Raw genomic sequence first — 47,493 nt, 5'->3', positions numbered from 1 at the left:
TATTTCAGGACAAGACATTATTTTTAGATTGCGACCACTTTTACAATAATGGTTTGGCTTTCTTCTTGCTCTTCGGCTAGATATAAACGCTTTAATTCTTTGCTTTTAACTTTAAACTTTAAATTCTGGTAGTGAATGATGCTTGGGATCTGATCAAAATATTGACCATCTGCCTCAATTTCTTCCTGAAATAAAGGAGTACCCAGTTGATAATCTAGACTTTTTAATACGGAATACTTTACTGTGGTTTTCATTCTTACAACCTACTTTCCTTACGCACTTTATTTTTATTTTTACCACTGATCAGAGCAAGTTAAAACCATTAATTTCAAATATTGTCCAAGCATTAAGCAATCAGTTCAACAACTGCCAAACTTACGTTTGGAATACTAAAATTACAAAAATATTTTACCTTTCATCATAATAAAGAAATAATCTCACAGTTGATACAAAAGCAAAATGGAACTACATTGGAATAAAGATTACCTTCTAAGACAAAATAGACATTATGATTAAAACATGTTGTGGCCTGCTGGAACAAAGAAACATCAAGATTGCTTTTATTGAAAGTGCAAGTTCTGGCTATTTAACCAGTCAGTTTTCAATTTGCAAAAATGAAGGTGCTGAAATCTTGTTGGGTGGTCTGGTATGCTACGATCCGTCCGTGAAGATTAATGTTTTGGGAATTTCTCCGAATCTGATTAGTACCCATTCAGCTGAATCCATGCCTGTAACGGTTGCTCTGGCTGAGGCAGGTAAAAAAATGTTTCAGGAGGCTGACTGGATTATTGCCTGTACTGGCCTGCTTAAACCAGGCGGTAGTGCGACACCTGATAAACCGGAAGGTACTTTCTTCGCTGCTGTTTATGATGGTCTTCAGACTCACCAGTTCCAGTATTATATTAAAGGCACTCCACAGGAACGTCTCAATAAACTGGCAGCCGTCATCGCACATGACATGATTAATCTACTCAACACCTAAAGCCAAAACTGTTCATATGAGTGCTGATCAAACTTCATTATTTCTACTGTATTTATAGTTAAATTATTTCTATAAAAGTACGTTTCTTTAATGAGGCCTGATCAGTGATGAAAATAAGAATTGCAGCCATTTTGCTCGCCCTTGGCATTCCCGTATCCGCTTTCGCCACTGTCGGTGGCCCACAGAATATTGAAGTTTTGGGTTATGAAGTCAAAGACCAGAAACTTTATCTGTTGCGGCATTATCTCGATGGTCGCGGACGCCTACCTCAACTGTATTATTATAATTTTAAATCCAAAACTCCGAATCAGCTAATTCAGGTAAATTCCCTGTATATCAATCCGCAAACCAAGCAGATTGACTATGATCAGAACAGTCGCAAATTTGATCAGGAAATTGCCAAAATTAAAAAGCGACTAATTCCGCTGGTACCACTGAAAAAGCAAGCCATCCAGCTTAAGCTATTAAAGACCAGCAAAGGTACCGCCCCTGCATGGCATGACCCTAAACAGAAAGTTCCAAAATGGACTTATCAATATCGAGTGCAATCTGGCCAGTATAAAAGTCCTGTTCAACAAGCAGTCAGCTATAAAGCAGATTTAAGATTAAACCAGACTTATAAAGTACCGAAACAGAATAAAATACTGGTGACGGTAAAATACTTAGGCCTCCCATTCGAAAACGGTTATCATATTGAAGATCCAGCATTATTAAGTCGCTAAACCAATTTCAATAAAGAATCAGCAAAAAATAAGGTCTCATGGAGACCTTATTTTTTTATGTTTAGAATATCTCTGGCTTATGCAGCAGAAGTGCGCTCAGCAATTGGAACCACTTTACGCAATTCTGGACCGGTATAATCCGCGCTTGGACGGATAATCCGGTTATCTGCACGTTGTTCCATCACATGTGCTGCCCAACCTGTGACGCGTGACATCACAAAGATTGGTGTAAACAGTTTGGTTGGAATACCCATAAAGTGATAAGCAGAAGCATGGAAAAAGTCTGCATTACAGAACAGTTTTTTCTCACGCCACATCACTTCTTCACAACGCACTGAAACTGGATACAGTACAGTATCACCTACATCTTTTGCCAGTTTCTCTGACCATTGCTTGATAATGCCATTACGCGGATCATTGTCCTTATAGATCGCATGACCAAAGCCCATGATCTTTTCTTTACGCTCCAGCATGCCCAGCATTTCGCGCTCTGCTTCTTCTGGAGATTTCCAGTTTTCAATCATGTCCATTGCCGCTTCGTTGGCACCACCGTGTAATGGGCCACGTAGTGAACCAATTGCACCGGTAATACATGAATGCAGGTCAGACAAAGTTGATGCACAAACGCGCGCTGTGAAGGTTGAAGCATTAAATTCATGCTCTGCGTACAGAATCAGGGAGACATTCATCACCTGCTCATGCAGCTGATTTGGCTTCTTGCCATGCAGCAGATGTAGGAATTGTGCACCGATTGAATCATCATCGGTATTTTCATCAATGCGTACGCCGTCATGGCTATAGCGGTACCAGTAGCAAATAATTGCTGGTAGCGTCGCTAGAATACGATCAGCAACATCTTGTTGCTGATCAAAAGACTGTTCAGTCTCAAGGTTGCCCAGCATCGATACGCCAGTACGCATTACATCCATTGGATGTGAATCGGCTGGAATGCGCTCAAGCACTTCTTTTAGTGCTTGTGGCAGTACACGCAAAGATTTCAGTTTTGCTTTATAGGCTGCCAACTGTTCTGAAGTTGGTAATTCACCAAAGAAAATCAGGTAAGCGACTTCTTCAAACTGACAGTTTTCTGCCAGATCCTGTACGTCATAGCCGCGATAGGTCAGGCCTGCACCACTTTTGCCTACTGTTGAAAGTGCAGTTTTGCCTGCGACTTGTCCGCGCAATCCTGCGCCAGTGAGTACTTTTCCTTCAGCCATTGTTTTAATTCTCCTGGTTGAACAGTTTATCTAATGTGTTTTCGAAGCTGTGATAATCTAAAAATTCGTATAATTCTTTACGCGGTTGCATTTTATCCAGAACATGCACCTGTGTACCATTTTCACGCACTGAGCGCATCACTTCCAGTGCCGCTTTTTGCATCGCACGGGTGGCTGATAGCGGGTAAAGTACCATGCGAATACCCTGCTCAGCCAGTTCTTCAGTGGTGTAATATGGGGTATCACCAAATTCGGTAATATTGGCCAATACTGGGACACCAACTGCATCACATACGGTGCGATACATCGTAATATCCGTCATTGCCTCAGCAAAAATGGCATCTGCACCTGCTTCGACACAGGCACAAGCACGGTCAATCACTGCCTGCAGACCTTCTTTCTGTAATGCATCGGTACGTGCCATCACCACAAAGTTTGAATCGGTTTTAGCATCGACTGCCGCCTTGATCCGGTCAACCATTTCCTGTTGGGTCACAATTTCCTTATTCGGACGATGACCACAACGCTTTTGCGCAACCTGGTCTTCGATATGCACAGCTGCAGCGCCAGCAGCAATCATCTGCTTGATGCTACGTGCGATGTTAAATGCACCGCCCCAGCCTGTATCGATATCGACCAGTAAGGGTGTATCTACACGTTCAGTAATGCGACGCACATCTTCCAGAACATTATCCAGACTGGTCATGCCTAGATCAGGTAGACCGTAAGAATAGTTGGCAACACCGGCACCAGAGAGATAAATGGCTTTATAACCGACCTGTTTGGCCATCATGGCAGCATAGGCATTCACTGTGCCCATAATTTGTAATGGTTTTTCGACTTCAAGCGCTTGTCTAAACTTTAAACCTGCAGACATTTGTTCTGTCATCTTCCCTTCCACAGTCTTGGCTATAATTATTGAGATTTGAGTATACCGATTTGAAACCATGATGCTATAAGCCAATAGAATAAAAACTCTAAAACTTTAGTCAAACTTTTAAGTTTTACTTGATTCATTGAATAAATTCCGCCTTCATCCGGTCCGATTATTAAATCTGCGGATATATTTGTTATGATGAACTACCAAGTTTATATAACCTGTTGATATACCATCCTCTATGCAAAACCTTGTTCATCTGGAACCACTCGCCAAAGATCTGCCACAAACCAAACGTGGTCATGAGCGCTGCGTTGCGCTGCTGGTCTCTGCGACCGAACTGTTTCTGGAACATGGTTATGATGCAGTTTCTCTTGATGATATTGTCCAGCATGCAGGCGGTTCCAAGGCTTCTATTTACAAGTACTTTGGCAACAAAGAAGGCTTGTTTAAGGCCATTTGCGATTATCGTCGTATCAAGTTTTTTGAAGATATCAGTATTCCGATCGAGCTGATGGCTCTGGATTTTCGTAGTTATCTGGTACATACGCTGCTTAATTTTTATCATCAGATCATGCAACCGGAAAATTCAGCCTTTATGCGTCTGGTGCTGGAACAGAGTCAGCGTAATCCGGAACTCGCGCAGCATATTCATGAACGAGGCCCAGTACATGTACAAAGTGCGATTGCCACGGCTTTAGAACAAGCAGATGCGCAAGGTTTATTGCATTGCGAGAATCCGCAATATTCGGCCCAGTTATATTTTGGCATCTTGCGTAATCTGGAATGGCGGATTCTGATGGGAATTCCGGTACAGGAAGATGATCAGGAAATCGACAAATACATCAGTTATTGTGTGGATCGATTTTTAGACGGTCATCAAAAAGTCTAGTTTTTTTTGCATTTTTCATTGCTTATAGTATATTAGCCGATTCCGTATTTTTTCTTAAACTAACCAACAACTGATTGTTGATCGAGTTTTTCGGCAATTATTGTGGAGTAACGAATGGCTCTCCGTCACTTTCTCACCTTACGCGATTTATCAACTTTAGAACTTAACCAGATTTTGCAACGCGCAATTGAGCTTAAGCGCAAACAGCATAACAATGAAGTGTTCCAACCATTTGTTGGTAAAGTGATGGGCATGATTTTTGAAAAATCGAGTACCCGTACGCGTGTTTCGTTTGAAGCTGGCATGAGCCAATTTGGTGGTAGCGCAATTTTCCTGTCTTCACGCGATACCCAACTGGGTCGCGGTGAGCCAATTGAAGATTCTGCACGTGTGATTTCCAGCATGCTGGATATTGTGATGATCCGCACTTTCGGTCACGATATCGTAGAACGTTTTGCTTCTTATTCAAAAGTTCCAGTGATCAACGCTTTGACTGATGATCATCACCCTTGCCAGTTACTTGCTGACATGCAGACTTATCTGGAACATCGCGGTTCGATCGAAGGTAAAACTGTTGCCTGGATCGGCGATGGCAATAATATGTGTAACTCTTATATCGAAGCAGCGCACATGTGGGGCTTCAAGCTAAAAGTTGCAGCACCGAAAGGCTATGAGCCTCAAGAACAGTTCCTGTCTGAATTCGCACACTGTGTAGAACTGGTCGATACTGCTGAAGATGCAGCAGTCAATGCCGACCTGATCGTCACTGACGTTTGGGCAAGTATGGGCCAGGAAGAAGAACAGAAAATCCGTGAAAAAGCTTTTGCAGATTATCAGGTGAATGAACGCCTAATGGATCTTGCACACCCAGACTGCCTGTTCATGCATTGCTTACCTGCGCATCGTGGTGAAGAAATTTCTGAAAACATGCTGGACCACAAAAATGCTGTGGTTTGGGATGAAGCAGAAAACCGCCTTCATGCACAAAAAGCACTGGTTGAATTCCTGTTGAATGAAAACCTGAAAAAAGACTGATTCCTTCAAAAAATCTTCACAAATTAAGCACCAATCTCTGGTGCTTTTTTTGTTTCAGCTCTTATAATCAGAATTGAAATGACATAAAAAGTGATGCGATACAATGCAAAAAAAATATTGGACTTTGGCACTCCTGGCAGGTTTTAGTAGTGCTGCTTTACCGGTGTATGCTTCTGAATTCGACCAGTATCTCCAAGGAAAAGGCATTCTGGACAGCAAGTTTAAAATTGAGAAAAAAGCTGAGCTGAACGAGCTGCTCACCGTGCTAAGTGCGGAAGATTCCAAGACTTTACCGCTACAGATCGATCAGAATACAATCATAGAGCAGTTACAACTTACAGCCAATAAAACCACGCTTAAAGGCATGATCACGACACCCGACTTTAGCCAGTTTGAGAAAGACTTAGGCCGTAAAGAAGTTCTTAAAGTGATTCGTAATAATCTTCTAAATAACTGCCAGATCTTTTTTGAACATCGCTATCAGATCGTCAATTCTTATAAAATTGAACTTAGCCTCAGCTCCCAAACACACACTTATAATGTAGATCTCTCCCAAAAAGACTGTAATGTAAAATAATCTTGTCTAGAATCAATAAAGGCAGCTTTGGCTGCCTTTTATATTTTGATAAATTCTATTTTGGTAAATACAAACAGACGGTCAACGGATCAAACCTTGTGGCTGTAATATAATAATCAGTGCTCCTAGAATGACCACAATTCCCCCAAGCAGGTCCCAACGTGAAAGGCTAACCTGATCAATGAATCTCAGCCACATTAATGCTGAGAAAATATAGATTCCCCCATAGGCAGCATAAATACGCCCAGAAGCGGCAGGATGCAAAGTCAAAAGCCAGACAAAAGCAGCTAAAGCTAATGCGGTTGGAATCCATAACCACTGACTCTTAGCCTGATTTAAAATCAGGTAGGGAAAATAACAGCCCAAAATTTCCATCAATGCCGTTAATAAAAACAGAAAAAACGTGGTTAAAAGCTTGCTAATCTGGATATCCATATATTTCGCTAAATCAGAAACTCTTTAAACCAAGAGCACATAAATTAAGGGCAAATAAAACAACAAAACCCGTGCGAACACGGGTCTGATGATGATCTATTCAATGATTAAGCTGGTTCAGCAGTCTGATCTTCGAAGACTTCAAGTTTCAGACCGACAGACTTACCATTTTCTTTCTTCACAGAAACTGAAACGTTACCACCATTTTCAGCCAGTTCACCAAACAGGATCATTTCAGCCAGTGGTTTTTTCAGATGTTCCTGAATCAGACGCTGCATTGGTCGAGCACCCATCAAGCGATCATAGCCATTTTCAGCCATCCACTCACGTGCGCTTTGATCCACCTCCAGCACCACTTTCTTCTCATCCAGTTGTGCCTGAAGTTCAGTCAGGAATTTATCCACGACATTTTCAATAATGGTATTCGGCAATGCCTTGAATTGAATCACGCCGTCCAGACGGTTACGGAATTCTGGCGAGAACGCTTTCTTCATCGCTTCCTGGTTGTCATTACTGTTATCCTGTTCCATGAAACCAATGCTGACACGGGAAATACTTTCCGCACCAATATTAGTCGTTAGAACCAGCACCACATTACGGAAATCGGATTTGCGACCATTATTATCCGTTAATGAACCATGATCCATGATTTGTAATAACAGATTAAATACATCCGGATGCGCTTTTTCGATCTCATCTAGAAGTAATACACAATGCGGATTTTTGTGAATCGCATCGGTCAGTAAACCGCCTTGGTCAAAACCGACATAACCTGGAGGCGCACCGATCAGACGAGAGACTGCGTGACGTTCCATGTATTCGGACATGTCAAAACGTACCAGCTCTACACCCAGAATTTTCGCCAATTGCTTGGTGACTTCAGTTTTACCTACACCCGTTGGACCTGCGAATACAAAGCTACCCACTGGCTTATCAGGCGATTTCAGACCCGCACGTGACAGTTTGATCGCAGAAGCCAAAGCTTCAATTGCTTCATCCTGGCCGAAGACCACACGTTTCAGATCACGCTCAAGGTTTTCCAGCACAGACTTGTCATCTTTAGAAACCGTTTTCGGTGGAATACGGGCAATCTTGGACACAATGTCTTCGATGTTTTCAACCGTAATCAGGCTGTCATCTTGCTCAGCTTTCAAACGGCGTTGTGCACCGGCTTCATCAATCACGTCAATTGCTTTATCTGGCAAAAAACGGTCATTAATAAATTTCGCTGACAGCTCAACCGCAGAAACCAGTGCCTGATCGTCATACTGTACATGGTGAAAATCTTCAAATTTAGATTTCAGGCCACGCAAGATATCAATCGTTTCTGTAATCGAAGGCTCATTCACATCTATTTTTTGGAACCGACGTGACAAGGCATGATCTTTTTCAAAGACCTGACGGTATTCCTGGAATGTGGTTGAACCGATGCAACGCAATGAACCATTTGCCAATGCAGGCTTGATTAGATTCGATGCATCCATGGTGCTGCCCATGCTTGAACCTGCACCGATGATCATATGAATTTCATCAATGAACAGTACTGCATCTGGTTTTTTCTTCAAGGCATTTAATAGTTGTTTTAAACGCTTTTCGAAGTCACCACGGTATTTAGTTCCCGCCACCAGTGCGCCGATGTCTAGGCTATAGATTTCAGCATTTTCCAGTGGCTTAGGTGCCTTGCCATTCACAATTAACCAAGCCAGACCTTCAGCAATTGAAGTTTTACCTACACCTGGATCACCGACTAGCAATGGGTTATTTTTACGGCGACGGCATAAAATTTGCGCTGCCCGCTCAATTTCTTTTTCACGGCCAATCAATGGATCTGTCTTGCCGCGTTGAGCTTCCTGATTCAGGTTTGTCGTATATAACTCTAGTGGACCAGAATTATTGGAAGAAGCCGATTCACCGTCCAGTTCTTCAATTTCTTCTTCAGACTGTACTTCGTCTTTACGTGTACCATGAGAAAGGTACTGGGTTAAAGTCAGACGGTTAATCTGATGACGTTTAAGCAGATAAACCGCAAAAGAATCACGCTCAGAATACATCGCAACCAGAATATCGGCGCCTTCTACAGTACGATCACCGCCACTGGATTGAACATGGAAAATTGCACGTTGCAAAATCCGGTCAAAACTTTCTGTAGGATGAGGTGCCTGATCACTATTTTCACCGAGTTTAGGGGTATGTTGTTCTACGTACTCTTCTAATTCTTTACGCAAAACGATAATATCTGCACCACATGCTTTTAAGGCATTCACTGCAGAATCATTGTCGAGTAAAGCTAATAATAAATGTTCTACGGTCAGGAACTCATGTCTCTTTTGACGAGCCATGCTGACAGCCAAACGTAGTGATACTTCTAATTGACGACTGAGCATGCAACCCCCTTAATCTTTCGGCTCAATCTGGCAAAGTAAAGGATGACCTTGAGATCGAGCGTAATTATTGACTTGGTTCGCTTTGGTTTCCGCAATGTCTCGAGGATAGACCCCAGCTACACCTTTTCCTTCATAATGTACAGTTAGCATTACTTGTGTAGCTTGGTCAAGATTCATTGCAAAGTATTGTTGTAAAATTTCAATTACAAACTCCATGGGAGTGTAGTCGTCATTCAATAATACCACTGCATACATCGGTGGACGCTTCAGTTCAGGAGGTGCAGTCTGGACTGCAAGGTCAGCGTCATCATCGTGAAAAGGCTCGTCTGTTAAACGCGGGCTAATATGCCAATCAACCATGCCGGACTCGTAAAAAGAATTTTTGATCTCACTTAAACATTTTGGACGTTTATTGCTTGGCATACGATTTCTATTTCACACTTAATTTGCATTTGCTTCAGTTTTTGGAATCTCTGACAGGACTGTTGACTGGCTTTCAACAGCTTTCCCCTGATCCCAGCTAAAACGGCGAATCACAGGCTTAGCCCCTGAGAGGCGCACTTCAATAAATTCTGGTTTAAAGCCTTTAGGCATGGTCCAGCGACCAGTTAAACGCTCGTAATTGTCGAAATTAAAGTTTTTATCTTCAAGCGGCACAACCAGGATTTCAGTGCCCTTAATCAAACGTAACTCTACTGTACCAGAAGCGCGATTTTTGCCTGGACTAACCTGAACCAGATCAATCTGGTATTCGAAGGCATTATCAGGTAAGGCTTTAATCCCCAGATGTTGAACTGTCAGCGCTAGACCACCGCGTTGACGCAAAATCTCACGATAGATCGTACCAACGCTTTCAGCCTGCTCCTGGGCATCACGTGCCTTATTCACAGCCAGATAGAGATCATTGGCATTGCTAACGGCCAGATCACGTTCCTGTACCGCTGTATTCAGAGATTTATTCAGTGTTTCCAGACTGGTTTTCTGTTTTTGTACCACTTCAACCAGCTGCTCTGCATCCGCTTCAAAACCCACCGCAGTCAAACCTTGCCGATGCCCGACCGTATAGCCCAGCAAGCCACTACCCAGAATCAACACAGCAGCACCGATTACCAAAGGTGTATTGCCTTTCATCAATGGTTTCTTTGTAGATGGTTCCTGGATCGTCATGTTTGACTCATTATTCGGCATTTTGATCTCTGTATACTTTGTTCAAGACACACATTTAAATCCAAATCTAAATGTGTGTGAAGTTCTAATACGTTTTTTATGGTAATAAACCAATATTATTCAAGCCTGCATTTTCTGCAAAGCCAAACATCAGGTTCATGTTCTGTACTGCCTGACCAGCTGCACCTTTGACCAGATTGTCCTGAGCCACCAGAATCACCAGCTTGGCTGGTTGTGGCTTATACATTGCGATACGCAACTGGTTGGCACCGCGTACCGAACGGGTTTCTGGCGAGCTGCCTGCTGGCATAACATCCACAAACTGTTCATTGGCATAGAACTGCTCGTACAGTGACTGCAAGTCAGCTGCCTGGCCTGCTTCAGTCAAGTCGATATAAATCGTTGATAACATTCCACGAATCATTGGCACCAGATGCGGCACAAACAGGATATGGTCAAATACGCCTTTTTGACCTGAAATGTTTTCCAATGCTTCCACGATTTCAGGATGGTGACGGTGGCCCGCAACGCCATAAGCCTTAAAGTTATCAGCATTTTCAGAATAGATCATGCCCAGGCTGGCTTTACGGCCCGCACCTGATACCCCAGATTTTGCATCGATAATAATGCTTTCTGGTTTTACCAAGGCCTCACTTGATTTTAATACTGGTGCCAGACCAAGCTGAACCGTCGTTGGATAACAGCCCGGATTACCAATCACACTTGCCTGTTTGATCTGGTCACGGTTAAGCTCAGACAGACCATAAACTGAATCTTTTAACACTTCTGGGCAAGCATGTTCCATGCCATACCATTTTTCGAACTGTGCCAGATTTTGCAAACGGAAATCAGCTGCAAGGTCAATTACCTTGGTATTGGCTGCGACAAGTTCTTCAGCATGTTTCATGGCAACCCCATGTGGTGTCGCGAAAAATACCACATCACATGCTTTTAAAAGATCAAGGCTGAGGTCAGAAAACTGAAGATCCGTATGTCCACGCAGACTCGGGAACATATCGTCAACGCGACGGCCTGCTTCAGTACGTGATGTCAGTGCTTTAACCTCTACATTCGGATGTCGCAGTAATAGACGTAAAAGTTCAACGCCTGTATAACCTGTACCACCCACAATACCCACTGAAATCACGATGATTACCTCAAACTAGATGTTTCCTTTATGGGCTGTAGTATGACAGGAACTTGAGGTTTTCTAAACTGTTTCACTAGGGATTGATGGTTTTTTATTTACCCTTTTATTTTGAGTGTTTTTAAAAAATTTGAGAGGATGATACCTATTGCTTAGGCTATTTGGAAGTAAATAAATACTATCCTCGTTCCTTTAAAGATATTCTTAAGCTGCCCACCAATATGGCATGACAGTATTTTTCAGAATTTTACGGTGAATTAAATAATTTGGATCATGCTTGGCCACTTCCGCCCAAAAACGAGGACTATGGTCAAAATGCCGGGTATGGGCCAGTTCATGCACACATAAATAACGCACGATTTTTTCAGAAAATAAAATGATGCCGCTATTTAGCATAATGTCATGTTTGGCCGAACAACTGCCCCATCGTGTTTTCGGCTGGCGAACATTACAAATGTTAAATGATAATCTTGTTTCTTGACTTACTTTGTTCAGATAAACAGGCAGCTGCTCTTTGGCATAAGAAATAATAAAAGCTTTTAAATATCCTTCAGGATTTCGATCACTAATCGACAACTGTAATATTTCAGCATCAAAAAGGAAGTTCTGCTTCTGACTTTGATAAACAATCTGAATGGGTGAAGTCTGATTAAAAAGCTGCAATTCTGCTGGTAAAGATCTATCAATACTTTGATTTTTTTCCTGCTGCAATTTCCAGGTTTTGAGTAGCCAGCTTTCCGCTTGGTCAATAAAATTCTGAATCTGTTTTTTGCTACAAAATATCGGTGCAGTTAAACGGATTTGATCACCCTCTACACGCAGTCTGAGACGTGTTGAGCGAACATTTCGGGTGATTTGAATTTCGGGCAGGTCGTTTAGGGTCATTTTTTATATTTAATCGTTATTTTACTAATCCCCCTCGATCCCCCTTTAATAAAGGGGGAAGTTCAAACTTATAGAAGTTTCGAGGAGCTTTATCAAATTAAAGACTTTTCCCTCCTTTGAAAAAGGAGGGTCAGGGAGGATTTCTTAAATCGCTGTACGCTCTTCAATACCATTATTGGTCGCAACAATCGCAATATCCGCTTTATTGATCGCGAAAATACCGTTACATACGACGCCTGGAATGTCATTAATCGTTTTTTCCAGCTCAAGCGCATTCAGAATATTCAGGTTATGCACATCCAAAATAACATTTCCATTATCAGTCACGACACCTTCACGGTAAGCAGGATCACCACCTAATGCCACCAACTTACGTGCGACTGCTGAACGTGCCATTGGAATCACTTCAACAGGTAATGGGAAATCACGACCCAACTGCTCTACCCATTTCGAATCATCGACGATACATACGAATTTTTTCGCAATCGACGCCACGATTTTTTCACGTGTAAGCGCAGCACCACCACCTTTGATCATGTGCATATGACGGTCAATTTCATCAGCACCATCGACATAGGCATCTAAACCGCCCACGCTATTCATATCAACCACTTCAATGCCTAATTTTTTCAGACGCTGTGCAGTCGCTTCAGAACTTGCAACAGCAGCTTCCAATTGCAGTTCTGGTAAAAGGTCAATTAAAAAGTTAACGGTACTACCTGTACCTACGCCTAAAATGCCCCCTTTTGGTAAGTGTTTTAAAGCCGCTTTGGCTGCAGCTTGTTTTTTCTCATCTTGGGTTGCATATAGACTCATGACATCACTCAACTAATTTGGACTTTTGCAGTAATTTTAAACCGCAAAGCCGTGTGGTTTGTTACAATAGAGTCTTATTTTAAACTGTTAGATGGAAAATTAACATGCTGTCTCGTTTGGTTCGACAAATTTTACAAGCAACGGTCTACGATGTTGCAATCGAAACCCCACTCGAAGCAGCGCCACGAATTAGCGAACGCTTAAATAATAACATTCGCTTTAAACGTGAAGATTTACAACCGGTCTTTTCATTTAAACTACGCGGTGCCTATAACCGTATTAGTCAATTACCGAAATCACAACTCGAACGTGGCGTTATCACAGCTTCAGCAGGCAACCATGCACAAGGCGTGGCACTGTCAGGGAAAAAGCTGGGTATTCGCGCGATTATTGTGATGCCAAAGACCACGCCCGACATTAAAGTCCAAGCAGTAAAACGTTTAGGGGGTGAAGTAGTATTACATGGTGATTCATTTGACGTTGCCAACAAATATGCCATTCAGCGTGCCCAAGAAGATGGCATGACTTTCATTCCGCCTTATGACGACGAACTGGTGATGGCAGGTCAAGGTACGATTGCCAATGAAATCCTGCGTCAATGGCGCGATGTAGAATATGTCTTCGTTGCTGTTGGTGGTGGTGGCCTGATTGCCGGTGTTGCAGCGTACTTGGGAGATGTTGCTCCGCATGTCAAAGTTATTCCTGTGGAATATGATGAATCCGCGTGCTTAAAAGCGGCCTTAGAAGCCAATGAACGTGTGATTCTTCCATCTGTCGGTTTATTTGCCGATGGTACTGCGGTGGCACAAATCGGTGAAAAACCATTTGATGTGATCCGTCTGCAAAAATCAGATAACTCTGGCCCAATCGTTGAACCAGAAGTCGTGCTGGTCAATACCGATGAAGTCTGTGCAGCAATTAAAGATACTTATGATGAATGCCGTAGCATCGTAGAACCGTCAGGTGCAATGGCATTGGCCGGTATCAAAAAATATGTAGCAGAACACGGCATTAAAGGCAAAAACATCGTATCGATTGTTTGCGGTGCGAACATGAACTTCGACCGTCTGCGCTATATTGCCGAACGTACAGAACTCGGCGAACGCAAAGAAGCTATCTTTGCCGTAACTATTCCAGAAGAAAAAGGTTCATTCCTGAAATTCTGCCGTGCACTACAAGGCCGTAATATCACAGAGTTTAACTACCGTTCAAGTGATGCTTCTGCAGCTCAGGTCTTTGTCGGTATCAGCCTGAAAAATGGTGAAAAAGAACGTCAGGAAATCTATGAAAACCTGAAATTCGACTACGATGTTGATGATCTGTCTGATGACGAAGTCGCAAAACTACATATCCGTTACCTGATTGGCGGTCATGCTGATATTGAAAATGAGCGTCTGTTCCGTGTGGAATTCCCGGAACGTCCAGGTGCCCTGCTAATGTTCCTGGAACGTCTTGGCCCAACGCATAACATCACCCTGTTCCATTACCGTAACCACGGCGCTGCAGAAGGTCGCGTACTGGTCGGCCTAGAAGCAGAAGATGCACAGCAAAATCCAGATGGTTTGATTGAGACATTGGAAAGCATTACTTATCCATATGAAGAAATCACCAACAACCTAGGTTATCAGCGTTTCTTGAAATAATCAGTTTAATATAAACCGCCTTTCGAGGCGGTTTTTTTATATCCGGCTGAAAGAAAATGTATGAAGTATTTATGTAAGGCCAGATAGCTGAAAACTATAAAAATCTTTAAGATACATACTTAGACATAAACTGATTTGAAATAAAAAAGATTTAGGGAAATATGCATGGCATTATTTGCAGTCATTGGGCTGGGCAGCTTCGGTGCAACAGTAGCGACTCAACTGATCAGCCTGAAACATGATGTGATTGGAATCGATCTCGACAAAAAATATGTGGAAAATATTTCCGATCAGCTTACCCATGCGGTGATTGCCGATGCAACCGATGAGCATGTCCTGGATGAACTGGATATCCAGCGCTGTGAAGCAGTCGTAGTCGCGATTGGTGAAGATATTGAAGCCAGCATTCTGTGTGTACTGCATCTAAAAAATATGGGTGTAAAGAAAATCTGGGCCAAAGCAAAATCTAAAGCCCACCATATGATTTTGACTCATCTGAACGTCGAAAAAATTATTCACCCTGAAGAAGATATGGGCGTCCGTGTGGCACAATCACTCAGCTATCCGATGGTTAGCCGTTATATGTCACTTGAAGATGATCATTATATTGTCAAAATTGAGATTCATGCCGATCATCATGACACTCCCTTACACCAGTTAATGAGTCAGGTTCCCGAAATTAAAGTTCTTTTGCATAAACGTGGCACTGAAATACAACATATCGTGGATCTTGAGCTGCTACTTAAGGAAGGTGACATTCTGGTGGTCGAAGGATTGCTGAAGCCTCTACGCCGTTTGTCCAAGCATTTTAAGGCCATATGAAAAGCTCAAATTTAAACCAGAACAGGATTGTCAATCTCAGTCCACCGAGTCTGCTGGCCTTAGGTTTTCTCGGACTGATTTTTATTGGTTCTTTATTACTGATGCTGCCCTTTGCGCATCAAACTGAAATCAGCTGGTTAGAAGCGATTTTTACAGCAACTTCTGCAGTGACAATTACCGGGCTATCTGTGGTCAATGTTGGTGAAGCTTATACACCCTTTGGGCAGGTCGTGATTATGTTCCTGCTGCAATGTGGTGGCCTCGGTTTTATGACCTTTGCCATACTCGCTTTTATGAGCCTGTCACCTAAACTTGGTTTAAGACAGCAAGTGATGGCACAGGAATCTATTGGCCAGACCAGTTTGAAGAAAGTCAGTTTTACCATTAAAGCGGTATTCCTATATTCCCTGTTTTTCGAAGCCATTGGCACCCTAATTTTAACCATGGCGTGGCTGGAAGATTATCCTTTTGGTGAAGCACTGTTTTATGCGGCTTTTTATAGTGTTTCTGCGTTTAATAATGGCGGATTTTCCCTTTTCCCCAATAGCTTGATGAGCTTTTCCGGCCAGTATTTCGTGACCTTTACGATCAGCATGCTGTATATCATTGGCGGGATCGGTTTTCTGGTTCTGATGGATGTAAAACAGAATAAAAGCTGGCGCAAGCTTAGCCCGAATAGCAAGCTGATTCTAACGACGATTATGGGCCTTAACCTGAGTGCTTTTATTGTACTCTGGCTATTAGAAGCCTCTAATCCACAAACTCTAGCGCTGATGAGCGTAGGTGATCAGGCGCTCAATGCCTGGTTCCATGCCACTGTTCCCCGCTCTTCGGGTTTTTATAGTCTGCCCATGGACCAGATGAGCGATGCCTCAAGTCTAGTCACCATTTTTTTAATGTTTATTGGTGGCGGCTCCTTAAGTACAGCGGGTGGAATTAAAGTTGGTACGTTTATTATTGTGGTGATCAGCGTAATCAGTTTTCTACGCCGTGAAGATGAAATCCGCTTGTTCAATCATTCTATTTCTGAGAAAACTACTTTTAAAGCCTTAGCGGTTGTGTGTATTACTGCAGGTCTGGTCATGACCGGTTTTATGAGTTTACTCATTCTAGAACCCGATCATGATTTTTTAGATTTGCTGTTTGAGGCGGTTTCTGCCGCCTGTACAGTTGGATTAACACGTGGTGTCACTGGAGAATTGCAACCAGCGAGTTTAATCATTCTGATGCTGATGATGTATGCGGGTCGTCTAGGACCTTTGACCCTTGCCTATTTAATTGCAACACCGAAGAAAAGCCGTCTTAAACATCCGCCTTCAGAAATTCAGATTGGTTAAGATTTAAATGAATACGCATAAGCAAAAAAACCACGCCTGAGCGTGGTTTTTTACATGAAACAGATTAGTACCAGTTCATTAATGACACACCCAGACCCACATAGGTCGCACGGTGATTATAATCAATCAGACTTTCACCATAACCATCAAAGAGCTGGAATTGGCCGCGTAGACGCCCACTGATCGGAAATGACCAGTCAAACTGTACCGCACCACGGTTATCATCTCCACCTTTTAGCGTATGACGCAACATCAGGGAAAAATCGTGGGCATTATGACGATAAAATGCAGTTAAATCCCCACGCCCGATATAGTTTTTAATCTCGGGATTATTGTCATCTGCACGATCTTCTTCGATACGATACCAAGGGCGCAGCATCATGGCGAAGTTGTCTTTTTCGAAACCGAGATTCAGCATTACCCGGTTCCAGCTACGAGATAATGGATCGGAACGGCCATTAGATTGATGATTCAGGGTTAGTCCCAGCATACGCCAGTTCAAACCAAACAGATCATAATTGGTACGGAAGATCAGGCTGGCTTCGGGCTCATAATTGGTTTCACGAAATGGTCGGGACTCTTCCGAGTTATACACCTGCCAACGTGAAGACTGGGTATAGCCCAGCCAGAGATCACCATTGTCACCCAGAATATTTTCAACCGCCTTGGTTTTTAAAGATAACTGGAATTTCCCCTCAATCGAGGTCAAATTCTGGTCTTCTTCAACCGTGTTATTTGGGTTTTCACTTTGCGGAAACTCGTTTTTCTTGGAAGTCCAGAATCCTGGCATCAGATAAATCGGCTGATAAGAACGGATATTCCAAGTACCCAGTTTACTTTCCGGCGACAATTCCCAACGACTATCCAGCAAGGATAAAGTCGGAGTCAGCTTTGATCCTTCTGAAGCATAGATATTGGAAACGGTTTGTTCAATTTTTGCTTTGAGGTTATCAGGTTCGGGCGCAATTTCTATGGCTGCACGCCGTTCAGAAACAATATCTGGCTTACTATCGGCCGGTATTTTAAATACCGCATCATAACAGGCCAAGCGTTCTGAATTGGTTTCAACCGCAGAGCAAGCCTCCGCCGTTGCCGGCATCGGACTACTCGCTACAGTTTTATCTTCCGCATTAACTTGCGTCCCAACTACACAGCCAAGCAAAACGCCCAGCTGCAAAGTTGAGCGCTTAATAGAATTAAGCGCCATCCTCTATCCTCATTGTTTTTATTTATTGAACTTGCTGAATTGTAAAGCCGAGTTGTTCTAAAGTTTCTCGTTTGGCAAATGGCGCAACCACCGCTTTTGAAGCTTGCTGTTCAACCAGATAAGTCTGTGCGACACGTTTCAAATCATCTAAAGTGACATGCAACAAACGTTCCCGAAGCTGTTTACGGAATGCTGGCGTACGTTGATGCAGGTAGGCATAACAGGCAGTAATCGCTTCACCTGCTGGTGACCCCGGTTTGTCCATACTGGCAATTAAACCCAAGATGGCTTCTTCCAGCTGATGCGGTTGTTGAGGTGCGTTAAGCAACCATTGGATACTTGCATCAAAGTCCTGGAAAGTCTCTGCTAAGCGTGGATCGCGATAACTATAGAAGCGGAAAGAACATGCATTTCCGTCATAGCTTGCGCCACCACCATAAGCACCGCCTTTTTCACGGATTGCGCTATGCAGATAACCATTACGCAAGTAGCCTGCCAATACCATCAAGGCAGCAGCATCAGGATGTGAAACTTCTACCGCAGGATAAGCTGCTGCACAGAACTGCACATTAGTCTGAATCAACCAGGCTTCATCATTGCTATGATTAACTTTTTCAACCTGAGTCAATTCTGCAGGTGCAGTATTCACTTCCAGTTTGTCCCACACGTTTTGAATTTCTTCAATCAGACGCTCAGACTGCTGTTCTTCACACACCAACAGGAATTGTTTTGGTGCTTGTAGCAAGACTGTATGAATGCGTTTTAATTCATCAATCATAGCATCATAAGCTGCTGTATCTTTTTCAGCCTGATTGACCAAGTTAATCAGCCAGTTCAAAGCACCCAGACCGGTATTATGATAATCACGCAAGGCTAGAGCACTATGCTGACGTGATGCTACTTGCATCGCATAGCTATGACCAGAACCGGAAATACGCGACTGCCAACGAGTTTTACGCTGTTGTAATAACTCAATAATACGGCCTTTTTCATCAAAGCGAAGTTGCTCGAAACCGATTTTTAACAGACGGATCGCATCCAGATGGCTAGCCAAAGATTTAGTCGTTAAAGTTAGCCACGCACTGATCTTGTTCTTGTCATCCACTTTAGAACGCAATGAAGCGCCCATGCCCAGACCACCACTGACTGCTGTTTGCAGTTGCTGGAATTGCAGGTAATCATATTCACCCGCACCAACTTCACCCATTAAAATAGACAACAGGTTGAAATACGGTGATTGCACCACTTCATCTGGAATTTTCACCAATACCTGTTGGTAATAAATCCCATTGGTACCTGCATGATAAAGATTCAACGGCGTATCTACGCGGTTACAGATAATCTCACGCAACTGGCCTTGAACAATCTGCAATTCCGCAGGCACATCTTCCAGACCCACCTTAGGTAACAGATTCAAATCATCCGGTGTATCCTGACGAATTTTTAATGCTTCAGTTTGGGCATTGATCTCTGCTTTTTGCTCTTCAGTTAAAGCTTTACCAATTTCAGCCAGACGTGCTTTTTCTTCTTCAGCTTCTTGAGCAGATTTGGTCGCATCCGGAACCAGAGTCAGCTGTACACGGTGCGGGTTATCTAAAAGATGTTCTTTAATCAGATTTGACAACCACATTGGATCCTGCAGCTCTTCTTTTACTGAAGCAATTGCAGAGTCCACATCCCAGACTTCAACTGGATCACGATGGTGAATTGCACTGCTTAAACCGCTCAAGATCAAGCTTAGACCATACGGTGTACCATCACCATTGATTTCACGCTGATGCAATTCTATCTGATGCAGAATTGCATCTACTGCCTGTTGATCAACCGGTTTAGAGGCAACTTCTTCCAGAACTTTGAAAACTCCGTTTTTGAATTCTTCAGCATGTTCAGGGTTTGAACCTTGAACCGCGCAGTAGAAGGTCATTTCAAAGTTGGAATCATCTACGCCCATGAATGGGCCAGTTGACTGTGCATAACTACAGGTTTCCAGATAATGACGCAGTGGAGATGCTGAATCTTCCAGCAAAATCCCTTCTACCAGACGCAAGCCTAAACGTAACTTGATATCACTCGCTTCTGGCAATAACCATGACAATACGTGATAAGTCTTGTCCTTCAGATCTTCCCCATCAACTGCATAGGTTTCTGTCACATTGAGTGGCGCAGTTAAACGGGTTTCTGGTATTGAATAAAGTGTTTCACCTTTTTCAAATTTAGACAGCGCCAGATTTTCAAACTGTTCCTGTAACTCAGCAGCAGATTTATTACCAAAGGTCATAAATACAGCATTACTTGGGTGATAATGCGTTTTATAGAAGTTCACCAGCTCTTCATAAGTCAGGTCTGGAATATCTTTAGGATCGCCGCCTGAGTTGTAGTGATAGGTAGTGTCCGGGAATAAGTGATGCGCCAAAGTATGATAAAGTTGATCTGAAGGTGAACTCATTGCCCCTTTCATTTCATTAAATACCACGCCTTTATACACTGGCTCGCCATTTTCCAGCTCAATACGGATACCTTCCTGAGCAAAATCCAGCGGATTCAGGTTCGCAGCGAAGGCCGCATCCATATACACTTCTAATAAGTTCTGGAAGTCTTTATCATTTTGAGTTGCGAATGGATAAGCCGTCCAGTCTGCCGCTGTAAAGGCATTCATAAAAGTATTAAGCGAACGGCGAATCATCAGGAAAAACGGATCACGTACCGGGAATTTTTCTGAGCCGCACAGTGCAGTATGTTCCAGAATGTGCGCTTCACCTTTCGAATCCATTGGCTGAGTGCGAAACGCAACAAGAAAAACATTTTCATCATGATTGGTCGCCAGATGATAATGGGTGGCGCCAGTCACTTTATGCTTATATTCAGACACTAAAATGTCTAAAGCTTCAACATGTTGTTGACGTACCAACTGAAACGCAGGATGTACAGTTTGAGAAATGGTTTCAGTGACATCTACAGTCATGCGATCTCCTAATGCTTAAATTAAAAAATTATTATTCGCATTATAGCTGTAGTTGTTTGAATTATTCACGCAGAAAACCGAGGATTTTGATCGAATTAAGTAAACCTGATCATCTGATTTTTAAATGATCAGGTTTGGCAATGATCTCTAGATCATATACTTGAAATAGTTATAACTCGGGTGGTTTTCAACAAAGACATAGTTCTGTTTTTGATAGAAACTGGCGGCCAGTTTGGTATCGGTCTGTAAACAAAGTGCTGAATAAAATGGTCGTGCCAACTGCTCCAGATAAGCCAGAAGCTGCTTACCTACACCATGTTGACGATATTTTGGATGCACATAGAAGCGACGTACCCGGCCAATTCTTTCTTCAATGCCGTTATCGCCCCATTGCTGGTTTAAGCCGCCACAGGCAATCAGTTTATTGCCATCATAGGCACAGGCCAGAAATTCATTATTTTGACTGAAACAGTTTTTTCCAGTGCGGTATTCTTCAATTAACTTATCAATCAGGTCATAACCTTCTTTACGCGCCAGTGTCGCTAAAGTGTCAATCTGATCAGGGAGCTGCTCGGCTGTTACAATCTTAATATCCATATACCCACACTGTTTTAGATGATTGTTCAAATGTCGCACCAGTATAACTGCTTGGTACTCTAATCTTATAAATAAAATCCAACCTTTAAATCAATGGCTGCACTCGCTACCGTTTAAAAATAAATCAATTCTTAGACCAAAGATTCAAGCTGAATAAGTTACAGTATTTTTTAAAGTATTCTGAAAATGTTTCAGTGAACTACAGCAAACCCGAGCAATCGTGTAAACTTAGCACTTTCATTTTTAATGTGATATTTGGATATGTCTACTGTTGACCTTTTTGCGATTGGCAATGCGCTGATTGACCAGGAATTTAAAGTTTCTGATGAGTTTTTAACTGCACATCACTTGCAAAAAGGCACCATGCAACTTGCGGATGGTGAAGCTCAGGCTACTCTGTATCAAAACTTAAAAGCAACTCAAACTTATAAAGGTCAGGCTTCAGGCGGTTCAGCAGCCAATACTACAGTTGCATTTGCAGCTTTGGGCGGCTCTGCATTCTATGCCTGCCGTGTCGGTAATGATGATTTGGGTCATATCTATCTGCATGGCTTAAATGAAGCTGGCATTAAAACTACAACCCAATCGATTAGTGAAGGCGTAACAGGTACCTGTATGGTTCTGGTCAGCCCAGATTCTGAACGTACCATGCATACCTATTTAGGTATTACTGCTGAACTCACAGATGAACAGATTGACTTCCAGCCTTTAACAACTGCTAAATGGCTCTATATCGAAGGTTATCTATCCACTTCCGAAACAGCACGTCAGGCCGTAAAACAGGCGCGTGAAATTGCCAAAGCCAATAGGGTTAAAATCGCATTTACCCTTTCTGATCCTGCGATGGTGCAATATGCCCGTGCCGGTCTGGATGAAATGATTGCAGATGGCGTTGATCTCTTGTTCTGCAACCAGCAAGAAGCATTGATGTATACCGAAACAGATACCATCGAAGCAGCTCTGGCTAAACTCAAGGAATTAAGTCAATACGTTGTCATTACAATGTCAGCTGATGGTGCGCTTATTTCCAATAATGGTGAAACCTTTACTGTGCCGGGCCGTGCTGTAACTGCAGTGGATGCCAATGGGGCTGGCGATGCTTTCGCGGGTGCTTTTTTATATGCACTTAATGCGGGTCTTGGCTTAAAAACAGCAGCAGAACTGGCAATTTTGGTGTCTAGTCAAGTGGTAGCGCAATTTGGGCCACGACTGGCGGTTTCAGAATACACAGCATTATTAAAAGATGTTCTTAAGGAATGTGCTTAATGTTTAAAATTTGCATGACTGACGATATTCCAGAGCGTGAAGCACGCTCTTTTGAACTTCCGAATGGGGATACAATTTTTATTACCCAGCGTGATGGTTCGTTTTATGCTTACCAGAATATTTGTCCACATTTACAGGTAGAACTGGAATTTCTGGAAAACCAGTTTCTGGACCGTGATCAGGAATTTATTGAATGCTCTACTCATGGCGCGCTGTTCGTAGTCGAAAGCGGTGAATGTATTTCTGGACCTTGTCAAGGCCAATCACTTGAAAAAGTTGATATTACCGTGCATTCTGATGGCGGAATTTATCTTTCAGAATAATAGCTAAAACGGATTTTGCCATGCCTGAGTTTTTACTTCACTATAACCTGATGCCATTTCATCTCAGTTTATTGTTCATCATTCTGCTTGGCGTGGCAAAAACAGTTGCCTTCTATTTTAAGCTTAAACCCAGTCAACTCCTGGAACGCATTTCTCCATATGACTTTCAGAATGTTGAATGGCTAAATGTCAAATTTTCCAAAACCCTGATTGTTTTTTTCTTCCTGATGAATTTTAGCTTTTCCGGCTATTTTCTTCAGTTTCTGATCTATTCACAGGAATATCATTTCTTACCTGCCTATTACATCATTCTACCGGCATTGATCATTGCGATTTTCTTTACCGTATTTATGATTCATTGTCTGGATCAGGTTATTCCACCTAAATATAAAAAGAATGATGTAAACCTATTAGGCCGTTTAGCTACAATTTCAAGCGGTAATGCCCGTCCTGGCTTTTCTGCCCAAGCGCGAGTTCGGGATGAGTATGGTCAGTTACACTATGTTCAGGTTGAACCTGAATTTGGCGAACTGGAATTTCAGTCTCAGATTATTTTAATCCGTCTTAGAAAATCGCATTATGTGGCCAAGAAGATCTGTAAATCCAACCGACTCTTTAGCTTGAATCTGGAAGAAGCTTAAAGAATTGAATAGAAAAAATCCCGGCTAAAAGTCGGGATTTTTTATTGGATAGATTTATTTATTTTTTAAACAAGCCTGAGACCATATTCAATACATTCTGAATATCATTATTGGCTTCCTGCTTGCTGGTTTGCTCACCTTGTGGTGTCAGTGAATCAATAATCTGCGGCAAGACCTGAGAAATGGCGCTATAGACATCCTGTTTAGGCACATGGGTCTGTTCTGCGACCTGTTCTACTTCCTGGTCATCAAACAGGTTTTGTACCTGCTGCGGATCAACATTGGCATTTTCACCCGGGCCAGTAGAGACCCAGTCATCGACCTGGCTATTTAAACCTTGTCCTTTGAGTTTGTCCAAGGCTCCTTGCAAACCGCCCTGTTTCTGAATCCAGGCCAAGACCAGGGGCAAGACAGCAATCAATAAAGTCTTTGTCGTTGAACTGCCACCCGGTCCAGAACTCGGTCGAGCGGAAGATTGGCTCCCACCTCCGAGCTGACTGAGTACAGAACCTAAAATTGCACCTAGACCATTTTGCTTGTTTTGCTGTTGTGAGTTTTGATGCTGCTGATTTGGATTCTGGTTTTGCTGACTGGCATTATTGATATGACCCAATACTGATCCAAGAATATCTGCCAATCCCCCTTGCTGGGATGAACGCTGCTGGGATTGCGACTGGTTATTTCCCAAGGCTTGCTTGGCCAGCATTTCCACAATACTACTAAGATTGGTCATAACTCATTCCTGTATACGGCTTCTCTACAGAATAGAGTCTTTGCTCCTATTTTCCATGCAGGATTTTGTTAATATTTGCAATACTGATATAAGACCTTATCAGCCCTCCAGTTTTACCAGCGATATTTATCCCAGTTTTCAGGGTTAGCCCAGAATTTAGAGTTAAACCAATCCGGCACATGTTTATAAGTCAAAATATTGAATTGCCAGAGTGCAAAATCTGCCCCATGAACCGTCTTGTCAATCAGCTGGGTCAGACCTAGAGACCTGAGCAGTTTCTCATCCTGCAAGCGACTCACCACCACCAGACGTTTTGCAAATAAATCACGCATTTTAACCAGAATTTGACTCTTCTGCTGTTCTGACAATGCTAAGGTTTCAAGAGTATCTAGCATCACTACTGCCAGGTCATAACGCTGTTGAAAAGGCAGATTTAAAACCTCAGATACGTTAAAATAGTGCCATTGAATAGATTGCTGAAATTGAGATTGGGTTAAATCCTGCCCGATACAAATAGCAGTATGAATTGGCTGTTCCTTAGCGAAATCGTCTAGCATTGAAGTGATGACATTCTGTTCAGCCATGACTGCATCCTTATGATTTAAGTGAGTAATTTTTTATGGAACTTCAGGGCATTTGCCATAAAATGCACGTCGGTCTTACAGAGCTTAGTGTAACTGATCAAAATACCCAGCGGGCAAATGTTGAATACAAATTAATATTAGATGGATCAGAAATTAACCTTCCATTCCAGTTAGGTCAGGAAATCGAGATTGAATGGACAGGAAATATCTATTGTGTTTCTTGCGGCAAAAAAACTTCTAAATCATTCTCACAAGGCCACTGTTTTAAATGTTTTAAAACTAAAGCGTCATGTGATATGTGCATCATGAAACCAGAAACCTGCCATTATCATTTAGGTACTTGCCGGGAAGATGAGTTTGCACAGAATGTCTGCTTCCAGCCACATATTGTTTATCTGGCCAATTCTAGTGCATTGAAAGTCGGAATCACTCGTATTAATCAAATGCCGACTCGTTGGCTGGATCAGGGTGCAACTCAAGCCCTTCCTATCATGAAAGTGGGTTCTCGCCGTCTTTCCGGTAAACTGGAAGTGATGTTTGGTACTCAGGTCGCAGATAAAACCGACTGGCGTAAATTACTCAAAGGCGAAGCGGAACCTTTAAATCTGATTGAGGTTCGCGATCAGCTGATTGAAGAATTTGCACCGAAAATCCAAACTATCCGTGAAGAGTTTAATCAGAATTTGCAGTTTAATGAGAATATTGAAGTTTTGGATAAGGAATTACCACGTGAGTTCATCTATCCGATAGAGCAATATCCAGAAAAAATCAAATCTCACAATTTAGATAAAACTCCAGTGATCCGAGGCAAACTACAAGGGATTAAAGGCCAATATCTGATTCTGGATACTGGTGTGATTAATATCCGTAAATATACAGGTTATGAGCTAATTTTTAGAGCGGAATAAAATGACCGGATTTCAGAAGAGAGTTATATGCTCTCTTCTTATTTTGGATATTATTTCTTACTTAAGAAAATAAAAAAACCAGCCCGTAGGCTGGTTTTTTTAAAAGCGAATCTTATTTGATTTTTGCGTGAGATTTTAAGTAACGCGTATAATCATCAAATTCTTGTTGACCACGAAGCTGTTGATACAATTTCACCAGCTCACTACGTTGCTCTGCACTTAAAACATCGATCGGATTTTTCTTCACTTCAGAAACTGCCACAACCACCAATTCATTTGGCATATTTGCTGTCGTTACTGACCAGTGACCTGCTTTAGGCGCTGGTACGCTAAATGCTGCACGTTGTACATCACGCTTAAGCAGACCTTCTGCGCGTGTATAAATGCCTGCATCTTCAAATACCAGTTTACCTTTCGTAACTGATGCTGCAGGCTTGGTTTTAAACTCATTCAATGCAGTTTGAACTTCAGCTTTAGCCGCAGCAAATGCCTTATCTTGAATCAGTTTAGCTTTTACTGCTGGTTTAGCTTCTGCCAGTGTCTGCTCACCCGCTGCATGATAATTGCGAACTTTTACCCAAGCCACATCACCATTGGCTAACTGAATGCTTGAAGATGCATTACGGTCGCCATTTTTCACGTCATCATTAAACAGTTTAACTTTGACAGCCGCATCACTTAGCAATGGATCACGTGTCGCAAGGGTCACACTATTTGCTTTCTGAACCTGAACACCCTTCACTTCCTGAGCAACAACATCTAGCGAGTCCGCACTTACGACCATGTCATTCAGACTGTTTACCGTATCAGAGAATGCATTAGATTTTTTCGCTGCCAATACTTCTTCAGATAAACGTGCTTTTTGAGATTCAAAAGATGGAACTGCTACATCAGGCAATTGGACTGAAATAATATGGTAGCCATAATCTGTTTTAACAGGCGCTGAAACTTGACCAGATTTTAAGGATGCAACAGTCTGATCAAAGGTAGTACCGAACACGCCTTTTTCATAGACAGCAATAGCACCGCCTTTAGACTTAGATTCAGGATCCTCAGAATATTGAGCTGCTGCTTGTGCAAAAATACTACCAGCTTTGATTTTAGCTGCAATTTCGCTTGCCAGTTTTTTGGCTTCAGCATCGCTACGGCTATCTGCAGTCACCAGAATATGTTTAACCTCTGGTTTCACATTCTGCTTCTGGTCAGCCACAAATTTATTATAAGCTTCCTGCAATTCTGCATCAGTGACCGCTACATTGGCAGTATCAATATTGCTCGGCTTGATCACCACATAATCCACATCAACGCTAGTCGGTTGCTTGAACTGGGATTTGTGCTTTTCATAATATGCAGCAATATCAGCTTCTGATACTTTTACTGCTTTTTTATAGCTGTCCAGATTCACGCTAGCGATATGAATATGACGCTGTTCAGTTTGCAGATCTGCAATTTGCTGCATTTCAACCGGACTGACCAATGGATAATCCATAAAAGTAGAAGACAGCATTTTCAGTGCATGGTCTTTACGTAAACTTTCTACTAAAGCATTGTTAGTCATGCCGATTGATTTCAGGTAATTTTCATATAAAGCATTAGAAAATTTGCCATTCTCCTGGAAAGAAGGCTGCTGAGAAATCATTTGTGCAATTTGCTGGTCACTCAGGCTAATCCCCAGTTTTTCAGCCTGTTGCAAAAGCAAGGTACGCGCAACCAGGGTATCCATCGCTTTTTGATCGATGAAGCTTTGATTTAATAAGGTTTCATCACCATTGGCATAACTTAAGTATTGTTGTTTGAATGATTTTGTCAGTGACTCTAATTCTTGTTTAGAGATATCAGTTCCATTGACTGATTTTGCTGCATCAGAATTCCCGCCGCTAAAATATCCTTCAATACCTACAAGCGCTAAAGGGGTTAAAAACAGAACGAGCAAGACCTTGCCCAACCAACCCTTAATAACTTTACGAAAAGATTCCATAAGTATTCCAATATTTTATTTGCAGAGGATTTTAACCGAAAAAACCCATTGAATGAATGTGTTAATCAAAACAATTAAATCTATCAATAAAAAACGCGCCAAAGAAGGCGCGTTTTAGGATTGAAGCAGCTTAAGCAACAGCGTCTTTTAAGCCTTTACCTGCTTTGAAGCTAGGTACTTTGCTTGCTTTAATTTCAAGAGTAGCACCAGTTTGTGGATTACGGCCAGTACGTGCAGCACGCTCTTTAACGCCGAAAGTACCGAAACCAACTAGAGTTACTGTATCACCCGCTTTTAAAGCTTCAGTAACAGAAGCAATTGTAGCATCTAAAGCTTTACCTGCGTCAGCCTTAGATAATCCCCCTTTCTCTGCAATTGCATCAATTAATTCTGATTTATTCATGAAAACTACGTCCTCTTAATATCGTTTATTTAAGGTCCAAGAATTTGTTTAAACTACCATAACGCCTTTATAGCAATGCTTTAGGTATAAACGCAATACTTATAAACCTCTTTTTTTTCAAAATATATGCGAAAAAAACATTGAATTATGAAGAAAATCATTTTGTGTGTATTTTTTCCGATAATTCTTTCTGTATTTTTTCTTGCTGCAAGGTCAATTCATCAACCTTGGCATGCAACTGAAGAATTAAACGCTCCAGATGTTGTACATCCTTCAGTGTGACTAATCCTATACGATTCAAGGAATGATGAACAGAGTTGTCGATCAGTTTTTCAACCTTATCTTTGGTATCTGTCACAGATTCGCGTGCTTTTTCGGAGACTTTTTCCACAGTTTGATCTGCAATATCGGCTGTTTTGGATTCCAGCTCTTCTCCGACCTTGACCAGCGAGTCAAACAGTTTGTTGCCTTCTTCCTCTGCCCGGGAAAATGCCCCAAGGCCAGCCAACCAGATCTGCTTGGTATATTTACGAAAGTCCAGCATTGAACGTCGCTCTGAAGCAGACTTTGACTTACTCTTCACTGGTTTTTCAATCAATTCCTGATCTGTATCTTGTGTCGTTTTTGTTTTATCCATGTACACGACTCCTGCTTATTTTCTATGCAAATATCATAAAATTATCTACAAAATCACCGCATAATAGCAAATTAAGGGCTTGATAGATTTGCTAAACTGTTCTACAAAGCACTTTATTTCAAGTCTAATTTGATTTAACCCTGAAATCTTTTACTCAGCAGGATGCTTTTTCATTTTAATTTTCAGGTAAGGATTGGTTTTATATATGAGTGAATCGCAACAAAGTCAAAATCAACCACATTTGTTGCTTACGATGACTTTAATCGTTTTAGAAACAATATTCACGTTCATTCTCAAACATGACCGTGTTGTTGCTCTTCAGGCGAAGAAGTTTGTAGATGAGAATATTACAATAAAAATCAATAGTTATATTCCATATTTTGATTTCTATGTTCAGTTTACCAAAGACGGGCTGTTATTTGACTATAAAGCACCAGGCAGAGTTATTGATCTGGATGTTCGCACTACTTTAATGGATCTGATTAAGATCTTTATCTTTGGCAATCGCAGAAGCATTCGTGCGATGCGTATTGATGGCAATCAGGTTTTAAAAGACGAGTTCCGTGATTTACTGACTTTATTTGCCTTACCTAAAGTATTGTCTGACTGGAAGCACTGGTTATCTGAGCCTCCGGCAGATGAGACTGATATTGTTTCATCAAGAAAACGCATTGCGCCTTTATTAAAGAAAATTGAAGATCAGCGTTCTAAAATTAATAGCCTGCAAGTTGAAGTTAAACAGTATCGCAACCGCATTAAACGTATGGAACGCCGACAAAAGCGGATCAATATGGCCTTTAGTATAATCACAGTACTTTTGATTGCGTTATTAGTGTATAATTGGATCAGCGCGTAATTCTTTCATTTTCAGAAAATTAAATACGCTCACCATTCACAAAAATAACTTGACTAATTTAGTCGGGATTCATAAAATCTACACATCTAGTCTAACCATGTGTATCGAATCATGCGCCTAACCACTCGCGGTCGCTACGCAGTGACTGCTCTACTTGATTTAGCTTTGCAGCCATCTGAACAAACGATCACGCTTGCTGAAATTGCAGCACGTCAAACTATTTCTGTTGCCTATCTCGAGCAGTTATTTGCGAAACTAAAACGTCATGGTCTAGTTTCGAGTGTTCGCGGCGCCAATGGTGGATACCATTTAGCACGCAGCGCAGATGAAATTACTGTGTTAGCAATTATTGAAGCTGTAAACGAAACAGTCGATGCGACTCGCTGTGACCATAAAGGCAACTGCCAAAATGGCGCGATGTGCTTGACTCATGATTTATGGCAAGAACTCTCCCACCACATTGCCGATTATCTCGCAAAAATCACCCTTGCTGACCTTGTAGCCCGTGACAACGTTCAAACCGTGTCATTACGCCAAAATTCAGCAAACATTGATTCAGCCCTTTTATCGGTTACAGGTATTTGACATGAAACGTCCGATTTATCTTGACTATGCAGCAACAACTCCGGTAGATCCTCAAGTTGCAGAACGTATGATGGAATGCTTAACTTTCGAAGGCACCTTCGGTAATGCAGCATCTCGTTCACATGCTTATGGCTGGCAAGCGGAAGAAAAAGTTGAATACGCCCGTGAACAAGTGGCGAATTTAGTAAAAGCTGATCCGCGTGAAATCGTATGGACTTCAGGTGCAACTGAATCTGACAACCTTGCATTAAAAGGTGTGGCTCAATTCTATGCATCTAAAGGCAAACACATCATTACTTCTAAAATTGAACATAAAGCAATTTTGGATACATGTCGTGAGCTTGAGTCTGAAGGTTTTGAGATTACTTATCTTGAGCCGCAACCAAAAACTGGCTTAATTACTCCAGAAATGGTTGAAGCAGCGATTCGTCCAGACACCATTCTTGTTTCCCTGATGATGGTAAACAACGAAATCGGTACGACAACTGATGTTGCTGCGATTGGTGAAATCACCCGTGCGAAAAAGATTTTCTTCCACGTTGATGCTGCACAGGCTGCGGGTAAAGTTGAAATCGATCTTTCTCAGTTGAAAGTCGATTTGATGAGCTTCTCTGCACATAAAATCTATGGTCCTAAAGGTATTGGTGCCCTGTTCGTACGTCGTTCACCACGTGTACGTCTAAAAGCACAAATGCATGGTGGCGGTCATGAACGTGGTATGCGTTCAGGTACTCTTGCAACTCACCAGATCGTTGGTATGGGTGAAGCATTTGAACTTGCAGGCAAAAATTTACAGTCTGAACAAGCTCGTTTACGTGTACTTCGTGACAAGCTTTGGAATGGCTTACAAGGTCTTGAACAGGTATTCTTGAACGGTCACCCAACTCAAAACGTTGCAAACTACTTAAACGTAAGTTTCAACTTTGTTGAAGGTGAATCATTGATGATGGCACTGAAAGATGCAGCGGTATCTTCAGGTTCAGCATGTACATCTGCAACACTTGAACCATCTTATGTACTTCGTGCATTAGGTCTTTCTGATGAGCTTGCACACAGTTCGATCCGCTTCAGCTTTGGTAAGTACACCACTGAAGAAGATATCGATCACGTTTTAAATATCACTAAAGCTGCTGTTGAGAAATTACGTGAACTTTCTCCGCTTTGGGATATGTACAAAGAAGGTATCGACCTTTCTACAGTTGAATGGGCTGAGCACTAATTTTTGACTCTGAGATAGCTGTATTTACACTGCTATCTCATTGATAAAAAATTTTTAATCCCCATATTTATATTAAGGCTGACCCCGAGTTTTGGAGAAGCAACATGGCTTATAGCGAAAAAGTAATTGATCATTACGAAAACCCACGTAACGTTGGTGTTTTAGACAAAAATGCAGAAAACGTTGGTACTGGTATGGTCGGTGCACCTGCTTGTGGTGACGTAATGCGTTTACAGATCCAAGTAAATGATGAAGGCGTGATTGAAGAAGCACGTTTTAAAACTTATGGTTGCGGTTCTGCAATTGCATCAAGTTCATTAGTGACTGAATGGTTAAAAGGTAAAACCTTAGACCAAGCACAAGCGATCAAAAACATTGATATCGCAAATGAATTGGCTCTTCCACCAGTAAAAGTACACTGCTCTGTACTGGCTGAAGATGCAATTAAAGCGGCTGTTGAAGACTACCGCAACAAGAAGTCTAAAGCTTAATCATTCGTTTTTTGAAGAAAGATTCACGGAGTTTTCATGATCCACTTAACTGAAAATGCAGCAACTCATATCAGCAATTACCTCAAAAGTCGCGGTAAGGGTGAAGGCATTCGTGTTGGTGTGAAAACTTCAGGCTGTTCTGGTCTTGCTTATGTTCTTGAGTTTGTCGACGAAGTCGATACTCATGACCAGGTCTTTGAACAGTTTGGTGTTAAAGTTTTCGTAGATCCAAAAAGTCTGGTTTATCTCGAAGGTCTAGAAATGGACTACGTAAAAAACGGCTTGAACGAAGGCTTCGAATTTAACAATCCAAATAAAAAAGGCGAATGTGGTTGTGGTGAGTCATTCACTGTCTGATTGCAGCAATAATTCTCTTTTTTCAGCATTAAAACAGTGTGAAATACACTGTTTTAATTGCATTTAGGCAGTTATTTTAATTGTCATCAAGCTTAATCATTTTTGCATATTAATCGCGGACTCTATCTCCCATGAATCATTTTGAGTTGTTCAATCTTCCTGTAGCACTCGATATTGATTTAGCCACTTTAAAAGCAGAGTTTTTAAAGTTGCAGCAACAATATCACCCCGATAAAGCTGAAGATAAAGATCAGGCTTTGATTAAATCAAGCGAGATCAACCAGGCATTCAAGGCTTTGTCAGCGGTTGATAGCCGTGCAGCTTATTTACTGTCTTTAAAAAAACAAGACTATCATCTGGATCAGTCTATTAGCGATTTTGAATTTCTTCAGGATGCGCTGGAAATTCGCGAACAATTAGATGAAGCCTCATCGGCTGAAGATCTTTCCTCTCTGAAAGTTGAAGTTCAGCAATGGATTGATGGTCTGGTTCGTGAGTTCAAAATCGACTATGAAGATGAAGACTGGAGTGAAGCTCGCGATACCGTGCGTAAACTGCGTTTCTTTGTTAAAGTCATGGCGGACATCGACAAAGCGGAAGACCGTTTCCTAGATGATGACAGCTTTGATCTTGATGATGAATTTTAATTTTTCTATTTAATTTTAACGTGCAAAGGATGTAACACTATGGCTCTCTTGCAGATTGCAGAACCAGGTCAATCAAGTGCACCACATGAACACCGCATTGCGATTGGTATCGATTTAGGCACCACCCACTCTTTGGTTGCCACGGTTCTTTCAGGTCAAGCCAAAGTACTCAAAGATGAACAAGGTCGTGTGTTACTTCCTTCTATCGTTCATTATGCAGCACAAAGCACTGAATATGGCGATGATGCCAAACCTTTTATTACCACCGATCCTAAAAATACGATTGTATCCGTAAAACGTTTTATGGGTCGCTCCCAAGCAGATATTAAATTCCAGCATCCTTATGCCTTGGTGGGCGAAGCGAATGAAATGCCGGCATTTGAAACTGCGCAAGGACGTAAAACGCCAGTTGAGATTTCTGCGGAAATTTTAAAGCAGCTTAAAGAACGTGCTGAAGCCAGCTTAAAAAATGAGATTAATGGTGCCGTGATTACGGTTCCTGCATACTTTGATGAAGCACAACGCCAGGCAACACGTGATGCCGCGCAACTGGCCGGTTTAAACGTTCTGCGTTTATTGAATGAACCAACAGCTGCTGCGGTGGCTTATGGATTGGATCAGGAAACCAACTTGAGCACAGATCGCAATTATGTGATTTATGACTTGGGTGGCGGTACCTTTGACGTTTCAATTCTGCGTTTCTCTCAAGGTGTGTTCGAAGTATTGGCGACTGGGGGCCATACTGCTCTGGGTGGTGATGACCTGGATCGTCTGATTCTGAAATGGGCTAAAAAACAGCTTAATATCGAAACCCTAGATGATGCTGAATATGCACATTTCATTACTGCTGCGCGTAAAGCTAAAGAAGCATTATCTGATGCTGACTCAGTTGAATTAAAGCTGCTTGATCAAAGCCTGACTTTAGATCGTTCGACTTTTGAAGAAATCATCAAAGTTGCTTTGGATAAAACCATCAGCGTATGTAAGCGTGTCATGCGTGATGCCAAGCTGGAACTTGATGATATTCAGAATGTGGTGCTTGTAGGTGGTTCTACCCGCTCGTACGCCGTGCAAAAAGCAGTACGTGATGTGTTTAACCAAGAGCCTCTATGCACCATTAACCCGGATGAAGTGGTTGCGATTGGTGCTTCAATTACAGCGAATCAGCTCATTGGTAACAGCAAAGATGGATCATTATTATTAGATGTGACTCCACTTTCTCTTGGTCTGGAAACCATGGGCGGTCTGGTTGAACGTCTGATTTCACGCAATACTGCGATCCCAGTCGCACGTCGCCAAGAATTTACGACGTATCAGGATGGCCAAACCGCTATGCTGATTCATGTGGTACAAGGTGAACGTGATCTGGTAGAACATTGCCGTAGCTTAGGCCGTTTTGTCCTGCATGGTATTCCTCCAATGACTGCAGGTCAGGCACGTATTGAAGTAACTTTCCAAGTGGATGCAGATGGCTTGTTGACCGTTTCTGCTAAAGAAATGACTTCAGGTGTGACTGCACAAATCGATATCAAACCATCTTATGGCTTGTCGAGTGAAGATACTGAACGTCTGCTGTTAGAAGGTTATCAGTTTGCTGAAGAAGATAAGAATCTTCGTCATTTGCAGGAAACCAAGGTGGAAGCACAACGTGAACTTGAAGCACTGGTTCAGGCATTGAAAGTAGATGCTCAATTGATGAATGAACAGCAATTGGCAGAACTGACTGCTGCGCAAGCACGACTTGAGTCCGAGCTACAAGGTACAGATATCAAAGCCATTGAATCTGCAGTAGAACAGCTTAAAATACATAGTGATGCATTTGCTGCTCTGCGCATGAATCAACATATTGATGCTGCCCTTAAAGGCACTAAACTCGACGATTGGTCAAACTCAAACTAATTTAAGGTAAAGACTATGCCACGTATTAAAGTTCTTCCACATGCGCAAATTTGCCCTGAAGGCGCTGAGTTTGAAGTTGAACAAGATGCCAATCTATGTGAAAGCATGCTGAAAAACGGAATCAAGATTGAACATGCATGTGATATGTCATGTGCATGTACTACTTGCCACGTAATTGTCCGTCGCGGTTTCGACAGCCTTGAAGAAATGAATGATGTCGAAGCTGATCTGCTCGATCGTGCTTGGGGTTTAGAGCCTGATTCCCGTCTGTCTTGCCAAGTGAAGATTGTGGATGAAGATCTGGAAGTTGAAATTCCAAAATATACCATTAATCATGCTTCAGAAAATCACTAAGATTCTGAAATCAAAAAACCACGCTTAGGCGTGGTTTTTTTATGGTCTTTATCATTTATTTAAATCATAAAAATTAGATGACTTTTGATCGTTCAGCTGCTCGAAATGCTTCTTCAGCAGACAAAGGTTCAATGACTTCATCTTCAAGTTTTAATTTCACAATTCCTTGAGAGTTGGTCAGTTGCTGTTGGGTTTGAATGCGTTTAATCATTTTTTCTAGCACATGCAGCAACTCTGGATAATCATAGTTTTGCACTTCATCCAGATTTAGCAGTAAATGGAAACCTTTATATTCATAATCAAACCAGCGCTGATATTCAACTTTCTGGAAGGCATATTTTTCCATCACTTGCCAAGTGCGAACCGGTGCCTTAATCCCTTTCAGGAAAATTGGCTTTTTAGGTGCACATAGATAGTCATTTTTGATCAGGTTATGGGTATCTTCAGAAATCAGGATTTCATCAACTTCCGCAGCACTTTGTAAGCGTGCAGCCAAATTAGCATCACGACCAACAATGGTATAGGCCATACGGTGATTGGCACCATAGTTCCCCACGTGACAATAACCGGTCGAAATCCCCATACGGATATGTAATGGCGGATAACCCATTTTAATCCAGCGTTCGCGTAGTAATTTCATTTGCTGACGCATTGAAATCGCCATTTCCAGACAATTTTTAGCATCCTGCTCTACACCATCAGAGTGCGGATCGCCAAAGAAGATCAGGATGGCATCCCCCATGAACTTATCGACCGTTGCTTCATATTTCTTGGCGATTTCAGTCATATGGCTTAAGTAGTCATTCAACAGGAAAGCCAAATCATCCGGAATCAGAGTTTCAGAAAGCTCTGTAAATCCCTGAATATCCGAAAAGAAAATCGTGAGTTTTTTACGTTTGTATTCGATCTTAGCTTCAGACTCGCCTTTCATGATGGATTGCCATAACTGCACTGGCGCATAACGGCTGAGCTGGTTAGCAAATTCCATATAACGGTTCATCTGGTCAAAATAATGATTTTTCTTTTGGGTCATATATTGCATACGACCGCTTTGATAGAAATTTCCGACACCAAAATAAGTAATCAAACAGATGAAACCTAGTACGGTGAGTTCCGTACTGGTGGGACTGAAATAGCTGGTAAACCCAAAAATGCCAATGGTAGACAGATAAAAGATCATGGTGCCAATCAGGCCAGCCAGTGACACCATCATGAACGAAATCTTGTTATTAATGGCGGTATATAGCAATGTGACCACTGCCAGTAGAGACAACACCAGATCCAGATGCACAGCTGCAAGTACAACCGATACGATAATCACATCTAGAACAAAGAAGAAATTACGTTTTAAATTATAGTCGTATTTATAAATCATCCACCGGGATAATTTCGGTGTGATCACCAAAACCAGTGCCAGAAATAACGGAACAAAAATCTGGTAATTGGTGTCCGGTTCCGTGTAGTGATAGACGATCAGAACCAGAGACAGCATGATATATCCCATCATCCGATGGAAATATTCAAACTGTTTCGGTTCCTGATGAATCCAGTCGTCTAATTGCACTCAATTACTCTCTTAAAGTCCAGAATCCTGAATGGACCATAAAATGTATGTCAACGCTTAGTCCATACGCCAGTCAAATGGCATATCCCCTTGACCGCGTAAAGCCAGCATCAAGGTTTGACGCATATGTGCCAATACTTCACTGCTATAAGGAACTGCTGGAGTACCCCATACCGGCTTAGGCCATGCCACATCGTTTTGATAACGAACCACATGATGAAAATGCAGTTGTGGCACCATATTGCCCAAAGCTGCGACATTCATTTTGTCGGCACGGAATACACGCGCTAACTGGCTAGATAACCAGCTTGATTCACGTAAAAACTGCTCTTGGTCAGCTTGGCTCAATTCATATAATTCGGTAATGCCTGGTACACGCGGAACCAGAATCAACCACGGAAATTGCATATCATTCATCAAACGACATGTTGATAAAGGAAAGTCGCCTACAAAAAACGTATCTTGAGCAAGTTGTGGATGCAAACTAAACATATCTTTATAAATGATGCAAAATTAGAATGATGGCTAATACTACCATATACAATTGCGGCTGAGTATTGTAAGCGGGCGCTTTAGGGCAATTTTGTATGAATTGTGAAGGACAAAACGGCAAACTATTAGCTTAAATAATTTCATATGAAAACAAGCTGATATTCACACTATATTTATAAAAATGAAATATAGCGTGAATATTCATATTCCATGAAATCTAAAACTATTAATTTAGCTCTTTTAATAGGCTATCCAATAAATCACTGATGAACTGGATTCTTTTTTGATAATCTTCCAGCATCACCATCACTTTTAATCGCTGACCGCCTTCCATCCTGAAATAGGTCGGATGTTTCTGCATCATCTGGATAATACTCATGGCTTGAACTGGTGTATCTGGCGCAAACTCGATATGGCCACCCTGCCCACCAATGTCAATTTTGGTAATGCCCAGCTGCTCAGCTTTAAGACGTAGCTGATGCACAGCAAATAACTGTTTCACCGGTTGCGGCGGAATGCCAAAACGGTCAATCAGTTCCATACGGATATTATCGAGTTTTTCCTGAGTATCGGTATTACTGATGCGTTTATAGAACAGCAAGCGCTGATGTACATCACCCAGATAATCGTCCGGAATCAAGGCTGGCATATGCAGGTTGATTTCCGCAGTTAAAGACAATGGCGCATCAAAATTCGGCGTTTTACCTTTTTGAATCGCTTTAGTCGCCTTTTCCAGCATTTCCATATACAGGCTATAACCGATCGCCTGCATCGAACCACTTTGCTGCTCGCCTAAAAGTTCACCTGCACCGCGAATTTCCAGATCTTCAGTGGCCAGCATAAAGCCTGCGCCCAGCGTAGAGGCACGCTGAATCGCTTCCAGCCGTTTTTCTGCATCGCCTTTCAAGGCTTTTAAGGATGGCACTAACAGATAGGCATAGGCCTGGTGATGCGAACGCCCAACCCGGCCACGCAACTGGTGTAACTGTGCAAGACCGAGCTTGTCTGCACGCTCAATAATAATGGTATTGGCATTCGGCACATCAATCCCGGTCTCGATAATAGTCGAGCACACCAAAACATTGTATTCCTTGTGATAGAACTGCTGCATCACCTGCTCCAGTTCACGCTCACGCATCTGACCATGTGCCACAATGACACGTGCTTCCGGCACCAGATTCCGGATATTTTCTGCAGCACGGTCAATGGTATCAACTTCATTATGCAGGAAATAGACCTGACCACCACGCAGTAATTCACGCAGAATCGCCTCCCGAATGGTGTCGCTGGTATGTTCCTGCACAAAAGTTTTTACAGCCAGACGGCGTGCTGGTGGCGTCGCGATAATCGACAGATCACGCATTCCGCTAAAGGCCATATTCAAGGTACGTGGAATTGGTGTTGCGGTAAGAGTCAGCATATCCACATCGGCACGCAAGGCCTTAATACGTTCTTTATCACGCACCCCGAAACGATGTTCTTCATCAACAATCATCAGCCCCAGATTATGGAACTGGACATTTTCCTGTAAAAGCTTATGGGTGCCGATGACAATATCGACTTTGCCATCTGCTAGGTCTTCAATCGTTTTGGTATGAGCTTTAGAAGAACCGAAACGGGAAAGCACTTCAATGCGTACTGGCCAATCCGCAAAACGGTCTTTAAAAGATTCATAATGCTGCTGTGCCAGCAAAGTAGTGGGTACTAATACCGCAACCTGGCGATTATTCTGTACTGCAACAAAAGCTGCCCGCATGGCGACTTCAGTCTTACCAAAGCCGACGTCACCACAGACCAGTCGATCCATTGGTTTGGCCAGTTGCATATCATATAGCGTGGCTTCAATTGCATTAGCCTGATCTGGTGTTTCTTCATAGGCAAAGCCGCTGGCAAACTGCATATACAGACTTTGATCAACCTCAAAACTGATCCCCGGTTTAGATGAACGACGTGCCTGAATATGTAATAACTCGGCTGCGACATCATGAATCTGTTCCAAAGCCTTACGTTTGGCTTTATTCCAGGCATCCGTACCCAGTTTATGTAACGGTGCTAGATCTGGATCACCGCCACTATAGCGGCTGATCAGATGCAGGTTAGTCACCGGCACATAGACTTTGGCGCCTTCAGCATAGTCCAGTTGCAGAAATTCATGATCCTGATCATCAATACTTAAAGTAATTAAGCCTGCATAACGTCCTACACCATAATCAATGTGTACCACTGGCGCACCAATGCTCAGCTCGGTCAGACTGCGGATCAGGAATTCTTCTGATACTTCCTGCTGACGCTTGCGACGACGTTGGACCACACGATGTTCGTAAAGCTGATTTTCCGAGATCACACTGATCCGATTTGTCAGAACCAGACCACGTTCCAATGGTGCACTGGTAATCGCAATCGCATGCAGAGAATCGACAAAAGCATCAAAGTTTTCTACGGTCGGAATATCGCCCAGACTTGGGCGCAGCGCATCTTTTAAGGTTTCACGACGACCGGCACTTTCAGCAACCAGTAAAACCGGATGATCGGCCGCATCAATATATTTTTTGACTTCGGTAAAGGGCTTTTCACGTTTTGGATCAACAGGCAAGCGTGGTGGTAACTGGGTATCCAGATTAATCACGCCGGCTTTCTCATCAAAAGCTTCTTGTGCCGCAATGATGCGACTAAACTGATTTAGCTGTTCTAAAAGCTGATTGGTCGGACAGAACAGTGCTTCAGGCGGCAGAATCGGCTGATCAATATTATGGCGGCGATCTTCATAACGGCGAGTTACGTCCTGCCAGAACTGTTCTAAACTCTGCTCCAACGCCTTATCTGTAATGACAATGCCATTCTTTGGTAAGTATGAAATTAAGGTACTTTGCCCTTGCATCGCTTCATGACTAAAGAATAAAGGCAGGTAGAACTCAATTCCCGGTGAAGCAATGCCATCCATTACATCCTGATAAATTGGATTTTTCTTTGGATTAGCTGTGGGGAAAAATTCTGCATAACGGTCACGGAAAGTAGCACGACCCTCCTTCAGTGGAAATTCTTGTGCAGGTAATACGGTAAATTGTTCTAGAGTTTGCGTAGTACGTTGCGTTTCCGGATCAAAAAATTTCAGGGTTTCAATTTCATCATCGAACAGGTCAATCCGGATCGGTGCATCTTGACCTGAAGCATATATATCGATAATGCTACCGCGAACTGCAAATTCGCCATGGTCATAAACGGTATCGACCAGATGATAACCAGCCTGAATCAGTTTTTTCTTTTGCTGTTCCATATCCAGCTTTTGCCCGACTCGAATATCGAAGTGTTCACCCAGCACCCATGAAGTAGGTGCAACACGCTGTGCCAATGTAGAAGCTGCCAGCAACAATACGCCGCTTTGGGGCATATTAGATAAAATTGCCAGACGTTCAGAGACGATATCCTGATGCGGTGACAGACGGTCATAAGGCAAAATTTCCCAGTCTGGAAATATGGTCGGTTTAATCCCATAAAATTCCAGTTCACTTTCCAGTTGACCCAAATGCTGGTTATTACGCGCAACAATAACAAATAGACGCGATCGTTGCTGCTTGATAATTTCTTTCAGCAATAATGCAGTAGACGAGCCTTGCAGATTGCCTAACCAGCGTTTCTCGCCTGCCTTGAGCTTGGGTAAATTAAGTTGGGAAATTTCTTGTTGGAACATGTATATAGCTTTAAAGTCTAAACAACATGAAGCTTATACTATCACGATGATCTGGTGCTATTTCGTTATTTTTATGCAGTCGTTACAGATTGACTGCACAGGATAAAATCAGCCTATGATTCAGTTATTTTTTATCACGTAAAAAGTTACGATAATAGTCATTTAACTTTTTCACAATCATTTTAAATTGCAGCAGGTTTTCTTCAGTATTTCCTAATCTTGCATTAAAACGCTGATTGGCAATTTCCAGATCAATTTTTTCATTAATGATCATTGCAGTCGAATAAAGCGCTTTTAAATCATCAAAAGTTTTCATGCGTCGGTTAGACAAATATTCCAGCCGCTCGCCCAGCTCCTCATTTAAATTAATCCCATCCACAATATAGCCGATCCCTTCTACATATTGGATATGATTCTCTTCCAGAAAAATCTGAGCCGGATCAGGTTTATTTGATTTAAATAAGTTACTGATTTTATCAAACATGCTATGCACTCAATTCATTGTGTCATTGATATAGTCTAGATGAAAATGCCCCAAACCCACAGACGGGATTTGAGGCAAATGGTTAAAATCAGTACGAGTCTATATTGGACTCATCCTTAAACTTTCAGGATACCTGTTCCCATTGATTCATCATTGGGACTTCTGAAACCAGATTTTCAAAGGCAAAAATTTCATCCAGCTGAATTTCACTTAACAAACCCAGTTCCAGCACCACTTCGGGTACAGTTTTATTTTCACGAATACATTGCTTGCCAATTTCATCACAAGTGGCATGACCTAAAAGTGGTTCCAGTAAGGTGATAATCCCGATACTGCGCATCACTGCATTTAAACAGTTCTGTTCATTGGCCTGAATCCCGGCAATACATTTTTGTTGTAGGGTCTGCATACCTTGAGTTAATAATTGGATGGATTCATTCAGAGATACTGCAATGACCGGCTCCATGACATTGAGCTGTAATTGCCCTGCTTCTGCTGCCATTGTCACAGTCAGGTCATTACCAATCACACGAAACGCAATCTGATTGACTACTTCTGGAATAACCGGATTGACCTTAGCTGGCATGATAGAAGAACCCGCCTGTAATTCTGGCAAACGGATTTCCGCTAGACCGGTACGCGGGCCAGAACTTAAAAGACGCAAGTCATTACAGATTTTGGACAACTTAACAGCCAGACGTTTCAGACTACTGGACAGAATAATAAACACGCCACAATCACTGGTCGCTTCGACATAATCTTCCGCGCCTTTTAAAGGTAAGCCAGTAATTTTCGCTAAAGTGTGTACTGCATGTTTGGCATAACCATCTGGAGTATTCACGCCGGTTCCAATGGCGGTCGCACCCAGATTCACTTCCAGCAATAACTGACGCATTTGCTCAATCAGCTTCAAGTCTTCTTTTAATAAGGTTGCAAAAGCACGGAATTCCTGTTCCAGGGTCATTGGAACCGCATCCTGTAACTGGGTACGCCCCATCTTGATCACATACTGAAACTCTGATGCCTTGCTATATAAAGTATCAATCAACGATTTTTGTACATGAAGCAGTTCATCCAGACGTGTATAAGTCGCTAGACGTAGTGCCGTGGGATAGACATCATTGGTTGATTGTGAAGTATTCACATGATCATTTGGATGCAGGATATGGTAATCGCCTTTACGATGCCCGAGCAATTCTAGTGCCCGATTTGCAATGACCTCGTTTGCATTCATATTGATAGAAGTACCGGCTCCCCCCTGATAAGGATCAAGCGGAAATGCTTCCTGCCAGTCTTGTGGTTGATGAATCAATTCATCACAGGCTTGTTGAATAGCAATACTTTGTTGTTCTGATATTTTCTGAAAATGTAAATTCGTTTGTGCTGCTGCTTTTTTAACTTGCGCCAATGCGCGAATAAAGTGTGCTTGCTGACCTACTGCCAGACCTGAGATCTGAAAATTCTCAATCGCACGCAAAGTATGAATACCATAATAGCTGTGCTGGGGAATTTGTTTTTTCCCCAATAAATCCTGTTCAATTCGACTTGATTCTATTTGCAACATATTGTCCATGTCATATTACTCTTAGCAATGATGCACCATTCAGAATGGCATTCATTCACTATGAAGAGAGGCCCTAAAAACAAATAGAAGTGATTTAAGCAGGATTTGAAACAAAATATGTCTAATTCGAGATTGTTGTTATTTTTGTAAAATTGTGTAATTAAAATACAAAAGTTCAATGAATTTAACTGTTTATTAAAATTATTTATTTTTCTTCAAAACCATGTGTAACTTTGTATTTTATAACCCTCTACTAATTCTTCATTTATATGAGAAAATTCTTAATTTACATAAAATATACACAAAAGCTGCTCAACTGTTACAGAGTGTAATTTTTAAACCATGTTTGAATCACTGCCCTGTGAATGCAGTTCAAAAATCATCCCGGATGATGATGTTCAAAATTTAAGGATACTCTGCCTATGAGCTTGCTAAACCCGACACTGATTACTTTTATGTTTTATATCGTCGCCATGATTGGGATCGGTTTATACGCCTATCGTGCGACGTCCAATTTTGATGAATATATTCTGGGTGGGCGAAGTCTGGGCAGTGTAGTGACTGCGCTTTCCGCAGGTGCTTCCGATATGAGCGGCTGGTTGCTGATGGGCTTACCCGGAGCCATCTATTTTTCCGGTCTGTCAGAAGTCTGGATTGCGATTGGCCTGATTATTGGCGCCTGGCTGAACTGGTTACTGGTAGCTGGCCGTCTGCGTGCCCATACTGAATTTCAGAACAATGCTCTGACCCTGCCTGATTATTTCACCAGCCGTTTTGCGGATAAGAAACGAATCTTACGCTTACTATCAGCCATTGTGATTCTGGTGTTCTTTGCAATTTACTGTGCTTCCGGCATGGTCGCAGGTGCGCGTCTGTTCGAAAGCCTGTTTGGCTGGGATTACACGACAGCACTTTGGCTCGGTGCAGTGGCCACGATTCTGTATGTGTGTATTGGCGGCTTCCTGGCAATCAGTTGGACCGATACCTTTCAGGCTGGCTTAATGATCTTTGCGTTGCTTATTACACCCATCATTACCTATCTGGCATTGGGTGATAACGCTCAACAGGTGGGCACCCTACTGGAAACTGCCCGTCCACATGCATCCAATATGCTGGAAGGCCTAAGTTTTGTCGCGATTATTTCTAGCTTGGCTTGGGGCTTAGGCTATTTTGGTCAGCCACATATTCTGGTGCGCTTTATGGCGGCAGATTCGGTCAAAACTATTCCTACTGCACGCCGGATCGGCATGACCTGGATGATTCTGTGTCTGGTGGGTGCAATGTCGGCGGGCTATATCGGGATTGCTTATTTTGCAGCAAATCCTGACCTTCCTGCTGCTGCAATCGTCAACCAGAATCCTGAAACCGTGTTTATGGAATTGACCAAAATCCTGTTTAACCCTTGGATTGCAGGCATCATATTAGCGGCAATTCTGGCTGCGATTATGAGTACATTGAGCTGCCAGTTACTGGTCTGCTCGACTACCCTGACTGAAGATTTATATAAGGGTTTCCTACGTAAAAATGCTTCGCAAAAAGAACTGATCTGGGTCGGTCGTGGCATGGTGATTGTGATTGCCTTGATTGCAATTTCATTGGCCATCAATCCAAACAGTAAAGTTCTGGGTCTGGTGGCTTATGCCTGGGCTGGCTTTGGCGCTGCCTTTGGTCCTTTGATCATTTTCTCACTGTTCTGGAAACGTATGACCCTCAACGGCGCGATTGTCGGAATGGTGATGGGCGCCGTGACTGTAATTGCCTGGAAAAATTATATGGGTGATACCGGTCTATATGAGATTATTCCAGGTTTTATTCTGGCAGCGCTAAGTATTGTGATTGTGAGTCTATTGGATAAAGCGCCAAACCACGATGTCGTCAATCGTTTTGAACTGGCAAAAGCCGAATATCAGAAAGAAATGGCTGAAATGAATAAATAATCTTTCTATTTCAAATTAAAAAGGGACTTTATGTCCCTTTTGTTTTGTCTGAATTTATACCTTGGCTTTAGCCGGCATTTTCAGCTTGATCTGCTGGGTTTCCTTGATCACTTCCATGACCGGATAACTACGGGTTTCCTTTACCCCCGGTAATTGCCACAAAATATCACCAGAGATTTTGCGGAATTCATCCATATTGGCACAGCGAATTTTCACTACAAAATCAAAGCCACCACTAATCATATGACATTCCACAATATCTGGAATATGCTGCACGGCCTCAGAAAACTCTTCCAGCACATTCGGTGTGGTTTTATCCAGCAGAATTTCAACAAAAACCACAAAACCATTATTCAGCATGATTGGATTAAGTCGTGCTTCATAACCGAGAATAAATCCTTCCTTGGTCAGTTTCTGCACACGAGCCAGCACCGCAGTCGGTGATAAATTCACCATTTCTGCCAGTTTAATATTGGAAATTTTCGATTCAGACTGCAGCAAATCAAGGATGCGAATATCTATTCGGTCAAGGCTTAAATAAGGGCTATTCATTAGAATTATTCTCTAAAAATGATACAAACTATAGTGAGATATTCGTCAATTATTTTGGGATTATAGATTAAAACTCATTCAACTCAAAGAACCGATTGACGCAGTACAGGAAGTCACTATGTCCACCACATTACGCCCGAATTCGCACTCGAATGCAGTGAAGCAATCGAATTACATTGCTGAATTTAAGGATAAAAACCAATATGAACAGCGCATCAATACCGCATGGCGACGCGCCGAATCCGAATGCGTGGAAACGTTGCTGGAACATAGTGAAATTTCTTCAGAACTGACAGATAAAATTCAGCGCCTGGCGTTTGATCTGGCACATTCCCTGCGCGAGCGTAAAGGCTCAGGCGGTAAAGCCGGTATCGTACAAGGACTGCTTCAGGAATTTTCGCTCTCTTCTCAGGAAGGGATTGCCTTGATGTGTCTGGCAGAAGCCTTACTACGTATTCCAGATACAGCAACCCGTGACCTGCTGATCCGCGACAAGATCAATCAGGGCAACTGGAAAGAACATCTCGGCCAAAGCCAACTGATGTTCGTGAATGCTGCAGCCTGGGGTTTGATGCTGACCGGCAAACTGATGGAAACACCACAGCAGAAAAGCTTGTCGAGTTTATTAACCGGTCTTTTAGCACGTAGTGGCCGTGGCATCATCCGTAAAGCGGTGGACGTCGCAATGCGCATGATGGGTGAGCAGTTTGTCACTGGCGAAACCATTGATGAAGCCCTGAAAAATGCAGAACGACTAGAAGATAAAGGTTTCCAATATTCTTATGACATGCTTGGTGAAGCAGCGCTGACCGATCCAGATGCGGAGCGTTATTATCAGGACTATCAAGACGCCATTCATGCTATCGGCAAGGCATCAACAGATAAGGATGTTTATAACGGTCCCGGTATTTCCATCAAACTGTCTGCACTGCATCCACGTTATCAGCGCTCGCAAATGGACCGCGTCAATGATGAACTGTATAGCAAAGTTCTGAATCTGGCAGTTCTGGCAAAAAACTATAATATCGGTCTGAATATTGATGCCGAAGAAACTGAGCGTCTGGAAATTTCCTTAGAGCTTTTAGAACGTCTTTGTTTTGAACCTGAACTCAATAACTGGAAAGGCATTGGTTTTGTGATTCAGGCCTACCAGAAACGCTGCTTCTATGTCGTGGATTACATCATTGATCTGGCTAAACGCAGCCAGAAACGCCTGATGATTCGTCTGGTGAAAGGTGCGTACTGGGATAGCGAGATCAAGAAAGCCCAGATCGAAGGTATGTCTGATTATCCGGTGTTTACCCGTAAAGTACATACTGACCTATCCTATATTGCCTGCGCACGTAAACTACTGGCAGAGCCGGACTATATTTACCCGCAATTTGCGACACATAATGCGCAGACCGTTGCCACGATTTATCAGCTCGCTAATCCAGAACGTTATTATGCTGGTCAATATGAATTCCAGTGTCTGCATGGCATGGGTGAACCACTATACGAAAATGTGGTGGGTGACAAAGCGGCTGGAAAACTCGGTGTTCCATGCCGGATCTATGCCCCAGTTGGCAACCATGAAACCCTACTGGCCTATCTGGTGCGTCGACTACTGGAAAATGGCGCGAATACC

General features: G+C 42.3%; 46 protein-coding genes (1 of these 46 cut by a window edge). 22 read left to right on the top strand and 24 right to left on the bottom strand.

Annotated features, from left to right (window positions below; genetic code table 11):
- Positions 1–23: 23 nt before the first annotated feature.
- Positions 24–254: a hypothetical protein gene (locus G5T77_RS10330; RefSeq protein WP_034702487.1), complete on the bottom strand. Its 231-nt coding sequence runs from the start codon at positions 252–254 to the stop codon at positions 24–26.
- A 254-nt stretch (positions 255–508) separates the two neighbouring features.
- Between G5T77_RS10330 and G5T77_RS10325 the strand changes: the two genes are divergently transcribed.
- Entirely contained in the window at positions 509–982 is a 474-nt protein-coding gene (locus G5T77_RS10325) for a CinA family protein (protein ID WP_034702490.1), read from the top strand.
- A gap of 107 nt (positions 983–1,089) precedes the next feature.
- The gene (locus tag G5T77_RS10320; RefSeq protein WP_159122726.1) at positions 1,090–1,704 is read left to right on the top strand and encodes an aminotransferase; all 615 of its coding nucleotides are present in this window, start codon (positions 1,090–1,092) and stop codon (positions 1,702–1,704) included.
- A gap of 77 nt (positions 1,705–1,781) precedes the next feature.
- On the opposite strand, the gene prpC is transcribed toward G5T77_RS10320, so the two are convergent.
- Together prpC and prpB are read right to left on the bottom strand one after the other, a co-directional pair.
- Positions 1,782–2,921, bottom strand: a complete 1,140-nt coding sequence (prpC, locus tag G5T77_RS10315; RefSeq protein ID WP_005235399.1) for a 2-methylcitrate synthase — start codon at positions 2,919–2,921, stop codon at positions 1,782–1,784.
- 4 nt (positions 2,922–2,925) lie between these two features.
- Positions 2,926–3,810, bottom strand: coding sequence for a methylisocitrate lyase (gene prpB, locus G5T77_RS10310; protein WP_159122727.1), 885 nt, complete (start codon positions 3,808–3,810; stop codon positions 2,926–2,928).
- A 229-nt stretch (positions 3,811–4,039) separates the two neighbouring features.
- Here prpB and G5T77_RS10305 point away from each other — a divergent pair, with 229 nt between their 5' ends.
- The 3 genes from G5T77_RS10305 to G5T77_RS10295 all read left to right on the top strand — a co-directional run bounded on the left by G5T77_RS10305 (position 4,040) and on the right by G5T77_RS10295 (position 6,302).
- Positions 4,040–4,690 (top strand): TetR/AcrR family transcriptional regulator, encoded by a 651-nt coding sequence (locus G5T77_RS10305; RefSeq protein WP_034702501.1) that lies wholly within the window; start codon positions 4,040–4,042, stop codon positions 4,688–4,690.
- Between the two features lie 114 nt (positions 4,691–4,804).
- Entirely contained in the window at positions 4,805–5,725 is a 921-nt protein-coding gene (argF, locus tag G5T77_RS10300) for an ornithine carbamoyltransferase (protein ID WP_004786004.1), read from the top strand.
- A gap of 103 nt (positions 5,726–5,828) precedes the next feature.
- Positions 5,829–6,302 (top strand): hypothetical protein, encoded by a 474-nt coding sequence (locus G5T77_RS10295; RefSeq protein ID WP_159122729.1) that lies wholly within the window; start codon positions 5,829–5,831, stop codon positions 6,300–6,302.
- A gap of 81 nt (positions 6,303–6,383) precedes the next feature.
- On the opposite strand, the gene G5T77_RS10290 is transcribed toward G5T77_RS10295, so the two are convergent.
- The 7 genes from G5T77_RS10290 to rpiA form a co-directional block, all read right to left on the bottom strand.
- Positions 6,384–6,737 carry a YnfA family protein gene (locus G5T77_RS10290; RefSeq protein ID WP_159122730.1) on the bottom strand — a complete coding sequence of 118 codons (354 nt, stop codon included), beginning with the start codon at positions 6,735–6,737 and terminating at the stop codon, positions 6,384–6,386.
- A 107-nt stretch (positions 6,738–6,844) separates the two neighbouring features.
- On the bottom strand, positions 6,845–9,121 hold the full coding sequence (gene clpA / locus G5T77_RS10285) for an ATP-dependent Clp protease ATP-binding subunit ClpA (RefSeq protein WP_034702512.1): 2,277 nt from the start codon (positions 9,119–9,121) through the stop codon (positions 6,845–6,847).
- A 9-nt stretch (positions 9,122–9,130) separates the two neighbouring features.
- Positions 9,131–9,544, bottom strand: coding sequence for an ATP-dependent Clp protease adapter ClpS (gene clpS, locus G5T77_RS10280; RefSeq protein WP_034170359.1), 414 nt, complete (start codon positions 9,542–9,544; stop codon positions 9,131–9,133).
- Positions 9,545–9,562: 18 nt separating this feature from the next.
- Positions 9,563–10,309 carry a DUF6776 family protein gene (locus tag G5T77_RS10275; protein ID WP_159122731.1) on the bottom strand — a complete coding sequence of 249 codons (747 nt, stop codon included), beginning with the start codon at positions 10,307–10,309 and terminating at the stop codon, positions 9,563–9,565.
- A gap of 76 nt (positions 10,310–10,385) precedes the next feature.
- Positions 10,386–11,441, bottom strand: a complete 1,056-nt coding sequence (argC, locus tag G5T77_RS10270) for an N-acetyl-gamma-glutamyl-phosphate reductase (protein WP_171505552.1) — start codon at positions 11,439–11,441, stop codon at positions 10,386–10,388.
- 198 nt (positions 11,442–11,639) lie between these two features.
- Positions 11,640–12,320 carry a SprT family zinc-dependent metalloprotease gene (locus tag G5T77_RS10265; protein ID WP_159122733.1) on the bottom strand — a complete coding sequence of 227 codons (681 nt, stop codon included), beginning with the start codon at positions 12,318–12,320 and terminating at the stop codon, positions 11,640–11,642.
- A gap of 144 nt (positions 12,321–12,464) precedes the next feature.
- Positions 12,465–13,136, bottom strand: a complete 672-nt coding sequence (rpiA, locus tag G5T77_RS10260) for a ribose-5-phosphate isomerase RpiA (protein ID WP_159122734.1) — start codon at positions 13,134–13,136, stop codon at positions 12,465–12,467.
- Between the two features lie 104 nt (positions 13,137–13,240).
- Here rpiA and ilvA point away from each other — a divergent pair, with 104 nt between their 5' ends.
- From ilvA to G5T77_RS10245, 3 genes are all read left to right on the top strand, one after another.
- Complete coding sequence (ilvA, locus tag G5T77_RS10255) at positions 13,241–14,779, top strand: threonine ammonia-lyase, biosynthetic (RefSeq protein WP_159122735.1); 1,539 nt, start codon at positions 13,241–13,243, stop codon at positions 14,777–14,779.
- Between the two features lie 165 nt (positions 14,780–14,944).
- Positions 14,945–15,601 carry a TrkA family potassium uptake protein gene (locus G5T77_RS10250; protein ID WP_159122736.1) on the top strand — a complete coding sequence of 219 codons (657 nt, stop codon included), beginning with the start codon at positions 14,945–14,947 and terminating at the stop codon, positions 15,599–15,601.
- Positions 15,598–16,938, top strand: a complete 1,341-nt coding sequence (locus G5T77_RS10245) for a TrkH family potassium uptake protein (RefSeq protein ID WP_159122737.1) — start codon at positions 15,598–15,600, stop codon at positions 16,936–16,938. Before G5T77_RS10250 ends, G5T77_RS10245 begins: the two co-directional genes overlap by 4 nt.
- A 64-nt stretch (positions 16,939–17,002) precedes the next feature.
- Here G5T77_RS10245 and G5T77_RS10240 read toward each other — a convergent pair whose 3' ends face one another.
- From G5T77_RS10240 to G5T77_RS10230, 3 genes are all read right to left on the bottom strand, one after another.
- Positions 17,003–18,145, bottom strand: coding sequence for a phospholipase A (locus G5T77_RS10240; RefSeq protein ID WP_159122738.1), 1,143 nt, complete (start codon positions 18,143–18,145; stop codon positions 17,003–17,005).
- A 22-nt stretch (positions 18,146–18,167) separates the two neighbouring features.
- Entirely contained in the window at positions 18,168–21,107 is a 2,940-nt protein-coding gene (locus G5T77_RS10235) for an insulinase family protein (protein ID WP_159122739.1), read from the bottom strand.
- 147 nt (positions 21,108–21,254) lie between these two features.
- Positions 21,255–21,704: a GNAT family N-acetyltransferase gene (locus G5T77_RS10230; RefSeq protein WP_034170350.1), complete on the bottom strand. Its 450-nt coding sequence runs from the start codon at positions 21,702–21,704 to the stop codon at positions 21,255–21,257.
- Positions 21,705–21,965: 261 nt separating this feature from the next.
- On the opposite strand from G5T77_RS10230, the gene G5T77_RS10225 reads away from it, so the two are divergent.
- From G5T77_RS10225 to G5T77_RS10215, 3 genes are read left to right on the top strand one after another with little or no spacing between them, the layout of a single operon-like run.
- Positions 21,966–22,970 (top strand): adenosine kinase, encoded by a 1,005-nt coding sequence (locus G5T77_RS10225; protein ID WP_166136667.1) that lies wholly within the window; start codon positions 21,966–21,968, stop codon positions 22,968–22,970.
- Entirely contained in the window at positions 22,970–23,293 is a 324-nt protein-coding gene (locus tag G5T77_RS10220) for a Rieske (2Fe-2S) protein (RefSeq protein WP_004786036.1), read from the top strand. Before G5T77_RS10225 ends, G5T77_RS10220 begins: the two co-directional genes overlap by 1 nt.
- Positions 23,294–23,313: 20 nt before the next feature.
- Positions 23,314–23,934, top strand: coding sequence for an OB-fold-containig protein (locus tag G5T77_RS10215; RefSeq protein WP_166136664.1), 621 nt, complete (start codon positions 23,314–23,316; stop codon positions 23,932–23,934).
- Between the two features lie 58 nt (positions 23,935–23,992).
- Here the strand turns inward: G5T77_RS10215 and G5T77_RS10210 are convergent, their stop codons facing one another.
- Both G5T77_RS10210 and G5T77_RS10205 read right to left on the bottom strand, forming a co-directional pair.
- Positions 23,993–24,667: a YidB family protein gene (locus G5T77_RS10210; protein WP_104426164.1), complete on the bottom strand. Its 675-nt coding sequence runs from the start codon at positions 24,665–24,667 to the stop codon at positions 23,993–23,995.
- Positions 24,668–24,780: 113 nt separating this feature from the next.
- Positions 24,781–25,251: a DUF6231 family protein gene (locus G5T77_RS10205; RefSeq protein WP_166136661.1), complete on the bottom strand. Its 471-nt coding sequence runs from the start codon at positions 25,249–25,251 to the stop codon at positions 24,781–24,783.
- Between the two features lie 35 nt (positions 25,252–25,286).
- On the opposite strand from G5T77_RS10205, the gene G5T77_RS10200 reads away from it, so the two are divergent.
- On the top strand, positions 25,287–26,159 hold the full coding sequence (locus G5T77_RS10200) for a DUF2797 domain-containing protein (protein WP_034702554.1): 873 nt from the start codon (positions 25,287–25,289) through the stop codon (positions 26,157–26,159).
- Between the two features lie 112 nt (positions 26,160–26,271).
- Here G5T77_RS10200 and G5T77_RS10195 read toward each other — a convergent pair whose 3' ends face one another.
- The 3 genes from G5T77_RS10195 to G5T77_RS10185 all read right to left on the bottom strand — a co-directional run bounded on the left by G5T77_RS10195 (position 26,272) and on the right by G5T77_RS10185 (position 29,177).
- Positions 26,272–28,137, bottom strand: coding sequence for a SurA N-terminal domain-containing protein (locus G5T77_RS10195; RefSeq protein ID WP_166136658.1), 1,866 nt, complete (start codon positions 28,135–28,137; stop codon positions 26,272–26,274).
- Positions 28,138–28,267: 130 nt separating this feature from the next.
- Entirely contained in the window at positions 28,268–28,540 is a 273-nt protein-coding gene (locus G5T77_RS10190; protein WP_004786051.1) for an HU family DNA-binding protein, read from the bottom strand.
- A gap of 157 nt (positions 28,541–28,697) precedes the next feature.
- The gene (locus G5T77_RS10185) at positions 28,698–29,177 is read right to left on the bottom strand and encodes a phasin family protein (RefSeq protein WP_166136655.1); all 480 of its coding nucleotides are present in this window, start codon (positions 29,175–29,177) and stop codon (positions 28,698–28,700) included.
- A gap of 205 nt (positions 29,178–29,382) precedes the next feature.
- Between G5T77_RS10185 and G5T77_RS10180 the strand changes: the two genes are divergently transcribed.
- From G5T77_RS10180 to fdx, 8 genes are all read left to right on the top strand, one after another.
- Positions 29,383–30,033 carry a hypothetical protein gene (locus G5T77_RS10180; RefSeq protein ID WP_166136652.1) on the top strand — a complete coding sequence of 217 codons (651 nt, stop codon included), beginning with the start codon at positions 29,383–29,385 and terminating at the stop codon, positions 30,031–30,033.
- 111 nt (positions 30,034–30,144) lie between these two features.
- Entirely contained in the window at positions 30,145–30,618 is a 474-nt protein-coding gene (locus tag G5T77_RS10175; RefSeq protein ID WP_004786058.1) for an Rrf2 family transcriptional regulator, read from the top strand.
- Position 30,619: 1 nt separating this feature from the next.
- Positions 30,620–31,837, top strand: a complete 1,218-nt coding sequence (locus tag G5T77_RS10170; RefSeq protein WP_166136649.1) for an IscS subfamily cysteine desulfurase — start codon at positions 30,620–30,622, stop codon at positions 31,835–31,837.
- Positions 31,838–31,941: 104 nt separating this feature from the next.
- Positions 31,942–32,328 carry a Fe-S cluster assembly scaffold IscU gene (gene iscU / locus G5T77_RS10165; RefSeq protein ID WP_004786061.1) on the top strand — a complete coding sequence of 129 codons (387 nt, stop codon included), beginning with the start codon at positions 31,942–31,944 and terminating at the stop codon, positions 32,326–32,328.
- Between the two features lie 36 nt (positions 32,329–32,364).
- Entirely contained in the window at positions 32,365–32,685 is a 321-nt protein-coding gene (iscA, locus tag G5T77_RS10160) for an iron-sulfur cluster assembly protein IscA (protein ID WP_004786063.1), read from the top strand.
- 131 nt (positions 32,686–32,816) lie between these two features.
- Positions 32,817–33,332, top strand: coding sequence for a Fe-S protein assembly co-chaperone HscB (hscB, locus tag G5T77_RS10155; protein ID WP_104426170.1), 516 nt, complete (start codon positions 32,817–32,819; stop codon positions 33,330–33,332).
- A gap of 39 nt (positions 33,333–33,371) precedes the next feature.
- Positions 33,372–35,231 carry a Fe-S protein assembly chaperone HscA gene (gene hscA / locus G5T77_RS10150; protein ID WP_166136646.1) on the top strand — a complete coding sequence of 620 codons (1,860 nt, stop codon included), beginning with the start codon at positions 33,372–33,374 and terminating at the stop codon, positions 35,229–35,231.
- A gap of 15 nt (positions 35,232–35,246) precedes the next feature.
- Positions 35,247–35,585 (top strand): ISC system 2Fe-2S type ferredoxin, encoded by a 339-nt coding sequence (gene fdx, locus G5T77_RS10145; protein WP_034702567.1) that lies wholly within the window; start codon positions 35,247–35,249, stop codon positions 35,583–35,585.
- Positions 35,586–35,658: 73 nt separating this feature from the next.
- Here the strand turns inward: fdx and G5T77_RS10140 are convergent, their stop codons facing one another.
- The 5 genes from G5T77_RS10140 to aspA all read right to left on the bottom strand — a co-directional run bounded on the left by G5T77_RS10140 (position 35,659) and on the right by aspA (position 43,386).
- Positions 35,659–37,149 (bottom strand): adenylate/guanylate cyclase domain-containing protein, encoded by a 1,491-nt coding sequence (locus G5T77_RS10140; protein WP_159122747.1) that lies wholly within the window; start codon positions 37,147–37,149, stop codon positions 35,659–35,661.
- Between the two features lie 57 nt (positions 37,150–37,206).
- Positions 37,207–37,641, bottom strand: coding sequence for an HIT domain-containing protein (locus G5T77_RS10135; RefSeq protein ID WP_004786072.1), 435 nt, complete (start codon positions 37,639–37,641; stop codon positions 37,207–37,209).
- Positions 37,642–37,867: 226 nt separating this feature from the next.
- Positions 37,868–41,329, bottom strand: a complete 3,462-nt coding sequence (gene mfd / locus G5T77_RS10130; RefSeq protein WP_166136643.1) for a transcription-repair coupling factor — start codon at positions 41,327–41,329, stop codon at positions 37,868–37,870.
- 124 nt (positions 41,330–41,453) lie between these two features.
- Positions 41,454–41,813 (bottom strand): hypothetical protein, encoded by a 360-nt coding sequence (locus G5T77_RS10125; RefSeq protein ID WP_166136640.1) that lies wholly within the window; start codon positions 41,811–41,813, stop codon positions 41,454–41,456.
- A gap of 124 nt (positions 41,814–41,937) precedes the next feature.
- Positions 41,938–43,386, bottom strand: a complete 1,449-nt coding sequence (gene aspA, locus G5T77_RS10120) for an aspartate ammonia-lyase (RefSeq protein ID WP_166136637.1) — start codon at positions 43,384–43,386, stop codon at positions 41,938–41,940.
- 413 nt (positions 43,387–43,799) lie between these two features.
- On the opposite strand from aspA, the gene putP reads away from it, so the two are divergent.
- A complete protein-coding gene (putP, locus tag G5T77_RS10115) occupies positions 43,800–45,314 on the top strand; it encodes a sodium/proline symporter PutP (RefSeq protein ID WP_166136634.1) in 1,515 nt (504 codons plus the stop codon).
- A 54-nt stretch (positions 45,315–45,368) separates the two neighbouring features.
- Here the strand turns inward: putP and G5T77_RS10110 are convergent, their stop codons facing one another.
- Positions 45,369–45,866, bottom strand: a complete 498-nt coding sequence (locus G5T77_RS10110) for an Lrp/AsnC ligand binding domain-containing protein (RefSeq protein WP_004786082.1) — start codon at positions 45,864–45,866, stop codon at positions 45,369–45,371.
- Positions 45,867–45,984: 118 nt separating this feature from the next.
- Between G5T77_RS10110 and putA the strand changes: the two genes are divergently transcribed.
- On the top strand, positions 45,985–47,493 hold the 5' portion of the coding sequence (gene putA / locus G5T77_RS10105; RefSeq protein ID WP_166136631.1) for a trifunctional transcriptional regulator/proline dehydrogenase/L-glutamate gamma-semialdehyde dehydrogenase. The gene runs 2,247 nt beyond the window's last position; 1,509 of the gene's 3,756 nt are visible here — the first part of the coding sequence; its start codon is at positions 45,985–45,987; its stop codon lies off the right edge, out of view.

It is taken from the genome of Acinetobacter sp. GFQ9D191M (genome assembly GCF_011174875.1).
In the GTDB taxonomy this organism is placed as follows: Bacteria; Pseudomonadota; Gammaproteobacteria; order Pseudomonadales; family Moraxellaceae; genus Acinetobacter.
The sequence above is the reverse complement of the archived record's forward strand: the minus strand, read 5'-3'. Positions and strand labels throughout refer to the sequence as shown.

Coding starts and splice junctions, on each gene's coding strand:
- aspA (WP_166136637.1), bottom strand. CDS start 43,386: ATGGACAATATGTTGCAAATAGAATCAAGTCGAATTGAACAGGATTTA.
- G5T77_RS10295 (WP_159122729.1), top strand. CDS start 5,829: ATGCAAAAAAAATATTGGACTTTGGCACTCCTGGCAGGTTTTAGTAGT.
- G5T77_RS10220 (WP_004786036.1), top strand. CDS start 22,970: ATGTTTAAAATTTGCATGACTGACGATATTCCAGAGCGTGAAGCACGC.
- G5T77_RS10230 (WP_034170350.1), bottom strand. CDS start 21,704: ATGGATATTAAGATTGTAACAGCCGAGCAGCTCCCTGATCAGATTGAC.
- G5T77_RS10205 (WP_166136661.1), bottom strand. CDS start 25,251: ATGGCTGAACAGAATGTCATCACTTCAATGCTAGACGATTTCGCTAAG.
- G5T77_RS10210 (WP_104426164.1), bottom strand. CDS start 24,667: ATGACCAATCTTAGTAGTATTGTGGAAATGCTGGCCAAGCAAGCCTTG.
- iscA (WP_004786063.1), top strand. CDS start 32,365: ATGATCCACTTAACTGAAAATGCAGCAACTCATATCAGCAATTACCTC.
- G5T77_RS10240 (WP_159122738.1), bottom strand. CDS start 18,145: ATGGCGCTTAATTCTATTAAGCGCTCAACTTTGCAGCTGGGCGTTTTG.
- G5T77_RS10190 (WP_004786051.1), bottom strand. CDS start 28,540: ATGAATAAATCAGAATTAATTGATGCAATTGCAGAGAAAGGGGGATTA.
- G5T77_RS10180 (WP_166136652.1), top strand. CDS start 29,383: ATGAGTGAATCGCAACAAAGTCAAAATCAACCACATTTGTTGCTTACG.
- G5T77_RS10200 (WP_034702554.1), top strand. CDS start 25,287: ATGGAACTTCAGGGCATTTGCCATAAAATGCACGTCGGTCTTACAGAG.
- G5T77_RS10330 (WP_034702487.1), bottom strand. CDS start 254: ATGAAAACCACAGTAAAGTATTCCGTATTAAAAAGTCTAGATTATCAA.
- prpB (WP_159122727.1), bottom strand. CDS start 3,810: ATGACAGAACAAATGTCTGCAGGTTTAAAGTTTAGACAAGCGCTTGAA.
- clpA (WP_034702512.1), bottom strand. CDS start 9,121: ATGCTCAGTCGTCAATTAGAAGTATCACTACGTTTGGCTGTCAGCATG.
- G5T77_RS10135 (WP_004786072.1), bottom strand. CDS start 37,641: ATGTTTAGTTTGCATCCACAACTTGCTCAAGATACGTTTTTTGTAGGC.
- rpiA (WP_159122734.1), bottom strand. CDS start 13,136: ATGAGTCTATATGCAACCCAAGATGAGAAAAAACAAGCTGCAGCCAAA.
- G5T77_RS10175 (WP_004786058.1), top strand. CDS start 30,145: ATGCGCCTAACCACTCGCGGTCGCTACGCAGTGACTGCTCTACTTGAT.
- G5T77_RS10265 (WP_159122733.1), bottom strand. CDS start 12,320: ATGACCCTAAACGACCTGCCCGAAATTCAAATCACCCGAAATGTTCGC.
- clpS (WP_034170359.1), bottom strand. CDS start 9,544: ATGCCAAGCAATAAACGTCCAAAATGTTTAAGTGAGATCAAAAATTCT.
- G5T77_RS10320 (WP_159122726.1), top strand. CDS start 1,090: ATGAAAATAAGAATTGCAGCCATTTTGCTCGCCCTTGGCATTCCCGTA.
- G5T77_RS10245 (WP_159122737.1), top strand. CDS start 15,598: ATGAAAAGCTCAAATTTAAACCAGAACAGGATTGTCAATCTCAGTCCA.
- putP (WP_166136634.1), top strand. CDS start 43,800: ATGAGCTTGCTAAACCCGACACTGATTACTTTTATGTTTTATATCGTC.
- G5T77_RS10325 (WP_034702490.1), top strand. CDS start 509: ATGATTAAAACATGTTGTGGCCTGCTGGAACAAAGAAACATCAAGATT.
- hscA (WP_166136646.1), top strand. CDS start 33,372: ATGGCTCTCTTGCAGATTGCAGAACCAGGTCAATCAAGTGCACCACAT.
- G5T77_RS10215 (WP_166136664.1), top strand. CDS start 23,314: ATGCCTGAGTTTTTACTTCACTATAACCTGATGCCATTTCATCTCAGT.
- ilvA (WP_159122735.1), top strand. CDS start 13,241: ATGCTGTCTCGTTTGGTTCGACAAATTTTACAAGCAACGGTCTACGAT.
- G5T77_RS10275 (WP_159122731.1), bottom strand. CDS start 10,309: ATGCCGAATAATGAGTCAAACATGACGATCCAGGAACCATCTACAAAG.
- G5T77_RS10195 (WP_166136658.1), bottom strand. CDS start 28,137: ATGGAATCTTTTCGTAAAGTTATTAAGGGTTGGTTGGGCAAGGTCTTG.
- G5T77_RS10185 (WP_166136655.1), bottom strand. CDS start 29,177: ATGGATAAAACAAAAACGACACAAGATACAGATCAGGAATTGATTGAA.
- G5T77_RS10290 (WP_159122730.1), bottom strand. CDS start 6,737: ATGGATATCCAGATTAGCAAGCTTTTAACCACGTTTTTTCTGTTTTTA.
- G5T77_RS10225 (WP_166136667.1), top strand. CDS start 21,966: ATGTCTACTGTTGACCTTTTTGCGATTGGCAATGCGCTGATTGACCAG.
- fdx (WP_034702567.1), top strand. CDS start 35,247: ATGCCACGTATTAAAGTTCTTCCACATGCGCAAATTTGCCCTGAAGGC.
- G5T77_RS10250 (WP_159122736.1), top strand. CDS start 14,945: ATGGCATTATTTGCAGTCATTGGGCTGGGCAGCTTCGGTGCAACAGTA.
- hscB (WP_104426170.1), top strand. CDS start 32,817: ATGAATCATTTTGAGTTGTTCAATCTTCCTGTAGCACTCGATATTGAT.
- G5T77_RS10305 (WP_034702501.1), top strand. CDS start 4,040: ATGCAAAACCTTGTTCATCTGGAACCACTCGCCAAAGATCTGCCACAA.
- argF (WP_004786004.1), top strand. CDS start 4,805: ATGGCTCTCCGTCACTTTCTCACCTTACGCGATTTATCAACTTTAGAA.
- G5T77_RS10125 (WP_166136640.1), bottom strand. CDS start 41,813: ATGTTTGATAAAATCAGTAACTTATTTAAATCAAATAAACCTGATCCG.
- mfd (WP_166136643.1), bottom strand. CDS start 41,329: ATGTTCCAACAAGAAATTTCCCAACTTAATTTACCCAAGCTCAAGGCA.
- G5T77_RS10170 (WP_166136649.1), top strand. CDS start 30,620: ATGAAACGTCCGATTTATCTTGACTATGCAGCAACAACTCCGGTAGAT.
- G5T77_RS10235 (WP_159122739.1), bottom strand. CDS start 21,107: ATGACTGTAGATGTCACTGAAACCATTTCTCAAACTGTACATCCTGCG.
- G5T77_RS10110 (WP_004786082.1), bottom strand. CDS start 45,866: ATGAATAGCCCTTATTTAAGCCTTGACCGAATAGATATTCGCATCCTT.
- iscU (WP_004786061.1), top strand. CDS start 31,942: ATGGCTTATAGCGAAAAAGTAATTGATCATTACGAAAACCCACGTAAC.
- prpC (WP_005235399.1), bottom strand. CDS start 2,921: ATGGCTGAAGGAAAAGTACTCACTGGCGCAGGATTGCGCGGACAAGTC.